Origin of the sequence: Phaeovulum molybdatiresistens (genome assembly GCF_023544865.1) — a bacterium.
Classification (GTDB): domain Bacteria; phylum Pseudomonadota; class Alphaproteobacteria; order Rhodobacterales; family Rhodobacteraceae; genus Pontitalea.
Window position 1 is genome coordinate 1 of sequence record NZ_JAMJFX010000005.1, and the last position, 56,931, is coordinate 56,931.

The 56,931-nt window shown below is 65.7% G+C and carries 50 protein-coding genes and 1 pseudogene (1 of these 51 only partly in view); 24 read left to right on the forward strand and 27 right to left on the reverse strand.

The features are described 5' to 3' along the window. Window positions 1–139 precede the first annotated feature (139 nt). Complete coding sequence (locus MXB90_RS05150) at window positions 140–388, reverse strand: DUF167 domain-containing protein (protein ID WP_250041926.1); 249 nt, start codon at window positions 386–388, stop codon at window positions 140–142. A gap of 138 nt (window positions 389–526) precedes the next feature. Here MXB90_RS05150 and MXB90_RS05155 point away from each other — a divergent pair, with 138 nt between their 5' ends. Beyond that, a complete protein-coding gene (locus MXB90_RS05155; RefSeq protein WP_250041934.1) occupies window positions 527–1,096 on the forward strand; it encodes a nitroreductase family protein in 570 nt (189 codons plus the stop codon). After that, on the forward strand, window positions 1,093–1,785 hold the full coding sequence (locus MXB90_RS05160; protein ID WP_250041936.1) for an EI24 domain-containing protein: 693 nt from the start codon (window positions 1,093–1,095) through the stop codon (window positions 1,783–1,785). The genes MXB90_RS05155 and MXB90_RS05160 overlap by 4 nt, the downstream gene beginning before the upstream one ends. A 136-nt stretch (window positions 1,786–1,921) precedes the next feature. On the opposite strand, the gene MXB90_RS05165 is transcribed toward MXB90_RS05160, so the two are convergent. Beyond that, window positions 1,922–2,188 carry a DUF1467 family protein gene (locus MXB90_RS05165; protein WP_250041938.1) on the reverse strand — a complete coding sequence of 89 codons (267 nt, stop codon included), beginning with the start codon at window positions 2,186–2,188 and terminating at the stop codon, window positions 1,922–1,924. Further along, window positions 2,188–2,592 (reverse strand): methylmalonyl-CoA epimerase, encoded by a 405-nt coding sequence (mce, locus tag MXB90_RS05170; protein WP_250041940.1) that lies wholly within the window; start codon window positions 2,590–2,592, stop codon window positions 2,188–2,190. The genes MXB90_RS05165 and mce overlap by 1 nt, the downstream gene beginning before the upstream one ends. Before the next feature lie 150 nt (window positions 2,593–2,742). Here mce and MXB90_RS05175 point away from each other — a divergent pair, with 150 nt between their 5' ends. Continuing rightward, window positions 2,743–3,453, forward strand: a complete 711-nt coding sequence (locus tag MXB90_RS05175; RefSeq protein WP_250041942.1) for a response regulator — start codon at window positions 2,743–2,745, stop codon at window positions 3,451–3,453. 69 nt (window positions 3,454–3,522) lie between these two features. On the opposite strand, the gene aspS is transcribed toward MXB90_RS05175, so the two are convergent. Then, window positions 3,523–5,301, reverse strand: a complete 1,779-nt coding sequence (gene aspS, locus MXB90_RS05180) for an aspartate--tRNA ligase (RefSeq protein WP_250041944.1) — start codon at window positions 5,299–5,301, stop codon at window positions 3,523–3,525. Between the two features lie 208 nt (window positions 5,302–5,509). On the opposite strand from aspS, the gene carB reads away from it, so the two are divergent. Beyond that, window positions 5,510–8,842, forward strand: a complete 3,333-nt coding sequence (carB, locus tag MXB90_RS05185; RefSeq protein WP_250041953.1) for a carbamoyl-phosphate synthase large subunit — start codon at window positions 5,510–5,512, stop codon at window positions 8,840–8,842. A gap of 65 nt (window positions 8,843–8,907) precedes the next feature. Here carB and MXB90_RS05190 read toward each other — a convergent pair whose 3' ends face one another. Next, window positions 8,908–9,252: a carboxymuconolactone decarboxylase family protein gene (locus MXB90_RS05190; protein ID WP_250041956.1), complete on the reverse strand. Its 345-nt coding sequence runs from the start codon at window positions 9,250–9,252 to the stop codon at window positions 8,908–8,910. A gap of 114 nt (window positions 9,253–9,366) precedes the next feature. Further along, on the reverse strand, window positions 9,367–11,862 hold the full coding sequence (locus MXB90_RS05195) for a GcvT family protein (protein ID WP_250041958.1): 2,496 nt from the start codon (window positions 11,860–11,862) through the stop codon (window positions 9,367–9,369). A 249-nt stretch (window positions 11,863–12,111) separates the two neighbouring features. Here MXB90_RS05195 and MXB90_RS05200 point away from each other — a divergent pair, with 249 nt between their 5' ends. Beyond that, window positions 12,112–12,915, forward strand: a complete 804-nt coding sequence (locus tag MXB90_RS05200; protein ID WP_250041960.1) for a PRC-barrel domain-containing protein — start codon at window positions 12,112–12,114, stop codon at window positions 12,913–12,915. A 53-nt stretch (window positions 12,916–12,968) separates the two neighbouring features. Here the strand turns inward: MXB90_RS05200 and MXB90_RS05205 are convergent, their stop codons facing one another. After that, the gene (locus tag MXB90_RS05205) at window positions 12,969–13,955 is read right to left on the reverse strand and encodes a 2-hydroxyacid dehydrogenase (protein WP_250041962.1); all 987 of its coding nucleotides are present in this window, start codon (window positions 13,953–13,955) and stop codon (window positions 12,969–12,971) included. Window positions 13,956–14,117: 162 nt separating this feature from the next. Here MXB90_RS05205 and MXB90_RS05210 point away from each other — a divergent pair, with 162 nt between their 5' ends. Next, window positions 14,118–14,669, forward strand: a complete 552-nt coding sequence (locus tag MXB90_RS05210; RefSeq protein ID WP_250041964.1) for an SH3 domain-containing protein — start codon at window positions 14,118–14,120, stop codon at window positions 14,667–14,669. 51 nt (window positions 14,670–14,720) lie between these two features. Further along, a complete protein-coding gene (locus MXB90_RS05215) occupies window positions 14,721–15,608 on the forward strand; it encodes a cation diffusion facilitator family transporter (protein WP_250041966.1) in 888 nt (295 codons plus the stop codon). Between the two features lie 8 nt (window positions 15,609–15,616). Here MXB90_RS05215 and MXB90_RS05220 read toward each other — a convergent pair. The 6 genes and pseudogenes from MXB90_RS05220 to MXB90_RS05245 form a co-directional block, all read right to left on the reverse strand. Further along, a pseudogene (locus MXB90_RS05220) lies at window positions 15,617–17,634 on the reverse strand (M3 family metallopeptidase). Between the two features lie 30 nt (window positions 17,635–17,664). Next, on the reverse strand, window positions 17,665–18,708 hold the full coding sequence (locus tag MXB90_RS05225) for a HesA/MoeB/ThiF family protein (RefSeq protein ID WP_250041969.1): 1,044 nt from the start codon (window positions 18,706–18,708) through the stop codon (window positions 17,665–17,667). Beyond that, window positions 18,705–19,151: a dUTP diphosphatase gene (gene dut, locus MXB90_RS05230; RefSeq protein ID WP_250042346.1), complete on the reverse strand. Its 447-nt coding sequence runs from the start codon at window positions 19,149–19,151 to the stop codon at window positions 18,705–18,707. Before dut ends, MXB90_RS05225 begins: the two co-directional genes overlap by 4 nt. A gap of 64 nt (window positions 19,152–19,215) precedes the next feature. Beyond that, the gene (coaBC, locus tag MXB90_RS05235) at window positions 19,216–20,418 is read right to left on the reverse strand and encodes a bifunctional phosphopantothenoylcysteine decarboxylase/phosphopantothenate--cysteine ligase CoaBC (RefSeq protein WP_250041973.1); all 1,203 of its coding nucleotides are present in this window, start codon (window positions 20,416–20,418) and stop codon (window positions 19,216–19,218) included. Between the two features lie 57 nt (window positions 20,419–20,475). Continuing rightward, window positions 20,476–21,276, reverse strand: a complete 801-nt coding sequence (locus tag MXB90_RS05240; RefSeq protein WP_250041975.1) for a ChaN family lipoprotein — start codon at window positions 21,274–21,276, stop codon at window positions 20,476–20,478. Beyond that, window positions 21,273–22,151 carry an RNA polymerase factor sigma-32 gene (locus tag MXB90_RS05245; RefSeq protein WP_250041977.1) on the reverse strand — a complete coding sequence of 293 codons (879 nt, stop codon included), beginning with the start codon at window positions 22,149–22,151 and terminating at the stop codon, window positions 21,273–21,275. Before MXB90_RS05245 ends, MXB90_RS05240 begins: the two co-directional genes overlap by 4 nt. Window positions 22,152–22,421: 270 nt before the next feature. Here MXB90_RS05245 and MXB90_RS05250 point away from each other — a divergent pair, with 270 nt between their 5' ends. After that, complete coding sequence (locus tag MXB90_RS05250) at window positions 22,422–23,936, forward strand: YifB family Mg chelatase-like AAA ATPase (protein WP_250041986.1); 1,515 nt, start codon at window positions 22,422–22,424, stop codon at window positions 23,934–23,936. Here the strand turns inward: MXB90_RS05250 and gshB are convergent, their stop codons facing one another. The 3 genes from gshB to rsmI are packed head-to-tail and all read right to left on the reverse strand — an operon-like array spanning window position 23,937 to window position 26,178. Further along, entirely contained in the window at window positions 23,937–24,878 is a 942-nt protein-coding gene (gene gshB / locus MXB90_RS05255; protein ID WP_250041988.1) for a glutathione synthase, read from the reverse strand. Between the two features lie 59 nt (window positions 24,879–24,937). After that, window positions 24,938–25,297: a YraN family protein gene (locus MXB90_RS05260; protein ID WP_250041990.1), complete on the reverse strand. Its 360-nt coding sequence runs from the start codon at window positions 25,295–25,297 to the stop codon at window positions 24,938–24,940. Further along, window positions 25,297–26,178 (reverse strand): 16S rRNA (cytidine(1402)-2'-O)-methyltransferase, encoded by an 882-nt coding sequence (gene rsmI, locus MXB90_RS05265; RefSeq protein WP_250041991.1) that lies wholly within the window; start codon window positions 26,176–26,178, stop codon window positions 25,297–25,299. The genes MXB90_RS05260 and rsmI overlap by 1 nt, the downstream gene beginning before the upstream one ends. 96 nt (window positions 26,179–26,274) lie before the next feature. Here rsmI and MXB90_RS05270 point away from each other — a divergent pair, with 96 nt between their 5' ends. From MXB90_RS05270 to murJ, 3 genes are all read left to right on the forward strand, one after another. After that, entirely contained in the window at window positions 26,275–27,456 is a 1,182-nt protein-coding gene (locus tag MXB90_RS05270) for a penicillin-binding protein activator (RefSeq protein WP_250041993.1), read from the forward strand. A gap of 62 nt (window positions 27,457–27,518) precedes the next feature. Next, window positions 27,519–30,281: a [protein-PII] uridylyltransferase gene (locus MXB90_RS05275; RefSeq protein WP_250042003.1), complete on the forward strand. Its 2,763-nt coding sequence runs from the start codon at window positions 27,519–27,521 to the stop codon at window positions 30,279–30,281. After that, window positions 30,281–31,825 (forward strand): murein biosynthesis integral membrane protein MurJ, encoded by a 1,545-nt coding sequence (gene murJ, locus MXB90_RS05280; protein ID WP_250042005.1) that lies wholly within the window; start codon window positions 30,281–30,283, stop codon window positions 31,823–31,825. Before MXB90_RS05275 ends, murJ begins: the two co-directional genes overlap by 1 nt. 1 nt (window position 31,826) lies before the next feature. On the opposite strand, the gene MXB90_RS05285 is transcribed toward murJ, so the two are convergent. Further along, complete coding sequence (locus tag MXB90_RS05285; protein WP_250042008.1) at window positions 31,827–32,510, reverse strand: rhomboid family intramembrane serine protease; 684 nt, start codon at window positions 32,508–32,510, stop codon at window positions 31,827–31,829. A 99-nt stretch (window positions 32,511–32,609) separates the two neighbouring features. Between MXB90_RS05285 and trpS the strand changes: the two genes are divergently transcribed. Continuing rightward, window positions 32,610–33,650 carry a tryptophan--tRNA ligase gene (gene trpS, locus MXB90_RS05290; protein WP_250042011.1) on the forward strand — a complete coding sequence of 347 codons (1,041 nt, stop codon included), beginning with the start codon at window positions 32,610–32,612 and terminating at the stop codon, window positions 33,648–33,650. A 60-nt stretch (window positions 33,651–33,710) separates the two neighbouring features. Here the strand turns inward: trpS and MXB90_RS05295 are convergent, their stop codons facing one another. From MXB90_RS05295 to MXB90_RS05305, 3 genes are read right to left on the reverse strand one after another with little or no spacing between them, the layout of a single operon-like run. Next, the gene (locus MXB90_RS05295; RefSeq protein ID WP_250042015.1) at window positions 33,711–35,021 is read right to left on the reverse strand and encodes an MATE family efflux transporter; all 1,311 of its coding nucleotides are present in this window, start codon (window positions 35,019–35,021) and stop codon (window positions 33,711–33,713) included. Next, the gene (locus tag MXB90_RS05300; RefSeq protein ID WP_250042017.1) at window positions 35,018–35,554 is read right to left on the reverse strand and encodes a PaaI family thioesterase; all 537 of its coding nucleotides are present in this window, start codon (window positions 35,552–35,554) and stop codon (window positions 35,018–35,020) included. The genes MXB90_RS05295 and MXB90_RS05300 overlap by 4 nt, the downstream gene beginning before the upstream one ends. Then, entirely contained in the window at window positions 35,551–36,018 is a 468-nt protein-coding gene (locus MXB90_RS05305) for a PaaI family thioesterase (RefSeq protein WP_250042019.1), read from the reverse strand. The genes MXB90_RS05300 and MXB90_RS05305 overlap by 4 nt, the downstream gene beginning before the upstream one ends. Before the next feature lie 148 nt (window positions 36,019–36,166). Between MXB90_RS05305 and MXB90_RS05310 the strand changes: the two genes are divergently transcribed. From MXB90_RS05310 to MXB90_RS05345, 8 genes are all read left to right on the forward strand, one after another. Beyond that, complete coding sequence (locus tag MXB90_RS05310; protein WP_250042022.1) at window positions 36,167–36,535, forward strand: MerR family transcriptional regulator; 369 nt, start codon at window positions 36,167–36,169, stop codon at window positions 36,533–36,535. A 216-nt stretch (window positions 36,536–36,751) separates the two neighbouring features. Beyond that, a complete protein-coding gene (locus MXB90_RS05315; RefSeq protein WP_250042025.1) occupies window positions 36,752–37,150 on the forward strand; it encodes a MerR family transcriptional regulator in 399 nt (132 codons plus the stop codon). Window positions 37,151–37,175: 25 nt separating this feature from the next. After that, window positions 37,176–38,954 (forward strand): acyl-CoA dehydrogenase C-terminal domain-containing protein, encoded by a 1,779-nt coding sequence (locus tag MXB90_RS05320; RefSeq protein ID WP_250042029.1) that lies wholly within the window; start codon window positions 37,176–37,178, stop codon window positions 38,952–38,954. A gap of 49 nt (window positions 38,955–39,003) precedes the next feature. Next, window positions 39,004–39,216: a hypothetical protein gene (locus MXB90_RS05325; protein ID WP_250042032.1), complete on the forward strand. Its 213-nt coding sequence runs from the start codon at window positions 39,004–39,006 to the stop codon at window positions 39,214–39,216. A gap of 267 nt (window positions 39,217–39,483) precedes the next feature. Continuing rightward, window positions 39,484–40,122, forward strand: coding sequence for a glutathione S-transferase family protein (locus MXB90_RS05330; protein ID WP_250042034.1), 639 nt, complete (start codon window positions 39,484–39,486; stop codon window positions 40,120–40,122). A 13-nt stretch (window positions 40,123–40,135) separates the two neighbouring features. Beyond that, the gene (locus MXB90_RS05335; RefSeq protein ID WP_250042037.1) at window positions 40,136–41,347 is read left to right on the forward strand and encodes an acetyl-CoA C-acetyltransferase; all 1,212 of its coding nucleotides are present in this window, start codon (window positions 40,136–40,138) and stop codon (window positions 41,345–41,347) included. A gap of 155 nt (window positions 41,348–41,502) precedes the next feature. Further along, window positions 41,503–41,928, forward strand: coding sequence for a hypothetical protein (locus MXB90_RS05340; protein WP_250042040.1), 426 nt, complete (start codon window positions 41,503–41,505; stop codon window positions 41,926–41,928). 36 nt (window positions 41,929–41,964) lie between these two features. Beyond that, window positions 41,965–44,163, forward strand: coding sequence for a 3-hydroxyacyl-CoA dehydrogenase NAD-binding domain-containing protein (locus tag MXB90_RS05345; protein WP_250042043.1), 2,199 nt, complete (start codon window positions 41,965–41,967; stop codon window positions 44,161–44,163). 55 nt (window positions 44,164–44,218) lie between these two features. Here MXB90_RS05345 and MXB90_RS05350 read toward each other — a convergent pair whose 3' ends face one another. Next, a complete protein-coding gene (locus tag MXB90_RS05350) occupies window positions 44,219–45,142 on the reverse strand; it encodes a DMT family transporter (RefSeq protein ID WP_250042045.1) in 924 nt (307 codons plus the stop codon). Between the two features lie 93 nt (window positions 45,143–45,235). Between MXB90_RS05350 and MXB90_RS05355 the strand changes: the two genes are divergently transcribed. Further along, complete coding sequence (locus MXB90_RS05355; protein WP_250042048.1) at window positions 45,236–46,858, forward strand: AMP-binding protein; 1,623 nt, start codon at window positions 45,236–45,238, stop codon at window positions 46,856–46,858. A 78-nt stretch (window positions 46,859–46,936) separates the two neighbouring features. After that, window positions 46,937–47,953, forward strand: a complete 1,017-nt coding sequence (locus tag MXB90_RS05360) for a hypothetical protein (protein ID WP_250042050.1) — start codon at window positions 46,937–46,939, stop codon at window positions 47,951–47,953. A gap of 4 nt (window positions 47,954–47,957) precedes the next feature. Here MXB90_RS05360 and MXB90_RS05365 read toward each other — a convergent pair whose 3' ends face one another. From MXB90_RS05365 to MXB90_RS05390, 6 genes are all read right to left on the reverse strand, one after another. After that, on the reverse strand, window positions 47,958–48,524 hold the full coding sequence (locus MXB90_RS05365) for an SPOR domain-containing protein (RefSeq protein ID WP_250042051.1): 567 nt from the start codon (window positions 48,522–48,524) through the stop codon (window positions 47,958–47,960). A gap of 75 nt (window positions 48,525–48,599) precedes the next feature. After that, entirely contained in the window at window positions 48,600–49,232 is a 633-nt protein-coding gene (gene upp / locus MXB90_RS05370) for a uracil phosphoribosyltransferase (RefSeq protein ID WP_250042054.1), read from the reverse strand. After that, on the reverse strand, window positions 49,225–50,205 hold the full coding sequence (locus MXB90_RS05375; protein WP_250042055.1) for an adenosine deaminase: 981 nt from the start codon (window positions 50,203–50,205) through the stop codon (window positions 49,225–49,227). Before MXB90_RS05375 ends, upp begins: the two co-directional genes overlap by 8 nt. Continuing rightward, entirely contained in the window at window positions 50,206–51,417 is a 1,212-nt protein-coding gene (locus tag MXB90_RS05380; RefSeq protein WP_250042057.1) for a phosphopentomutase, read from the reverse strand. 1 nt (window position 51,418) lies between these two features. Continuing rightward, on the reverse strand, window positions 51,419–52,726 hold the full coding sequence (locus tag MXB90_RS05385; protein ID WP_250042060.1) for a thymidine phosphorylase: 1,308 nt from the start codon (window positions 52,724–52,726) through the stop codon (window positions 51,419–51,421). Then, window positions 52,726–53,118: a cytidine deaminase gene (locus MXB90_RS05390; RefSeq protein ID WP_250042063.1), complete on the reverse strand. Its 393-nt coding sequence runs from the start codon at window positions 53,116–53,118 to the stop codon at window positions 52,726–52,728. Before MXB90_RS05390 ends, MXB90_RS05385 begins: the two co-directional genes overlap by 1 nt. Before the next feature lie 169 nt (window positions 53,119–53,287). On the opposite strand from MXB90_RS05390, the gene MXB90_RS05395 reads away from it, so the two are divergent. Together MXB90_RS05395 and prpE are read left to right on the forward strand one after the other, a co-directional pair. Further along, on the forward strand, window positions 53,288–55,567 hold the full coding sequence (locus tag MXB90_RS05395) for an NADP-dependent malic enzyme (RefSeq protein ID WP_250042066.1): 2,280 nt from the start codon (window positions 53,288–53,290) through the stop codon (window positions 55,565–55,567). Between the two features lie 269 nt (window positions 55,568–55,836). Continuing rightward, window positions 55,837–56,931, forward strand: the 5' portion of a protein-coding gene (gene prpE / locus MXB90_RS05400) for a propionate-CoA ligase PrpE (RefSeq protein WP_250042068.1). Its footprint extends 798 nt past the window's final position; the window shows 1,095 of its 1,893 coding nt (coding positions 1–1,095); it begins with the start codon at window positions 55,837–55,839; its stop codon lies off the right edge, out of view.

Consider the following 56,931-nt stretch of genomic DNA (forward strand, 5'->3'; position numbering starts at 1 on the left):
TGTTGCCCGGTTCGTGCTCTTTACTACTTTGTGGGGGGGGCCCCCCCCCCCCCCCCCCCGCCGCATGCCCAAGCGGACAGGCCGGGGGTTTTGCACCCCCGGACCCCCGCAGGATATTTCAACAAAGCCGAAGCCCGGATCAGTCGATCTGAAACAGCTTGTCGCGTGCGCCCGCCCCACGGATCAGCGTCAGGCGCGAAGGGGGGATCCCCATAGATTTCGCAAGAAGTTTCGTCACGGCGGCGTTGGCCTTGCCATTCTCGGGCACGACCGTGACATAGGCCCGCAGGCCGTCGTCGGTCGGCACAAGGGCATTGCGTGACGCCTTCGGCGTGACCCGCACGGCGATCTGGGCGCCGGACCGTACAAGATGGCGTAGATTTTCCATTGCCCACTCCTCTGCCGAAAACCCTAAAGGCAATCGTCACCTGGTGCCAGCGCTCGCAAAGCGCACGCGGATGTCGGGGGACTGTCTTGCATTCCGCACCGCAAACCCCGACATCGGAGCCAGACCGAAGGAGGCCCCATGACCCAGACCACTCTCGACTTCCTGCTGACGCGCCGCTCGCATTCGCCAAAGACCTTGACCGCCCCCGTCCCGACCCGCGCCCAGTTGGAACCGATCCTGACGGCCGCCGCGCGCGTTCCAGACCATGGCATGCTGACGCCCTGGCGGTTCATCGTGCTTGAACGTCCCGCGCTGGCGCGGCTTGCGGCCACCGTGCGCCGCCTCGGGGCGGAACAGGCTCTGCCCGAAGAGGTGGTCGCCAAGGGCGCGGCGCAATTCGAGACCAGCCCCCTTGCCGTCGTCGTGGTTCATGTTCCGCGCGCCACGGAGAAGATTCCGGCGATCGAGCAGGTACTGTCGACCGGGGCTGCCTGCCTTGCGCTGGTCAATGCGGCGCTGGCGTCAGGTTGGGGGGCCGGCTGGGTGACCGGCTGGGTGTCGCACGATCCGACCTTCTGTAGACAAGGGCTTGACCTGGCCGAGGGCGAATTCGTGGCGGGCATTGTCCACATCGGCACATCAAGCGTGCAGCCCATAGACCGCCCCCGCCCCGATCTGACCTCGGTCGTGACCTGGGTCGACGCATGATCCTGACAGCTTTCTTCACGGCCTGGGGCGATCTGATCCGTCCGGGGTCGCTACGCGTGCTGGGGCTGGGCGTTGCCCTGGCGACCGGGCTTCTGATCGCGGTCTATGCGGCCTTCGCCTGGTTTCTGGGGCTGGTGCTGCCCGACACCATGACGCTGCCCTGGATCGGCGAGATCGGATGGGTGGATACCCTCGTATCCTGGGCCTCTCTGGGGCTGATGCTGGTGCTGTCTGTCTTCCTGATGGTGCCGGTCGCTGCGGCCTTCACCGGGCTGTTTCTGGATGATGTCGCCGAAGTCGTCGAAACGGCCCACTATCCCGGCCTGCCCCCGGTTCGCCGCCTGTCGCTTGCCGAGACGATGCGCGATGCGATGGCCTTCCTTGGCGTGATCCTTGGGGCGAACCTCGTGGCGCTTCTGATCTATCCCTTTGTCATCCCCTTCGCGCCGGTTCTGTTTCTGGGGTTGAACGGCTATCTGCTGGGCCGGGAATATTTCCACATGGCCGCCTTGCGGCGGATGGAACGGGACGACGCGCTGGCGCTGTATCGCGCAAACAAGGCGACGATCTGGATTGCCGGCGCGCTGATGGCGGTGCCGCTGTCGGTTCCTTTGTTGAACCTTCTGGTGCCGGTTCTGGGCGCAGCTACCTTCACGCATCTGTTCCACCGCATTCGCGGCACAAGCTGACCCCGAAAGGGCGGGGGTTTCACACCCCCGCACCCCCGTGGAGTATTTTTCCAAGAAGAAGCAGGTTGGGCTTCTTCTTGGTCCAAATACTCAAGTCGACGCCCGACGCCTGCGGCGCGTCCGGGTCTTTGCGCCCTCAGCCCAGCTGATTGAACCAATCGATGTCGCGCAGCGTGATCATGCCCGACAGGATGATCGTCGCGATGATCGCCCAAAGCACGATCGCGATCAGCGTGGTGATCCTGGCCTTCTTTCCGATCTGGGCATCCGCTGGGGCCGAGGGCGGTGTGCCGGGAACAACCTCACCGGCCTCTTCCTGGCTGCGGAAACGGATCGGCAACACGATGAAGAACACCATGAACCAGATCACGGCGAACAGGACGATGCCGCCTGTCAGGTTCATCAGACCTGCTCCAGTTCGACAAGGCAGCCGTTAAAATCCTTGGGATGCAGGAACAGGACCGGCTTGCCATGCGCGCCGATCTTTGGCTCGCCCGTCCCAAGCACCCGGGCGCCGGCGGCCTTGAGCTGGTCGCGCGCGGCAAGGATGTCATCGACCTCATAGCAGATGTGGTGAATGCCCCCGGCGGGGTTCTTTTCAAGAAAACCGGCGATCGGGGAATTTTCCCCCAGCGGGTAGAGCAGCTCGATCTTGGTGTTGGGCAATTCGATGAACACCACCGTCACCCCGTGATCGGGTTCGTCCTGCGGTGCGCCCACCTTTGCGCCCAGCGTGTCGCGGTATTGCGCCGCCGCCGCCTGCAGGTCGGGCACGGCGATGGCGACATGGTTCAAACGTCCGATCATGGGGGCCTCCGGTCTGGTTTGCCTGCGTTTAGCGGGCGGGGGGGGCTGCGCGCAAGCGCGAAGCATGGCTGGCGCCGATTAACCTGCCATTAGCCAAATCCGGGTTTAGTCGGAACAGGACGCGATTCTCCTCTGCCAAGGATGACACTGATGAGCGACGATCTGAGTGATTTCATTGCCACCCGCGTGGCCACCGCCAACCGCCCGCTGCTGGGGCTGACGGTGCTGGTCGTGGAAGACAGCCGATATGCCTCGGAAGCGATGCGGCTGTTGTGTCTGCGGTCGGGGGCGCGAATCCGGCGTGCGGATTGCCTGCGTTCGGCCGCGCGGCATCTGCAGTGCTACCGTCCCGGGGTTGTGGTCGTGGACATGGGGTTGCCGGATGGGTCGGGGGCGGATCTGATCCGCGTGATCCGCGACATGGCGCCGCCGCTGCCGGTGGTGCTGGCCACATCGGGCGACCCCGATGCCGAGGATGAGGCGATGGAGGCGGGGGCGGATGGGTTCCTGCCCAAGCCGGTGGAAAGCCTGGCATTGTTTCAGCAAGCAATCCTGTCCGCCCTGCCGCGCGAATCGCGCCCCTTTGGACTGCGCGCGCTGAGCGATGAGCGGGTAGAGCCTGACCCGCTGGCCCTGCGCGACGATCTGATCCATATGGCGCAGCTGCTGGCCCATGCACCGGACCGACGCGAACTTGGGTATGTCGCGCAGTTTCTGACCGGGGTGGCGCGCTCGGCTCATGACGATGCGCTGGAACGCGCGGCCAGCGCGCTGGGGCGCGCGGGAACGCCGTCAGAGGCTGCAGTTTCGCGCCTTGCCGGAATGGTGCAGCAACGCCTTGCCGCGGGATCCACCTTCTGAAGGCCGCCAATGCAAAAGGCGCGCCCGCCGGACGCGCCTTTGCCCTGGCAGCGGCGGTGCGCGCCAGGTTCACTCTTTCGGGATCACCCGCAACCGCAGTTCGCGCAGCTGTTCGTTGGTGGGTTCCGACGGCGCGGCCATCATCAGGTCTTCGGCGCGCTGGTTCATCGGGAACATGATGACTTCACGGATGTTCATCTCATCCGCCAGAAGCATCACGATCCGGTCGATACCGGCGGCGCAGCCACCGTGCGGGGGGGCGCCATATTTGAACGCCTTGACCATACCACCAAAGCGCTTTTCGACCTCTTCCTTGCCATAGCCGGCCAGTTCGAAAGCCTTGAACATGATTTCGGGCTTGTGGTTGCGGATGCCGCCCGACACCAGTTCATAGCCGTTGCAGGCCAGGTCATACTGATAGGCATGAACCTTCAGCGGGTCACCCATCAGCGCCTCCAGCCCGCCCTGCGGCATCGAGAAGGGGTTGTGGCTGAAGTCGATCTTGCCGGTTTCCGCGTCCTTTTCATACATCGGGAAATCGACGATCCAGGCGAATTTGAACACGCCTTCCTCGGTCAGGCCCAGTTCGCGGCCAATTTCATTGCGGGCGCGCCCGGCGACGGCCTCGAACTGTTCGGGGCGACCGCCCAGGAAGAAGGCCGCGTCACCCTCGCCCAGACCAAGCTGCAGGCGGATCGCCTCGGTCCGTTCGGGGCCGATGTTCTTGGCCAGGGGGCCCGCGGCCTCCATCTGGCCGTCATCGCCCTTGCGCCAGAAGATATACCCCATGCCCGGCAGGCCCTGCTGTTGCGCGAAGGCGTTCATCCGGTCACAGAACTTGCGGCTGCCGCCAGTCGGCGCGGGGATCGCGCGGATCTCGGTGCCCTCATTTTCCAGCAGTTTGGCAAAGATCGCAAAGCCCGAGTCGCGGAAGTGATCCGACACGATCTGCATCTTGATCGGGTTGCGCAGGTCGGGCTTGTCGCTGCCATACCACAGCATCGAATCCTTGTAGGCGATGCGCGGCCAGTCGGGATCAACGCGGCGGCCGTTGCCGAATTCCTCAAACAGGCCCTGGATCACCGGCTGGACGGCGGCAAAGACATCCTCCTGGGTGACGAAGCTCATCTCGACGTCAAGCTGGTAGAAGTCGGTCGGGCTGCGGTCGGCGCGCGGGTCTTCGTCGCGGAAGCAGGGCGCGATCTGGAAATAGCGGTCAAAGCCCGCGACCATGATCAGCTGCTTGAACTGCTGCGGCGCCTGGGGCAGCGCGTAGAACTTGCCCGGATGCAGGCGCGAGGGCACCAGAAAGTCGCGCGCGCCCTCGGGGGACGAAGCGGTGATGATCGGCGTCTGGAATTCGTTGAAGCCCGCGTTCCACATCCGGTTGCGGATCGACCGCACCACGTTTGACCGCAGCATCATGTTGTTGTGCAGGCTTTCGCGCCGCAGGTCCAGAAAACGGTAGGTCAGGCGGGTTTCTTCCGGGTAGTCCTGGTCGCCGAATACCGGCAGGGGCAGTTCCTCGGCCGGGCCAAGAACCTCGACCTCGCGGACGTAAACCTCGATCTCGCCGGTCGGGATCTTGGGGTTGACCAAGCCGGCATCGCGCAGCTTGACCGTGCCGTCGATGCGGATCACCCATTCCGCGCGAACACTTTCTAGCGCGGCAAAGGCGGGGCTGTCGCCATCGCACAGCACCTGCGTGATACCGTAATGGTCGCGCAGGTCGATGAACAGCACGCCCCCGTGATCGCGCACCCGGTGCACCCAGCCCGAAAGCCGGACGTTCTGGCCTGCATGGTCCTTGTTAAGGTCCGCACAGGTATGGCTGCGATAGGCGTGCATGGTTCTCCCCTTGTCCCGGGCTGGATTCATATCCGCGCGTTCAACCTTCTGGCCGCGCCGAAGTCAAGCGATCGTGCATCCGCGCCGCCGAATGTGCCCCCTGCCCGGGCCGCACAGGCAGTTGACGCAATCGAGGGCTTGCGCGCAGGCTTTGCAGGACTATAACGCCGTCAATTTGCGCGCCGCCGGGATGACAAAGGGGAAAGACATGCCGAAGAGAACCGATATCAAGTCCATTCTCATCATCGGCGCGGGGCCCATCGTCATCGGGCAGGCCTGCGAATTCGACTATTCCGGCGCCCAGGCCTGCAAGGCGCTGCGCGAGGAAGGCTACCGGGTCATCCTGGTCAACTCGAACCCGGCCACGATCATGACCGATCCAGAAATGGCCGACGCCACCTATATCGAGCCGATCACCCCCGAGGTCGTCGCCAAGATCATCGAAAAGGAACGCCCCGACGCGCTGCTGCCGACGATGGGCGGGCAGACCGGCCTGAACACCTCATTGGCGCTGGCCGACATGGGTGTGTTGGAAAAGTACAATGTTGAACTGATCGGCGCCAATCGCGACGCCATCGAAATGGCAGAAGATCGCAAGTTGTTCCGCGAGGCGATGGACCGCATCGGCCTGGAAAACCCGCGCGCCACGATCATTGCCGCCCCGAAACTGCCCAACGGCAAATATGACATCAACGCCGGCGTCGCCGAGGCGATGCGCGCGATCGACGACGTCGGCCTGCCCGCGATCATTCGCCCCGCCTTCACGCTGGGCGGCACCGGCGGCGGCGTGGCCTACAACCGCGACGACTATGAGGCGATCTGCCGCTCGGGGCTTGATGCCTCGCCGGTGGCGCAGATCCTGGTCGATGAATCGCTGCTGGGTTGGAAAGAGTACGAAATGGAGGTCGTCCGCGACAAGGCGGACAACGCGATCATCGTCTGCTCGATCGAGAACATCGACCCCATGGGCGTGCACACGGGCGATTCGATCACCGTGGCCCCGGCGCTGACGCTGACCGACAAGGAATACCAGATCATGCGCAACGGCAGCATCGCCGTGCTGCGTGAAATCGGCGTGGAAACCGGCGGGTCGAACGTGCAATGGGCGATCAACCCGAAAGACGGCCGCATGGTCGTGATCGAGATGAACCCCCGCGTGTCGCGGTCCTCGGCGCTGGCATCCAAGGCCACCGGCTTCCCGATCGCCAAGATCGCGGCAAAACTGGCCGTAGGCTACACGCTGGACGAGTTGGACAACGACATCACCAAGGTTACGCCCGCGTCGTTCGAACCCACCATCGACTATGTCGTGACCAAGATCCCGCGCTTTGCCTTTGAGAAATTCCCCGGGTCCAAGGCCGAACTGACCACCGCAATGAAATCGGTGGGCGAGGCGATGGCGATTGGCCGCACCTTCCACGAATCGGTGCAAAAGGCGCTGGCCTCGATGGAAACCGGCCTGACCGGCTTTGACGAAATCGAAATCCCCGGCGCGCCCGACAAGGCCGCCGTCATCAAGGCGATCTCGGGGCAGACCCCGGACCGGATGCGCCTGATCGCCCAAGCCATGCGTGAAGGCCTGACCGACGAGGAAATCCAGCACGCCACCGCCTTCGACCCCTGGTTCCTGGCCCGGATCCGCGAAATCGTGGAAACCGAGGTCGAGATCCGCCGCACCGGCCTGCCGGTCACTGAAAAGGGCCTGCGCGACCTGAAGATGATGGGCTTCACCGATGCCCGTCTGGCCAAGCTGACCGGTCGGGATGAGGCCAACATCCGCCGCGCCCGCCGCAACCTTGGCGTCAAGGCCGTGTTCAAGCGCATCGACACCTGCGCCGCCGAGTTCGAGGCCCAGACCCCCTATATGTATTCCACCTATGAGGCCCCCGCGATGGGCGACGTGGAATGTGAGGCCCGCCCCTCGGATCGCAAGAAGGTGGTGATCCTGGGCGGTGGCCCGAACCGGATCGGTCAGGGGATTGAATTCGACTATTGCTGCTGCCACGCCTGTTTCGCGCTGACCAAGGTCGTCTACGAAACGATCATGGTCAACTGCAACCCGGAGACCGTGTCGACCGACTACGACACGTCGGACCGGCTGTATTTCGAGCCGCTGACGCTGGAACATGTGCTGGAAATCCTGCGCGTGGAGCAGGAAAACGGCACGCTGCACGGGGTGATCGTGCAGTTCGGCGGCCAGACCCCGCTGAAACTGGCCAATGCGCTGGAGGCCGAGGGCATCCCGATCCTGGGCACCACGCCCGACGCCATCGACCTTGCCGAAGACCGTGAACGGTTCCAGCACCTGCTGCATGATCTGGGCCTGAAGCAGCCGGTGAACGGCATCGCCTCGTCCGAGGCGCAGGCCATTGAAATCGCCTACAAGGTCGGCTTCCCTCTGGTGATCCGCCCCTCCTACGTTCTGGGCGGCCGCGCGATGGAAATCGTGCGCGACATGGACCATCTGAAGCGCTACATCGCGACCGCCGTGCATGTGTCGGGCGACAGCCCGGTGCTTCTGGACAGCTACCTATCCGGCGCGATCGAGGTGGACGTGGACGCCCTGTCCGACGGCAAGACCGTGCATGTCGCGGGCATCATGCAGCATATCGAGGAAGCGGGCGTCCATTCGGGCGATTCCGCCTGCTCGCTGCCGCCCTACAGCCTCTCGCCCGAAACCGTGGCCGAGCTGAAGGAACAGACCGTCAAACTGGCCCTTGGCCTGAACGTCGTCGGCCTGATGAACGTGCAGTTCGCGATCAAGGACGGCGTGATCTATGTGCTGGAGGTCAACCCCCGCGCCTCGCGTACGGTGCCGTTCGTCGCCAAGGCGACCGACAGCGCCATCGCGTCAATCGCGGCGCGGCTGATGGCGGGCGAGCCGATGGCGAATTTCCCGATGCGCGCCGCCTATCCCGAGGGCGTGGGCCCCGAAACCCCCCTGCCCTTCGCCGATCCGCTGACGCTGGCCGATCCGAACACGCCTTGGTATTCGGTGAAAGAGGCCGTGCTGCCCTTTGCCCGCTTCCCCGGCGTCGATACGCTGCTGGGCCCGGAAATGCGTTCCACCGGCGAGGTGATGGGCTGGGACCGCAACTTCCCGCGCGCCTTCCTGAAGGCGCAGCTTGGGGCCGGCACCCACCTGCCCGAAGAGGGCCGCGTGTTCCTGTCGATCAAGGATGCCGACAAGACCGCCGATCTGGCGCAGGCCGCGCGCGACCTGATCGCGATGGGCTTTTCGCTGGTCGCCACCCGCGGCACCGCGCTGTGGCTGAAGGAAAACGGGGTTGAGGCAGAGCTGGTCAACAAGGTCTACGAAGGCCGCCCGAACATCGTGGACCGGCTGAAGAACGGCGATATCCAACTGGTCATGAACACGACCGAGGGCAGCCAGGCCGTGTCCGACAGCCGCGAAATCCGCGCCGTCGCGCTTTACGACAAGATCCCCTATTTCACCACGGCCGCGGCCAGCATCGCGGCGGTCGCGGCGATGAAGTCGCGCGGCGAAGGGGATATCAGCGTGCGCCCGCTGCAGGCCTGATCCAGGCAGCCCCCACACATCAAAAGGCCCGCGCCACCCGCGCGGGCCTTTGCATTTCGCAGGCGTCAGCCCTGCTGCGCGGCCAGTTCGTCCCAGCAGCCTAGGGCGTGGCCCGCATACATCATGCCCGGCCCCCCGGCCATCTGCACCGCCATGGCCAGCACATCGGCCAGCTCTTCGCGGGTGCCGCCCGCTTTCATCAGCGCCTCGACATGGAACATGATGCAAGGCTCACAGCGCAGCACCACCGACATGCCCAGCGCCACGAATTCCTTTTCCTTCAGCGACAGGACCCCGTTTTCCTTGACCGCCTTCGACAGCGTGCCAAAGCCCTGCATCGCCGCCGGTGCGGTCTTGTTCAGCGCCCGCAGCTCGCCGCGCATTTCGTCCATCTTTGCCTTGTAGCTCATGAAAATCTCCTGTTCCGGCTGTCGGGTTCAGGTCGCACGGCAACATTCACGCGACCTTGACCTGCGTCAAATCCCATTCAAATCCCGGAATATTTCCCGCCTCGCTGCGAAGGGTCAGCCATCGGTGCGGATGCGCAGGTTCTGCGGGTCATGGGGGCTATCCTCAACCACCACCGCATCCCATTGCTGGCGCAGCATCCGCACCTTCAGCCGCTGCCCCACCCCGGCCAGATCGGGGCGCACATAGCCCATGCCGATCTGCTTGCCAAAGACCACCGACCAGCCGCCGGATGTCAGCCGGCCGACCTTTTCCCCGTCCAGCAGGATCGCCTCCTTGCCCCAGGGGTCGGTGTCATCCGGCCCATCGATCAGCAGGGTCACGCATTTCGAACGCAGGCCTTTGTCCAGCATCGCCTGCTTGCCCAGAAACGGCTTCGACAGATCCACGAAGCGGTCCAGCCCGCCTTCCAGCGGCGTGGCATCGCGGCCCAGTTCGTTGCCGAACGCGCGGTAGGATTTTTCTTGCCGCAGCCAGTTCTGCGCCCGCGCGCCGACCAGCTTCATCCCATGTTTCGCCCCGGCGGCCAGCAGCTGATCCCACAGATAGCGGCCTATCTCGATCGGATGGTGCAGTTCCCACCCCAGTTCGCCGGTATAGGCCACGCGCAGCGCACGCACCGGGCACATGCCCAGTTCGATGTTGCGCCAGGAAAGCCAGGGGAAGCGCGCGTTGCCCAGAACCGTGTCGGGATCAGCATCCTTGACGATTTCGCGCAGGATGGCGCGAGACTTGGGCCCCGCCAGCGCAAAAACGCCCCATTGGGTGGTGACATCGTGGATCTCGATATAGCCGAAATCGGACATTTTATCTTCGGCGCATTGGCGCAGATAGGAGCCATCATAGGCAGACCAGGCCCCGGCCGAGATCAGGTAATATTCATTTTCCGATAATCTGACGATGGTATATTCGGTTCGCGTGGTGCCTGCGGGCGTCAGCGCATAGGTCAGGTTGATGCGGCCCACCTTGGGCAGCCTGTTGGTAGTGAACCAGTCCAGGAAGGCCGTCGCGCCGGGGCCGCGCAGCAGATGCTTGGTAAAGGCGGTCGCGTCGATCAGGCCCGCGGTTTCGCGGATCACCCGCGCCTCGGCCTCGGCATAGGGCCACCAGCTGCCGCGCCGGAAGCTGCGGCCGTTGTGGTCGAAATCGGACGCCACGCCGGGGGCATAGTAATTCGGCCGTTCCCATCCGTTGACCTGCCCCATCTGCGCGCCCAGCGCGATCTGGCGGTCATAGTTCGGCGCGGTGCGCAGCGGGCGACAGGCTTCGCGTTCCTCATCGGGGTGGTGCAGGATGAAGACATGTTCGTAACATTCCTCATTCTTGCGCGCGGCATATTCGGTGGTCATCCAGGGGCCGTAGCGGCGCGGATCAAGGCTGGCCATGTCGATCTCGGCCTCGCCCTCGGTCATCAGTTGCGCAAGGTAATGGCCGGTGCCGCCCGCCGCGGTGATGCCAAAGCTGAACCCCTCTGCCAGCCACATGTTGCACAGCCCCGGCGCGGGGCCAACCAGCGGGTTGCCATCGGGCGTATAACAGATCGGACCGTTGAAATCGTCCTTCAGCCCCACGCTTTCCGACGAGGGGATGCGGTGGATCATCGACAAATATTCCGCCTCGATCCGGTCCAGATCCAGCGGGAACAGATCCGCGCGGAAGGATTGCGGCACGTCATACAGGAACCGTGCCGGCGCCCCGCGTTCATAGGGGCCCAGGATCCAGCCGCCGCGTTCTTCGCGCACGTACCATTTCGCATCGGCATCACGCAGCACGGGATGTTCAGGGTTGCCGGCGGCCCGCCAGGCGGCCAGCGCCGGGTCGGGTTCGGTCACGATATACTGATGTTCCACCGGAATCGCGGGGATCTTGATCCCCAGCAGCCGGGCGGTGCGCTGCGCATGATTGCCGGTGGCGGTGACGACATGTTCGGCGCGCACTTCCACCATCTCGCCCGAGCCGACAAGATTGCCGCCCCGTTCCACCATCTGTTCCAGCGTCACGATCCATTCGCTGCCCGTCCAGCGATAGCCGTTCACCTGCATCTTGCGCAGGATCGCCACCCCGCGCATCCGCGCGCCCTTGGCCATGGCCTGGGTCACATCGGCGGGGTTGATATAGCCGTCCTGCGGGTGAAACAGCGCGCCCTTCAGATCCTCGGTCCGCACCAGCGGCCAGCGGTCCCGGATCTGCGCGGGCGTCAGAAATTCGTGATGGACACCGGCGGTTTCGGCCACGGTTGAATACAGCATGTATTCATCCATGCGGTCCTGGGTCTGCGCCATGCGCAGGTTGCCCACAACCGCGAAGCCCGCGTTCAGCCCTGTCTCGGCCTCCAGCCCCTTGTAGAAATCGACCGAGTATTTGTGGATGTGGGTGGTCGCATAGCCCATGTTGAACAGCGGCAGCAGGCCCGCGGCATGCCAGGTCGACCCGGATGTCAGCTCATCGCGTTCCACCAGCATCGTGTCCCAGCCCGCCTTGGCCAGATGATAGGCGATCGCACAGCCGACGGCACCGCCGCCGACGACCAGGGCTTGGACATGGGTTTTCATGGGCGATTCCCTTGGGTCTTTGTCCCGTTCTGCCAGACCTGTCGCCGCGCGGGCCATCCCGCCCGACCTTTGCCAGCCAAAAGCGACATGCGCGGGCGCGGGCAACGCAAAGCCCGCGCCGGGGTTCCGCGCGCGGGCAAAAATAAACCCGGGAACCCCGGCCCCGGGCCTGCCGTTTCTACCCCGCAATCGGGACGCGACCCGACGGATCGCAACGCCCCGGAATGTTCTGAAAAGGGAGACTGACCCATGAAAAAGCTTCTTGTCACCACCGCGCTTGGCCTGTTTGCCGCGGCCCCCGCCCTGGCCGATACCCACATGGCGGCCGAGCAGACGGGTGCACCCGCTGCCGCCCAAGTGGACGTGACGGCCGAAATCTTTGTGCCCGTGGTGGATCAGGCGGTTCTGGCCTCGGACTTCATCGGCAAGCGCGTCTATGTGTCCGAAGCCGACATCGACCCGACGCCGATCAACGATGCCGCCGCCGAATGGAACGACATCGGTGAAATCGGCGATGTGGTGATCAGCCGCGCCGGTGATGTCGAGGCCGTTCTGGTCGATGTCGGCGGCTTCCTTGGCATCGGCGAAAAGACGGTTGCGGTGAACATGTCCGGCCTGACCATGGTGCAGGATGGCGATAACCCGGATGATTATTTCATCGTTGTCCGCGGCACCAAACAGGCGGTTGAGACCGCGCCGACCTATCAGCTTGAGGGCGCCGAAACCGCAGCCACCCCGCAGGCCGAGGCCGACCCCGCGCCCGTCGCGACCGCGCAAAATTTCGACGGTCTGACCGCGGAACAGCTGACCGGCGCCCCGGTGCATGGTGCCAATGACGAAAAGATCGGTGAGGTCAGCGACCTGGTCCTGGGCCAAGACGATTCGATCACCCATGTGATCGTGGATGTGGGCGGCTTCCTGGGCCTTGGCAGCAAGTCGGTGGCCCTTAGCCCCGACATGGTCACGGTCGCGCAGCCGGATGCGGATGATCCCCGCCTGATCGTTGCCGCCAGCGAAGACCAGCTGAAGCAGATGCCCGAATTGACCCGCTGATCCGGGGGAATATATCAAGAACAAGGCCCGGCGTCATGCGCCGGGCCTTTGGCTTACAGCATCCCCGGAACCACCAGATCCGGCGGCCGGTGCCCATCGGCGAAGGTCTTGATGTTGATGATGACCTTCTCGCCCATCTCGACCCGCCCCTCGATCGTGGCCGATCCCATATGCGGCAGCAACACCACATTAGGCAGTTCGCGCAGCCGCGGGTTGATCTCGGCGCCGTGTTCGAACACATCCAGCCCCGCCCCGGCAATTTCGCCCGCGCGCAGCATCCGCGTCAGGGCGTTTTCGTCGATCACCTCCCCGCGTGAGGTGTTCACGATCACCGCCGAGGGCTTCATCAGCTTCAGCCGCCGTGCGTTCAGCAGGTGGAAGGTCGATGGCGTATGCGGGCAGTTGACCGACACCACATCCATCCGGCTGACCATCTGGTCCAGACTTTCCCACCAGGTCGCCTCAAGTTCCTGCTCGATCTCGGGGCGCAGGCGCTTGCGGTTGTGATAGTGGATCTGCATCCCGAAGGCGCGCGCCCGCCGCGCCAGCGCCTGCCCGATGCGCCCCATGCCCAGAATGCCCAGCCGCTTGCCGCCGACCCGGCCACCCAGGAAGGCGGTGGGCGACCAGCCACGCCATTCGCCCGCCTGCATCACCGACATGCCTTCGGGGATGCGCCGGATCACGCCCAGAATCAGCGCCATCGCCATGTCGGCGGTGTCTTCGGTCACCACGCCGGGGGTGTTGGCCACCAAAATCCCCCGCTGACGGGCCGTGGCCACGTCGATGTGATCGATACCCGCGCCGTAATTGGCGATCAGCTTCAGCTTGTCGCCCGCTGCCGCCAGCATGTTGGCCTCGATCGAATCGGTCACGCAGGGCACCAGCACATCGGCACGCTGCATGGCCGTGACCAGTTCCTCACGGGTCATCCGCCGATCGGTTTCGTTCAACTCGACGTCGAACAATTCCTTCATCCGGGTCTCGACGACCTCGGGCAACCGTCGCGTCACGACAACACTCAGGCGCGGTGCGGGCATGGCGGGGGTCTCCTCTCTTCCAAACGCCTTCTTCTGGGTGCAAAGTGACGCGCAACGGGCCGGGGGACAAGGCCCCGAACGGGCACAAAACGCGTTATTCCAACTGACAGCGCAATTTTATTGCGCCGCCGACGGAACGAAGCGGAAATGATGGGACAAGGCATGAAACTGCGTTCGGCAATCATCGGGGTGGCGCTGGCCACCGCAGGGGCGCTGGCCGGTGCCGCGCTGCACGCGCAGGACACCGATGCCCCGCCCGAAAAGGTGGCCGTCAACACCCAGCCCGCGCGCGGGCCCGTGACCAACCTGCCGCTGCCGCGATTCGTTTCGCTGAAAGGGTCCGAGGGCAATGCCCGCCGTGGCCCGTCGCTGTCGCATCGAATCGACTGGGTGTTTCGTCACAACGGCATGCCGCTGCGGGTAACGGCGGAATTCGGCCATTGGCGCCGGGTCGAGGACCGCGATGGCGCGGGCGGCTGGGTGCATTATTCGCTTCTGTCGGGGGTGCGCAGCGTCATCATTCAGGACGACATGACCGAGCTGAAGATGCGCCCCGATCCTGCCGCCGGCGTTGCGGCCGTGGCCGAGGCGGGCGCGATCGCGCGGCTGGGCGAATGCCTGCGCGACTGGTGCCGGATCACCGCCGAGGGTGAAAAGGGCTGGGTGCAGAAGGCGCAGATCTGGGGCGTGGGCGCGGAAGAATTGCGTGACTGACCCGCGATTTCAGGATAGCACCGCCCGCGATCAGGCAACCCCGAGACCGCGATGCTATCCCAGACCGACCAGAACCGGCTGAACCGTTCCGCAGGCATCGCCTCTGTCGGGGTGGCGGGCATTCTGGTGGCGATGAAGCTTTGGGCCCTGGCGCAGACCGGGTCGCTGTCGATCGCGGCATCGCTGGCCGACAGCGCGATGGATCTGCTTATCTCTGGGGCGGGGCTGACCGCCATCCTGTATGCCCAGCGCCCGGCGGACGAAGATCACGCCTTCGGCCATACCTCGGCCGAAGATCTGGTGTCGCTGGGTCAGGCGCTGTTCGTTCTGGCCTCGGCCGGGGCCATTGCCTGGGTGGCGACGCAGCGCCTGCTGGCCGACACGACGCCCCCGCTGGCCGCCGAAGGCCCGGGCATCGCGGTGATGGTGGCATCGGCGCTGCTGACCGCCGGTCTGGTGCTGTGGCAGCGCAGGGTGGCGCGCCGCACCGGCAACCGGGTCGTGGCGGCCGACATGATGCATTATGTGGGCGATCTGGGGCCGACACTGGGCGCGATCCTTGCGCTGTGGCTGTCCAGCCGCTTTGGCCTGTCGGGCGCTGACAGCATCATCGCCCTTATCGCCGCCGCCATGATGGGGCGCGGGGCCATCGTGATCGGGCTGGGCGCCTGGCACGCGCTGATGGACCGCGCCGCACCGCCCGAGATCATCGAAGGCATCGCCGCAATCGCCGCCAGCTGGCCCGGTGTGCATGGGTTCCACGATCTCAAGACCCGCACCGCCGGATCGCGGGTTTTTGTGAACCTGCACATCGAACTGGACGGCGATCAAAGCCTGCGCGCGGCCCATGCCATCGGTGCCGGGCTGCGCCGCGCGATCATGCAGGCCTATCCGCAGGCCGATGTCATCATCCACAAGGATGTCTGGGGCGAAGGCTGACCGCCGGATCAGGCGACGTCCTGCAGGCCGCGCCCTTTCAACAGCGCCTCAACCCCCGGCATCCGGCCGCGGAACGCGGTGTAAAGTTCTTCCGCAGGGCGCGATCCGCCCGCCGACAGGATGAACCGCTCCAGACGTTCGGCGGTGGACGGGTCGAACACATCGCCCGCTTCCTCAAAGGCGGCGAAGGCATCGGCATCCATCACCTCGGACCACATGTAGCTGTAATAGCCCGCCGAATAGCCATCGCCCGCAAAGACATGGGCGAAATGCGGTGTGGCATGGCGCATCGCAATGGCATGGGGCATGCCGATTTCGGCCAGCACCTCGGCCTCGCGGGCGATGGGATCGGCGGGCGGCGCACCTTCATGGAAGGCCAGATCAACCAGCGCCGAGGCGACATATTCCACCGTGGCAAAGCCCTGGTCATAGGTCGCCGCCGCCAGAAGCCGGTCGCGCAGATCGACGGGCATCGGCGCGCCGGTCTGCCAGTGGCGGGCGTGACGGTCCAGCACCGCGGGCACATCCAGCCAGTGTTCATAAAGCTGGCTGGGCAGTTCCACGAAATCGCGCGCGACCGACGTGCCCGAGATCAGCGGATAGGTCACATCCGACAGCATCTGATGCAGCGCATGGCCGAATTCGTGGAACAGGGTGCGCGCGTCATCATGGCTTAGCAGCGTGGGCGCGCCCTTGGCGAAGTTGCACACATTGACGACGATGGGGCGCACCTCGCCCCCCAGCTTGCGCTGCGCGCGCATCGCCGAACACCACGCGCCCGACCGTTTCGACGCGCGCGCAAAATAGTCGCCCAGGAACACCGCCATGTGCCGGCCCTGACGGGTCACCTCCCACCCGCGGACATCGGGGTGGTAGAACGGCCCCTCGATCGGGCGGAATTCCAGCCCGAACAGCCGGTTGGCCACATCGAACATCGCGCCCAGCATCGCGTCCAGCGACAGGTAGGGCTTCAACGCGGTCTCATCCAGATCATGTTCGGCCTTGCGCCGCTTTTCCGCGTAATAGCGCCAGTCCCAGGGTTCCAGCGCGCCATTGATGCCATCGGCATTCAGCATCCGCGTCAACACCTGCGCATCTGCCAGCGCCTTGGCGCGGGCCGGTTCCCACACCTGCATCAGCAGTTCCCGCACCCGGTCGGGCCCGCCGGCCATTTCCGGTTCCAACTTGAAGGCGGCAAAACTGTCATAGCCCAGCAGTTGCGCGCGTTCCGCCCGCAGCGCCAGGATTTCGGCTGCAAGCGCGCGATTGTCGGTGTCCCCGCCATTGGCCCCGCGCGCGGCCCAAGCCGCACAGGCGATATGGCGCAGGTCGCGGCGGGGGAAAACTGCAAAAACGGCACGATCAATGACCGGTTCAGCGTCAGCACCGGCCCTGGCGCGCCCCGTTCCGCCCCCGCCGCGCGGGCGGCATCAACCACGAAATCGGGCAGGCCTGTCAGGTCTTCTTCCGCCAGCGGCCGGAACCAGCCCCGTTCATCGGCCAGCAGATTTTGGGTGAAGGCCGTGGACAAAACCGCCAGCCGTTCCTTGATCGCAGCCATCCGTTCCGCCGCCGCCCCTTCCAGCGCGGCGCCTGCGCGGATGAACATCTGGCGGTAAAGGTCCAGCACCCGCGCCTCTTCGGGCGGCAGGGCAAGGGTGTCGCGGTCGGTCCAAAGCGCCTCGATCCGGGCGAAAAGCGCGCGGTTCATCGTCACCTCGGACGAAAAGGCCGCCATCTTTGGCGCCAGCTCGCGCATCAAGGCCTCACGCGCGGGGGTGCTGTCGGCCCCGGCAAGGTTGTAAAACACCCCCGCCACCCGGTCCAAGGTCGCCTCGGCCAGTTCCAGCGCGGCGATGGTATTGGCAAAGCTGGGCGGATCGGGGTTATCGGCAATCGCGGCAATCGCCGCGCGCGCCTCGGCCAGCCCTGCATCAAAGGCTGGGCCGAAATGGTCATCCGACAGGGCCGCGAATGGCGGCAGGCCAAAGGGCCCGGTCCAGTCTTGCAGCAGGGGATTGGTCATCGCACTCTCCTCTCGTGCCAGTCTGGCCTGTCAGCTCTTGGCACCGCAAACGGCACAATCGGGGCGCGGCTTCACCGCGATCTGGCGGCTTTCACCCCATAGCGCATCGTGTATCAGCAGCCGCCCGCGCAGCCCCTGGCCCGCGCCGGTGATTTCCTTGATCGCCTCGGTCGCCATCATCGCGCCGACCACGCCGGGCAACGCGCCCACCACGCCGGCCTCGGCACACGACGGCGCAAGGCCGGGGGCCGGGGCCTCGGGGAAGACACAGGCGAAACAGGGCGCGCCGCGCGCCGGGTCATAGACCGACAACTGCCCTTCCCATTGCGCGATGGCGCCCGCGATCAGCGGCTTGCCAGCCGCCACCGCCGCCGCATTCACCATATAGCGGGTCGCGAAATTGTCGGTCCCGTCCAGGATCAGGTCATATTCGGCAAACAGGGCCGGCGCATCGGCCTCGGACAGGCGGCGGTTGTAGGGGCGCACCTCGATATAAGGATTAAGCGCCTTCATCTGCAGTTCGGCGGAAAAGACCTTGGGCATGCCGATGCGCGCATCGGTATGGATCACCTGCCGCTGCAGGTTGGAATTGGACACCACGTCGTCATCGATCACGCCCACCGTGCCAACGCCCGCCGCCGCCAGATACAGCAGCACCGGCGAGCCAAGCCCCCCCGCGCCCACCACCAGAACCTTTGCCCCCTTCAGCCGTTTTTGCCCCGGCCCGCCGATTTCACGCAGCATGATGTGGCGGGCATAGCGGTCCAGTTCCGCGGCGGAAAAGGAAGCCTTGGGCGCGGCGGCAACCTGGGGCGCCGCGGGACGCGCACGCGCCTTCACCGCCGCCAGGACAAGCCGATAAAGCCCCACCACCGCAAGGATCACGCCAAAGACCAGCCAGGCGCGGAATTCCCCCCCGGTCAGCCGGGCAAGGGGGGGCGATCCGACCCAGGGCGCATGGGCCCACAGGATCGCCAGCCACCAGACCCCGGCCAGGGCCCAAGGCTGCCAGCGCGGCGGCCGTTTCCAGACGGCCAGCGCCCAGATCGCCGCAAATCCCAAAAGCCCGATCATGCCGTCCCCGTCGAACCAAAGCCGCCCGCGCCCCGGGCGGTCGGTGCCAGATCCCCGGCCAGTTCAAAGCGCGCCTGCACCACCGGCGCGATCACCGCCTGTGCGATACGATCGCCATGGGCCACGACAAAGGGCTCGGCCCCAAGGTTGATCAAAAGCACCCCCACCGGCCCGCGATAATCGGCGTCGATCGTGCCGGGGCTGTTGGTCAGCCCGATGCCGTGCTTGAACGCCAGCCCCGAGCGCGGGCGGATCTGCATCTCAAACCCTTCGGGGATTTCCACCCGCAGCCCGGTGGGCACAAGCGCGCGGGCCATCGGCGCCAGAACAATCCCGACCGCCCGATCCTCGGGGCGCAGGTTGGCGCGCAGGTCGGCCCCTGCCGCGCCCGCCGTTTCATAGGTGGGCAGGGCGATGGCCGGATCGGCCCAATCCTCGCGCATGATCTTCACAACCGTCACATCTGCCCCTTTCACGGTGATCCGCTGTCCCGTCACGCCCCTGGCCCTAGCGATCCGCCAGCGCCTCGGCGATGCGTGCGGCAAGACGGCGGGCGACATCGTCCTTGGCCATGCGCGGCCAGCTTTCCGACCCATCGGCATAGATCAGCGTCACCGCATTTTCCGCCCCACCCATGATCCCCGTGTCGGGGCTGACGTCATTGGCCACGATCCAGTCACAGCCCTTGCGCACGCGTTTCGCGGTGGCATGGGCCAGCACGTCATGGGTTTCGGCGGCAAAGCCCACCACCAGCCCGGGCCGCCCCGCGTCCATCTGGCTGATCGTTGCCAGAATGTCGGGGTTTTCCGCGAATTCCAGCGCCGGCGCCTTGCCGGAACCGTCCTTTTTCATCTTCTGCCCGGCGGCATTGGCCACGCGCCAATCCGCCACGGCGGCGGCAAAGACCGCCGCATCGGCGGGCAACGCGGCCTGCACGGCCGCCAGCATCTGCTGCGCGGTTTCCACGCGCACCACATCCACGCCCGGCGGCGGGGGCACGGTGGCGGGGCCGGTGACAAAAGTCACCCGCGCGCCCAGATCGCGCAGCGCCGCAGCCAGCGCCGTTCCCTGCGCCCCCGAGGATCGGTTGGCTATATAGCGCACCGGATCAATGGGTTCATGCGTCGGCCCCGAGGTCACCAGCACATGCCGACCCGCCAGCGGACCATCGCCCAGCGCCGCACCGATCGCAGCACGGATCGCATCGGGCTCGGCCATGCGGCCGGGGCCGAATTCGCCACAGGCCATCGCGCCATCATCCGGGCCCACGATCCTGATCCCGTCGCCCTGCAAGGTGGCCAGGTTGCGCCGGGTCGCGGGATGGGTCCACATCCGCACATTCATCGCAGGCGCCAGCAGCACCGGCTTGTCCGTGGCCATCAGCAGCGTCGAGGCAAGATCATTGGCAAGCCCCGCCGCCATCTTGCCCATCAGGTCGGCGGTGGCCGGCGCCACCACCACCAGATCGGCGCTACGGCTAAGCTGGATATGGCCCATCTCGGCCTCTGACGTCAGGTCGAACAGGTCCCGATGCACCTTTTCCCCGGCTAGGGCCGAAACGCTTAGCGGGGTCACGAATTCCTCGGCCGCGCGGGTCAGCACCGGCACGACACCCGCCCCCGCATCGCGCAGCCGCCGGATCAGATCCAGCACCTTGTAGGCCGCAATGCCGCCACCGATGATCAGGAGTATCTTCTTGCCCGCCAGCATCCCCGCCTCCTACGCCTTGCGCCACAAGCTTTAGGCCCCGGCACCGCCCGGCGCAAGTTAGCGCAGTGCCGCGCAGGGGTCTTCGCGCGGGGTGGGCTCGGTCACGATCCACAGATCGAAGGGCTGCGGCCCGTCCGCCGGGGCCTCAAGCTGACCCAGCGACAGAACGGAAACCTGCGGTGCGGCGCGCGCGATCATCGCCGGAACGCCGCGATCGGTGCGCGCATGACCCGACCCGGTAATCACCGCCACCGGACCGCCGGTCTGTTCCAGCGCCTGGATCGCGGTGCGCGCAAAGGCGGCATCGCGCAGCCGCTGCGCGGCCACCATGCCGGGCAGCATGTCGGCTGGCAAGGCATCGCAATGGGCGGCCATCTGTTCGGCCTCTTGCGCGGCCTGTTCGTCCGTTGGCAGGGCCTGATCCAGGCCAAAGGCGGGGGCGTCCGGGCCAAAGACCGCCGCGGCGCCATCGGCCATGGCGCGGCGCACCTCATCGCGCGGCAGGGCGGCGCCATAGATCGCGGCCTGGGGGGCGGCGGTGAACAAAGGCGCATACATCACGAAATCCGGCCAGCCGGATGCGTTCCAGTCCAGCACCGCGCCCAAGCCCGCCGCATCGGCGCGCAGATCCGGCGTCACGCGGGCCGCCTGTTCGGGGCTGAGCATCTCAAAGACGATGGCGCGGGGGGCCAGCGCGGCAAGGGCCGCCGCTTGGTTCACGTGATGGGTGGGGTTGTCGTGAACCTCGCCCAGAACCACGATATCGGCGCGCAGATTGCCCAGATCCTGCGGTCCGATCTGGGCGGCGGACACAGGAACGGCGGCGCAAAACAGCCAAGATGCAAGAAACGCTTTCATGAAAAGAAGTGCTGCACCGCGCTGCCATGAGTTTCAAGGCTTTTGCGCATCTTGGTGAAGGCCTGAACCTCAAGCTGGCGGATGCGTTCCTTGGACAGGCCCAATTCCTCGCCCAGCGATTCCAGCGTGCGGGGGTCATCGCGCAGGCGCCGTTCGGTCACGATAAAGCGTTCCCGCGGGGTCAGCCGGCCCATCGCCTCGCCCAGCCAGTCGCGCATCAACGCCATGTCATGGGTTTCGGCAACCGTGTCCTCGGCCCGTGCGCCATCATCTTCCAGCGCCTCGATCCATTCGCGCCCCTCTTCATCCGAGGATTGCGTGGCGTTCAGCGAGAAATCCGACCCGGCCAGCCGGCCCTCCATCATCTCGACATCGGCCAGCGGCACGCCGATCGTCTCGGCGACGCGCTGACGCAACTGCGCGCCATCCAGCGTCACCCCCTCGGCCTCGGCCTCGCGTTCCAGCTGGGCCTGCACCCGGCGCAGGTTGAAGAACAAGGCCTTTTGCGACGATGTCGATCCGGTGCGCACCATCGACCAGTTGCGCATCACGAAATCCTGGATGCTGGCCTTGATCCACCAGACCGCGTAGGTGGAAAACCGCACGCCCCGGTCGGGGTCGAACTTGTCGGCGGCCTTCAGCAGACCCAGGCTTGCTTCCTGGATCAGGTCATTCATCGGCGCGCCATAGCGGCGGAATTTCGACGCCATCGAAATCGCCAGCCGCATATAGGCCGACACCAGCCGCTGCATCGCCGCTACGTCGCGCCGGTCACGCCAGGCGCGGGCAAGTTCGATTTCCGTTTCCGCATCCAGAAGCTCTGCCCGCATCGCGCGGCGTGGCAGGGTTTCATCCGTCATTCCGTCGAGTGCCATCTGCAGTCTCCCAGGCCATTGCCCTTGCTGTTGGCGTGCTCTTCTTCAAACACTATGCCTGATACGGCGGGGGGAGTCTTGCGGATCACCCCGGGCTCACGGAAAAGTTCGATTTCAAATGTGGAATTGGCAGGGTGCAGGCCCTGCCCCCGTTCGGGTGGGGACGAATCTGCCGCTAGGGGTGCGTGTTACCCGCTGCACCAGGGCTGCGTCATTAACCATTCATCAACCAATCTTCCCCTATGCCTGATCCGAAGACAGGAGGCTGGGATGGTGGCACGGGCCTATACGGTGGCCTTCGAAGGCATAGAGGCCCGGCTGGTCGAGGTGCAATGCGCGCTGGCCCCCGGAATGCCGGGTTTTGCCATCGTCGGCCTGCCCGACAAGGCCGTATCCGAGGCGCGCGAACGCGTCCGCGCCGCCCTGGCCGCGCTTTCCATCGCGCTGCCGTCCAAGAAAATCACCATCAACCTGTCGCCCGCCGATCTGCCGAAAGAAGGGTCGCATTTCGACTTGCCGATCGCGCTGGCGCTGCTGGCGGCGATCGACATCCTGCCCAAGGAAGAGGTCGAGGCCAGCGTCGCCATAGGCGAGTTGTCACTCGACGGACGGCTGGTGGCGGTCGCGGGTGCCCTGCCCGCCGCCATGGCCGCCGCCGAGGAAGACCGCAGCCTGATCTGCCCGGCCGCCTGCGGCGCCGAGGCCGCATGGGTCGGCGCCGTCACGGTCCATGCGCCAGCCTCGCTGACCGAGGCGATCCGGCATTTCACCGGCCAATCCCCCCTGCCCGCCGCCCGTCCGGGCGAAGTGACCGCCGCCGCCGCCGCCCGCGACCTGCGCGATGTAAAGGGCCAGGAAAAAGCCAAACGCGCGCTGGAAATCGCCGCGGCAGGGCGCCACCACCTGCTGATGGTCGGCGCGCCGGGGTCGGGCAAATCCATGCTTGCCGCCCGCCTGCCCGGCATCCTGCCCCCGCTGTCCCCCGCCGAGGCGCTGGAAACCTCGATGATCCAGTCGCTGTCGGGTCTGATCCGCGAAGGCGGGATCTCTCGGTCCCGCCCGTTCTGCGAACCCCATCACACCGCCTCGATGGCTGCGATCGTCGGCGGTGGCCGCGGCGCCAAACCGGGCGAGATCAGCCTGGCCCATAACGGCGTTCTGTTCATGGACGAATTTCCCGAATTCCCGCGCGCCGTGCTGGAAACCCTGCGCCAACCGATCGAAACCGGCGAGGTCGTCGTCGCCCGCGCGAATGCCCATGTGCGCTACCCCTGCCGCTTCCTGCTGGTGGCCGCGGCAAACCCGTGCAAATGCGGCTATCTGGGGGATGCCTCGCGCGCCTGTGCGCGGGTGCCGGCCTGCGGCGAAGACTATCTGGGGCGCATTTCGGGGCCGCTGATGGACCGCTTCGACCTGCGCATCGAGGTGCCGCCCGTAGCCTACGCCGACCTGGACCTGCCTGCAACGGGCGAGGATTCCACCACCGTCGCCGCCCGCGTCCAGGCGGCCCGCACCCGGCAGGCAGAACGCTTTGCCAATCTGCCCGGCATCCGCGTCAACGCCGAGGCCGAAGGCAGCGTGCTGGAACAGATTGCCACCCCCGACGCCGAGGGCCGGGCCATGCTGAGCCGGGTGGCCGAACGGTTCGGCCTGTCCGCACGCGGCTATCACCGGGTGCTGCGCGTCGCGCGCACCATCGCCGATCTGGACGGCGCGGAAACCGTCCGCGCGCCGCATGTGGCCGAGGCCGTCGCCTACCGCCTCAGCCTGCGGGCCGGGCAGTGATCAGGCGCGCTTGGCCTCAATCACCTGCCAGATCTTTTCTGCGACATTGACGCCGTCAAAACGCTCCAGCTCCTGAATGCCGGTGGGTGAGGTCACGTTGATCTCGGTCAGCCAATCGCCGATCACATCGATCCCCACGAAAATCTGCCCCTTCTCGCGCAAAAGCGGGCCGATTGCCGCACAGATTTCACGGTCGCGCGCGGTCAGGCCAATCTTTTCGGGCCGACCGCCGACATGCATGTTGGATCGCGTTTCGCCCTTTGCGGGCACGCGGTTGATCGCGCCGACCGGCTCGCCATTCACCAGAATGATCCGCTTGTCGCCCTTGCTGACCGCCGGAATGTATTTTTGCGCGATCAGCGGTTCATTGTTGATGCCGATGAACAGCTCATGCAGCGAGGCAAGGTTGCGATCATTCGGGTCAAGCCGGAACACACCCGCGCCGCCATTGCCGTAAAGCGGCTTCAGGATGATGTCGCCATGCTGCGCCTTGAAATCACGGAGGGTGTTCAGATCACGCGCGATCAAGGTGGGCGGTGTCAGGTCGGGGAAATTCAGGACCAGAAGCTTCTCGGGATAGTTCCGAACCCAGAACGGATCGTTCACCACCAGTGTCTGCGGATGGATGCGGTCAAGAATGTGGGTCGTCGTGATATAACCCATGTCGAAGGGCGGATCCTGCCGGAGCCAGACCACATCGCAATCGGCCAGATCGACCTCGACCTCATCGCCCAGCGTGAAGTGATTGCCCTTCTCTCGCCGGAGTGTCAGCGGCCAACCGCGCGCCAGAACACGCCCCTCACGGTAAGACAACCGTCCGGGCGTGTAATAGAACAGCGTGTGACCGCGCTCTTGTGCCTCAAGGGCAATGCGGAAGGTGCTGTCGGCGTCAATGTTGACCGCGCCGATCGGGTCCATCTGGATCGCAACTTTCAAGGCCATCTGCGCCCCCTTTCGTTGCGCTCTTGATGGCCCAGCGCGACGCGTAACGCAATGTCCCGTCAGCCCGGGGCAAACGCATTTTCCACGATGTCGATCCGACCGATGGCATCGACCAGCGCCACGTCAAAGCGCACTTCGGTCAATTGACCCATCGGTTCCTTGCCGATGAATTCTGCGGCGGACGCATGGATACGGCCCATCTGACGGGGCGAAAGCCGTGCCGCAGCCTGGGCATGGGTCCTGGCTTTCTTTACCTCGATGAACACGATCCGGTCGCCTTCCCGTGCGATCAGATCGACTTCGCCCCCGAAACGCCCGCGCCAACGGGTCGCGGCGATGCGCCGCCCGGTATTGACGTAATGGGCGGCAACCTGGGCCTCGGCCGCCAGACCGGCATGATAGGATACAGCACCCGACATCACTTTCTCTCCAGCGCAAGCGCCCTTTGGTAAACCTCGCGCCGGGGCAAGCCCAAGGCTTCGGCCACCTCTGCAGCGGCATCTTTCACACTCATCCGCGCCAGGCGTTCGGACAGGGCCTGGTCGACATCCTCGGCACTTGCCTGGCGCCCGCGCGCGCGGTCGACCAAGACCACGATCTCCCCTTTGACGGGCTGCCCGGCGAAGGACTCGGCCAATTCCCGCAGGCTGCCACGGCGCACCTCTTCGAACCGTTTCGTCAATTCCCGGCAGACCGCCGCCTCTCTCTCTTCTCCGAACTCTGTCACAAGGGCATCTAACAATTCGCTAACGCGCTTGGGCGATTCATAAAAAACAAGTGTCGCAGGCACATTTGCGAATTCGCGCAGCCATTTGCGCCGGGCACTGTCCGTATTAGGGGCGAAGCCTGCGAACAAAAACCGATCCGATGGCAAGCCGGAAACCGTCAGCGCGGCCAGCACCGCCGATGGCCCCGGCGCGGCCAGCACCGGGTGACCTGCCGCGATTGCCGCCCGGGCCAGCTGAAACCCGGGGTCCGCCACCAGCGGGGTTCCCGCCTCCGAGGCATAGGCCACGCTTTTCCCTTCCGCCAGCGCGCGCAACAACTTGGGGCGCGCCACCTCGCCGTTGTGATCGTGATAGGCGATCAGCGGGCGGTTGTTCAGCGCGACGCCGTGGATGTCCATCAGGTGGCGCAGGGTGCGCGTATCCTCGGCGGCAATCACATCGGCCTGTGCCAGGATGTCCAGCGCGCGCAGCGTGATGTCACGGGCCGCCCCGATCGGGGTGGCGATGAAATGAAGTCCCGGGGCCAGTGCGCCCGGCGGGGTTCCGCCGGAATGCCGCGTCTGCAGCGCCATGTTGATCTTCCTCGCCCCTGCCAAGTTTACTTGTGTTCGGGAAACGCTTACGGTTTTCCGATATTGCCTGCCGATCCATCACCAGAGGATAGCTTCATGTTTGCCCTTTTGCGCGCCCCCCGCAAGCCCCTGATGCGAATCACGGCCCTGATGTCCGCATTCTGGCTGGCCGCCTGTGAGCCCGTCTCGACCGTCGGCGGCAATGCCGGCCAGCGGATCGAACCGGGCACCGCGGTGCAGGTGGCGCTGCTGGTCCCCGCCGGATCGGGCAGCGCGGGCGAAGAGACGATCGCCCGGTCGCTACGTCAGGCCGCGGAACTGGCGATCGCCGATCTGCAGGGGGTCGACATCGACCTGCGCGTCTACAACACCGGCGGCAATGCCGCGCAGGCCGCCCAGGTCGCCACGCGTGCCGTGGATGAAGGGGCCAAGATCATCCTTGGCCCGGTCTTTGCCGAGGCCGCGAATGCCGTAGGCCTTGCCGTGGCGCCGCGCAACGTCAACGTGCTGTCCTTCTCGAACAACAGCGATATTGCCGGCGGCAACGTCTTTGTCCTGGGCCCGACCTTCCCCAACACGGCCGAACGGCTGGTGTCCTATGCCGCGTCCAAGGGCAAGCGGCGGATCATGCTGGTGCATGAACAGACCCCGGCCGGTGAAATCGGCGCCCGCGCGATCGAGGGCGCCATCGGCCGGTCCGGCGCAACGCTGGCGGGCAAGGCGGGCTATCCGTTCTCGCAGCAGGGCGTGATCGGCGCCGTGCCGGGCATCGCATCGCGGGTGAAGGCGGGCGATGTGGACGCGCTGTTCCTGACGGCCGACACCGCGGGCGCGCTGCCGCTGCTGACGCAGATGATGTCCGAACAGGGCGTCGACCCGGCCGCGACCAAGTTCATCGGCCTGACGCGCTGGGATATCCCGCCCGCGACGCTGGCCCTTCCGGGCGTTCAGGGCGGCTGGTTCGCCCTGCCCGATCCGGCGCTGAACCAGCAGTTCCAGTCGCGCTTCCAGGCGGCCTATGGTGAAGCGCCGCATCCGATCGCGGGCCTTGCCTATGACGGGATTGCCGCGATCGGCGCGCTGGCGCGGTCGGGCCGCCCCGATGCGCTGACCCGTGCGGGCCTGACCCAGGGGTCCGGCTTTGCCGGTGTCAGCGGTGTGTTCCGCCTGCGTCCCGATGGCACCAATGAACGCGGTCTGGCCGTGGCCGAGGTGCGCAACGGCCAGGTCAGCGTGATCGATCCGGCCCCGCGCAGCTTCCGGGGCGCCGGGTTCTGACCCTGGTCCCCCGATCCGCGAGCGGGCCGCAAGCAAGGCCAGATTCAGGAAGTGACACCAACGTGACCGACACAACCGCCTTCGCCCCGGCCGATGCCGGGGCGCCTCTGCTTCTGGATCAAAGCGCGCTGGATGGGGCGATCGATGCCGCCATCGCAGGGCTGACCGACGACCGTGACATCCGCGCCGCCACGGTCAAATTCCTGGCACAGGCCCGCGAAGAGGCCGCCGCCACGGTCGAGGCCGAATTTGCCACCCATCCCCGCGCCGCGCGCGACACGGTGCGCGCCTATGCGACGCTGACCGACGGGATCGTGCGCGCGATCCTGCGCGTGGCGCTGACGGTGCTGCACCCGCTGCCCACCCCCACCGAGGGCGAACAGATCGCGCTGGTCGCCGTGGGTGGCTATGGCCGGGCCGAAATGGCGCCGGGGTCCGATGTGGACCTGCTGTTCCTGACGCCGTGGAAGATCACGCCCTGGGCCGAAAGCGTGATCGAAAGCATGCTTTACATGCTGTGGGATCTGAAGCTGAAGGTTGGCCATGCCGCGCGCACGGTCGAAGATTGCATCCGCCTTGGGCGTGAGGATTACACGATCCGCACCGCGTTGCTGGAACATCGCTTCATCGGCGGGCAGCAATCGCTGGCCGAAGACCTGGGCGAACGGCTGCGCGCCGATTTGTTCCGCGGCACCGGGGCCGAATTCATCGAAGCCAAACTGATCGAGCGCACCGAACGCCACAAGCGGCAAGGCGGCCAGCGTTACGTGCTGGAACCCAACGTGAAGGAGGGCAAGGGCGGGCTGCGCGACCTGCAGACGCTTTACTGGATCGCGAAATACATCCATCAGGTCGACAAGGCCGCCGAACTGGTCGCACTGGGCGTCTTCACGCGTGAAGAATACGAACATTTTCGCGGCGCCGAGGATTTCCTGTGGGCGGTGCGCTGCCATCTCCACCTGATCGCGCGGCGCGCATCGGACCAGTTGACCTTCGACATGCAGGTCGAGGTGGCCCGCCGCATGGGCTATGAAGACATGGCCGGCCGGCGCGGCGTGGAAATCTTCATGCAGGACTATTTCCGCCACGCCACCCGCGTGGGTGAGGTCACCCGCATCTTCCTGACCGAGTTGGAGGCCCGCCATGTCAAGCGCGCGCCGATGCTGGAACGCATCTTCCGCCGCCGGCGCAAGCTGAAAGGCCCCTGGTTCGACGACAACAACCGCATCAACGTGGCCGATCCGCAGGCTTTCCTGACCGATCCGCTGAACCTGTTGCGCCTGTTCGAGGAGGCGCTGCGCACCGGGATGCTGATCCACCCCAAGGCGATGCGGCTTGTGGCGGCGAACCTGGACCTGATCGACGACACATTGCGCGAAGACCGCGAAGCCACGCGCATCTTTCTGGATCTGCTGCTGAAACACGGCAACCCCGAACGCGCGCTGCGGCGGATGAACGAACTGGGCGTGCTGGCCGCCTTCATCCCGGAATTTGAACCGATCGTGGCGATGATGCAGTTCAACGTCTATCACCACTACACGGTGGACGAACACACGATCCAGTGCATTTCCACCCTGGCGCAGATCGAGCGGGAAGAACTGGTCGAGGAGCTGCCGGTCTCCTCGCACATCCTGAAGGCGGGGGTGAACCGCCGCGTGCTTTATGTGGCGCTGCTTTTGCATGACATCGGCAAGGGCCGCCCCGAGGATCACGCTATCCTGGGCGCCCAGATCGCGCGCAAGGTCGCCCCGCGGCTGGGTCTGTCGCCCGAGGAATGTGAAACGGTCGAATGGCTTGTGCGCTATCACCTGCTGATGTCGGACGTGGCGCAAAAACGTGACCTGTCAGACCCGCGGACGCTGCGCGATTTTGCCAAGGCGGTGAAGACGAAGAAGCGGCTGGATCTGCTGACGGTTCTGACGGTCTGCGACATTCGCGGCGTGGGCCCCGGCACCTGGAACAACTGGAAGGCGATGCTGTTGCGCCGTCTTCACGCCGAAACCGCCGAGGTGCTGGAAAACGGCCTGGAGGCGATCAACCGCGACAAACGCGAAAGCGAATCCAAGCGCGCCCTGCGTGAGGCCCTGGCCAACTGGGACCAGCGCGAGGTGCGCGCCGAACTGGCGCGCCATTACGCGCCCTACTGGCAGGGGCTGACCACGGCGACGCAGGTTGTCTTTGCCCATCTGCTGCGCGGCATTGGCGATGACGAAATCCGCATCGACCTGCATCCCGACCCCGACCATGATGCCACCCGCGCGGCCTTTGCACTGGCCGATCATCCGGGCATCTTTTCCCGCCTTGCGGGCGCGCTGGCGCTGGTGGGGGCGAATGTGGTGGATGCGCGCACCTATACGTCCAAGGACGGCTATGCCACCGCCGTCTTCTGGGTGCAGGACGCCGAGGGCCACCCCTATGAGGCCGACAAGCTGCCCCGCCTTCGCCAGATGATCGAAAAGACGCTGAAGGGCGAAGTGGTGGCGCGCGATGCACTGATCAACCGCGACAAGATCAAGAAGCGCGAACGCGAATTCCGCTTTCCCACCCATATCACCTTCGACAATGAGGGATCGGAAATCTACACGATCATCGAGGTCGACACCCGCGACCGCCCCGGCCTGCTGTATGACCTGACGCGAACGCTGGCGGCCAACAACATCTATATCGCCAGCGCCGTCATCGCGACCTTCGGCGCGCAGGTGGTGGATGCCTTCTACGTCAAGGACATGTTCGGCCTGAAGCTGCATTCCAAGGCCAAGCAAGAGGCACTGGACAAGAAGCTGCGCGAGGCGATCCGCGCGGGCGCGGAAAGGGCCGGACGCTGATGGCGCCGATCCGGCTGATGCGGGGTTTCCTGACGGTGGGCAGCTGGACGCTGGTCAGCCGCGTGGTGGGCTTTGTCCGCGATGTGATGATGGCGGCCTATCTGGGCGCGGGCCCGGTGGCCGAGGCGTTTCTGATCGCCTTTTCCCTGCCCAACATGTTCCGTCGCTTTTTCGCCGAAGGCGCGTTCAACATGGCCTTCGTGCCGATCTTTTCCAAAAAGCTGGAAGCGGGCGAAGATGCACGGACCTTTGCCCAGGATGCCTTCGCGGGCCTGTCGGCGGTGCTGATCGGCTTCACCGTCATCGGCACGCTGGCAATGCCGGGGCTGGTGTGGCTGATGGCGTCAGGCTTTGCGGGCGATGCGCGCTTTGACATGGCGGTGCTGTTCGGGCGGATTGCCTTTTCCTACATCCTGTTCATCAGCCTTGTGGCGCTGCTGTCAGGGGTGCTGAACGCCTTTGGCCGGTTCACCGAAGCGTCTTTTGTGCCGGTCCTGATGAACCTGATGTTCATCGCCGCCATGTGGCTGGGCGCACAGGCGGGCTGGGACATGGGGCTGACGCTGGCCTGGACCGTGCCGCTGACCGGCATCGCGCAGCTGGCATTCACCTGGTTTTCTGCGCGCCGGCTGGGCTACGCCCTGCGACCGGGCTGGCCGCGGATGACGCCGGATCTGAAGCGGCTTTTGATCATTGCGGGGCCTGCGGTGCTGGCGGGCGGCGTGGTGCAGATCAACCTGCTGGTGGGGCGGCAGGTCGCGTCCTTCACCGAAGGGGCGGTGGCCTGGCTGTCCTATGCCGACCGGCTGTATCAACTGCCCTTGGGCGTTGTGGGCATTGCGATCGGCACGGTTCTGCTGCCCGCACTGTCGCGGCAACTGCGCGCGGGCGATGCGGTAGCGGGGCGGGAAAGCTTTTCGCGCGGGGCGGAATTCGCGCTGTTCCTGACCGTTCCGGCGGCGGTGGCGCTGGTGGTGATCGCAACGCCGCTGATTTCTGTCCTGTATGACCGGGGTGTCTGGACCGCGGACGATACCACCGCCACCGCGCTGGCGCTGGCGGCCTATGGGCTGGGCCTGCCGGCCTTCGTTCTGCAAAAGGTGCTGCAACCGCTGTATTACGCGCGCGAGGATACGCGCCGCCCGTTCCTGTATGCGGTCGGGTCGATGATCGTGAACGCGGGCTTTGCCGTAGGCATGATGCCGGTGATGGGGTTCATGGCGGCGGCATTGGCCACCAGCGTTTCGGGCTGGGTGATGGTGGCGCAGTTGTGGTTCGGCGCGCGGCAGATGGGCGATGCGGCGCGGCCCGATGCGCGGTTCTGGTCGCGGCTGTGGCGGATCCTTGCGGCCTCGGCGGTGATGGGGCTGGCGCTTTGGGCGCTGGCGGGCGCGATGGAATCCGCGCTGGTCGCGCCCGGATCGCGCTACCTGGCGCTGGCGGGTCTGTGCTTGGCCGGCATGGCGGTCTATTTCGGCCTCGGCGCGTTGATCGGGGCCTATCGCGCCGCCGATCTGATGCGGCTTCTGCGCCGCCGAGGCTAGGTCAGCGCTGGCGCATCCGTTGCACCGCGCGCCGCCAGCCGCCCGGCGCCACCAGAAATGACAGGCCAAAGCCCGTGGCAAAGCCCACCAGTTCCGCGATCCAGTCGGGGCTGGTGCCGAACAAGAGGCCAAAGATCAGCTGAATTCCCAGCAGAAAGCCGATCAGCGTGAAGGCACGGGCCCGGTTGTCATGGCTTTGGCCCAGACGCGTCCAAAGGATCCAGGTGAAGGCCCCCACCAGGCCATAAACCGCCGGATAGCCGCCATAGATCGGCGTGGTCATACCCGGCACCAGCGCATAGGCCGCCGCCCCCGCGCCAGCCGCGCCGAAAAACACCGCCAACACGGCGGGCAGGGAAAACAGCTCGCCCACCATCTTGCCAAGGGCCAGGATGAAGACCAGCACCATCAGCGCATGGGTCAGCGAGGCATGGACGAAGGGGTATGCCAGGATGCGCGCCAGATGGTTCACGGGCCAGACGCCCTGATCAATCATCGCGCGGAAGATGTCGGGCGCGAAGGCAAACCGCTGCAGCGCATCCAGCCGCCAGCCGCGCGCCAGTTCCCCCGCGAACCCCGCCTGCCCCAGCCCGAAGGCCAGTTCCCCCGCGATGATCGGCAGCGCTAGCAGCCAGACCACCGGCGGCAACGGATTGATCGGATGTTCGTCAAAGCCTTCGCGCATCGGCACTCTCCCACAGCCGGGGTCCGGTTGACGCCCCGCGCGCTTTAGCGATAAGCGAGCGGGGAGCAGATTTCCAGCCCGCCGGATCGGAGCGTGACCATGACCGCCGAAGCCCAGACCCCCAATGCCGCCTTCAAGCCCCGGATCTTTTCCGGCATCCAGCCCTCGGGCGGGTTGACGCTGGGCAACTATCTGGGCGCGCTGAAGCGGTTCGCCGAAAAGCAGGACGAGGGGATCGAGACGATCTATTGCCTGGTCGACCTGCATGCGATCACCGTCTGGCAGGACCCCGAGGCGCTGCGCCGCCAGACGCGCGAGGCCGCGGCGGGCTTTATCGCCGCGGGCGTGGACCCGTCGCGGTCGATCCTGTTCAACCAAAGCCAGGTCGGCGCGCATGCTGAACTGGGCTGGCTGTTCAACTGCGTCGCGCGGCTTGGCTGGATGAACCGCATGACGCAGTTCAAGGACAAGGCCGGCAAGAATACCGAACATGTAAGCCTTGGGCTTTATGCCTACCCCTCGCTGATGGCGGCGGACATCTTGCTGTATCACGCGACGCAGGTGCCGGTGGGCGAGGACCAGAAACAGCATGTGGAACTGACCCGCGACATCGCGGCCAAGTTCAACCACGATTACAAGACCGATTTCTTCCCGATCCCGGAATCGGTGATCGAAGGCGCGGCGACCCGGGTCATGAGCCTGCGTGACGGCACGAAGAAGATGTCGAAATCCGACCCTTCGGACGCCAGCCGGATCAACCTGACCGATGATGCCGATGCGATCGCGAAAAAGATCCGCAAGGCCAAGACCGACCCCGAGCCGCTGCCCGAGACGCTGGACGGGCTGAAAGACCGCCCCGAAGCGCGCAATCTGGTCAACATCTATGCCGCCCTGGCCGGGCACACGCCCGAACAGGTGATCGCCGATTTCGCCGGTGCCCAGTTCGGCACCTTCAAGCCCGCGCTGGCCGATCTGGCGGTGGCCAAGCTGGAACCGATCAGCACCGAGATGAAGCGCCTGGCCACCGACCCGGCCGAGATCGACCGGATCCTGGGCGAAGGCGCCGCGCGCGCCGATGCGATCGCCCGGCCGATCCTGGAACGGACCTATGAGATCATGGGGATGGTGCGGTCGCGCTAAGCGCGCGGCGGGGGCGCTGCCCCCGCACCCCCGAGGTATTTCGGGCAAGATGAAGGGGCATCAGGCGCCTGCCCTGTCTTCCGCGCGCGGGTAAAGGCGCGCCATCGTCAGGCCGCGCGTGGCATTCAGGACCATCAGCGCGGCCCAAAGGCCGTGATTCCCGAAAGTCGGCACCAGCGCGGCAAGTGCCGCGGCGTAGATCGCGACCGAAAGCAGCATGGCATTGCGCATTTCGCGTGTCAGCGTGGCACCGATGAAGATGCCGTCGAACATCCAGCTGGCGATGCCGATCAGCGGGGCGACCACCAGCCAGGGTAGGTAATCGCGCGCGGTCTGGCGAACCTCGGGGGCGGTGGTCATCAGATCGATGATTGCGGGGCCGGCAAGGAAGAACGCAAGGGCCAGCAGCGCCGCCCCGCCCACGCCCCATTGCGCGGTGACGATGGCGGCCCGGCGCAAGCGCGGCACCGATCGGGCGCCCACGGCCTGGCCCACCAGCGCCTCGGCGGCGAAGGCAAAGCCATCGAGCGCATAGGCGGTGATTTCCAGGAATTGCAGAAGCACCTGATTGGCGGCAAGCCGCACATCCCCCTGCGCCGCGCCCAGAAACAGGAAGGTGGTGAAGCTGGCCTGCAACAGGATCGAGCGGATCATGATGTCGGTATTGACCCGCGCCATGCGCCACAGGCTTGGCCGATCAAAGACCCGGGCCGCGTCGCGCCAATAGCCGCCCGCGAAGGCGCTGCGCGCCAGGACCAATGCCAGCGCCACGCCTGACCATTCCGCGATCAGTGTGGCAGCGGCAACACCGGGCACCCCCCAGCCAAGGCCCAGCACGAACCAAAGATCCAGCACCACATTCAGCCCGTTCATCCACAGCTGGATCACCAGAACCGCCCGCGTCCGTTCCAGGGCGATCAGCCAGCCGGTCAGGGCGTAAAGCGCGATGGTGGCCGGGGCCCCCCAGATGCGCAGCGCCAGATAGGATTGCGCCAGCGTTTCAACCTGGTCCGAGGCGGGGGCAAGGTGAAAGGCGGCGGTGAAAAGCGGTCCCTGCAGGGTGATCAGCGCAAGCCCGGCCGCGCCTGCCACCAGCAGCGCGCGCATCAGGCCGGCCGCGACCTCGGCCCGGTCGCCTGCGCCATGCGCCTGCGCGACCAGCCCGGACGTGCCCATGCGCAGAAAGCCAAAGACCCAGTAGAGCGAGACCAGGATGATTGCGCCGATACCAACCGCCCCGATCGGCGCGGGCTGTCCCAGCTGCCCGACCACGGCGGTATCGACCGCCCCCAGGATCGGCACCGTCGCATTCGACAGCACGATAGGCAGGGCGATCGCCAGAACGCGGCGATTGCCGATCGGCTCGGTCAACGCCGGGCCTGATCCGCGGGGTCAGGCAGGTCGCGGTCGGGCATCAGGAAATGGCCGGTGCCCTGTGCGAACAAGCGCGCGCGGTTGTCCTGCCACGCCTCGACATGGACGCTGGCGTAGCGCCGGCCCGACCGATTGACGCGCGCGCGCGCATAGGCGTCACGCGGCAGGCCCGATCGCAGGTAATCAAGCGTGAAGTCGATGGTCTTGGGCAGGCGCGGCATGTGCAGCGAATCAAGCCCGGACAGGGCGATCCGACCGCTTTCCACGTCTTCCCACAGGGTTGACCAGCTTAGCTCAATGATCGCGGCGACCTCAAGGAAGGCCGCGGTGACGCCGCCATGCAGCGCGGGCAGCATCGGATTGCCGATCAGCTTTTCGTCGAAGGGCAAGATCGCCGTCAGCTCATCGCCGCGGCGTTCGACTTCGATGCCCAGAAACTGGATATAGGGTACGCCGGATACCAGCGCACGCAGCGCAGCATCGCGGCGTTGGTGGACAATCTCGACGGATTCAGGTTTGGGACGGATCATGAGGCGGCGGGGGAACGATCGGCGGTAAAGGCGCCGGTTGCAGTGGCGACGGGGGGGCCGTCCTCCTCCTCATCATGGGCGGTGGCGCGTACAAATGCGACGCTGCGGGTGATATGATGGCAAGTGGCCCGTGCGATGATGCGCTGACCCGGGGTGGCTGCACGCATATAGTCAATTCGCAAGTCAATGGTGGCCGAGGCCGACGGCCCGTCCGGATGCGAAAGGACCGCCGCACCGCAACAGGTATCCATTAGGGCCGAAACCGCGCCGCCATGCACCACACCCGTACGTGGGTCCCCCACCAGCCGCAAATCGTAGGGCATCGATATCGCGGCAGAACCGCCCCCGACCTGTTCGATGTGCATGTTGCAGGCGCGGGCATGGGGGATGGCTTCTATGAAATCTTGGGCTGCACGCTTGACCCTCTCGGGATCAGATACGCGCATGGTATCGTAATCGGGCATGGTTAATCCTTGGGTTGATGCCAAAGCTGCGATGGCCCAACTATCCCGCCAGCGGCGCGGCTCTGCAACCCCCTGATCCGCCGTGCCCCCCAATGCGGTTGAGCTTGCCCCGCCCGCGCGCTAGCTTTCGCCCGAGCAGGAGGCACCGATGGCGGAACGACTGAGCTTCAAGGACATGTGCGCACGCTTCGAGGTGACCCCACGGACGCTGCGCTATTATGAATATATCGAGCTGCTGTCGCCGCAGAAGGAAGGCCGCGCCCGGTTCTACGGCCCCCGCGAAATTGCGCGCATGACGCTGATCCTGCGCGGGCGGCGCTTCGGCTTCAGCCTGGAAGAGCTGCGCCAGTGGCTGCTGATCTATGACCAGATGGGCACCGAGGAACAAAATCGGGTCTGGGTCGAACTGGCCGATCGCCAGCTGGACGTGCTGACGCGCCAGCGCGACGACCTGGACGTGACGATCGCCGATCTGCGCGCGCTGCGTGATCAGGTGGCTGATTCCCTGAAGCGTTGATCCCCGCCCTTCACGCCTGACGCGCGGCGCTGGCCGATCTGGTCGGCTTGGAAAATTGCTTTACCTTAGGGTAAAGTTTGTCTGACATTACGTCAGCAAAGTTTTGACGCGACGTTACAGTGACGCGAACGTCAACTTCGCTTGTATCAAGGGGGCATAGACCGGATCTGCCCCGGGTGACGCAAGGACCGGCGACCTGAGAGGCAGGACAGAGAGATGAGTGAAGACCTGATGACGATCCGCGAAATGTGCGATGCATTCCAAGTGACGCCGCGCACGCTTCGCTTTTACGAAGCCAAGGAGCTTCTGTTCCCGATCCGGGAAGGGCAGAGGCGCCTGTTCACGCGGCGCGACCGGGCGCGGCTGAAGCTGATCCTGCGCGGCAAGCGCTTCGGCTTCAGCCTGGAAGATATCCGGCAGCTGCTGGACATGTATGCGATGGGCGACCAGCAACAGGCCCAACTTGCCCGCACGCTGGATGTTGCCCGCGAACGCCTGGCCGCCATGCAGCGCCAGCGCGATGAGCTTGGTCAGGCCATCGCCGAGCTGAGCGAACAGATCGACTGGGGCGAACGGGAACTGGCAAGCATGAACGCCGCCGCCCCCGTCGCCTGACACATTTGCAAGGGAGAGACGACCGATGCCCAGCTATACCGCCCCCACGAAGGACATGCAGTTCGTTCTGCACGAGGTTCTGAAGGTCACCGAAACCGGCGTGCCCGGTTACGCCGATCTGGAACGCGACTTCACCGAGGCGGTGCTGGACGCGGCCGGCAAGGTCAGCGCCGATGTTCTGGCCCCCCTGAACGCCGTGGGCGACACCCAGGGCTGCGTGATGGACAACGGCGTGGTGCGCACGCCCGAAGGCTTTGACACCGCCTTTGCCGCGATGAAGGACGGCGGCTGGACCGCGCTGGACTGTGACCCCGACTTTGGCGGTCAGGGCATGCCCTATCTGATGAACTGCGCCGTAAGCGAGATGTTCGTTGCGGCCAACATGGCCTTCAACATGTATCAGGGCCTGACCCACGGCGCCTATTCGGCGATCCACACCCACGGCACGGACGAGCAGAAACGCACCTATCTGCCCAAGATGGTTTCTTGCGACTGGACAGGTACCATGAACCTGACCGAACCGCATTGCGGCACCGATCTGGGGCTGATGCGCACCCGGGCCGAACCGCAGGCGGATGGCAGCTACAAGATCACCGGGCAAAAGATCTTCATCTCGGCCGGGGAACATGACCTGGCGGACAACATCATCCACCTGGTGCTGGCCAAGGCACCCGGCGGGGGCGAGGGGACCAAGGGCATCTCGCTCTTCATCGTGCCGAAATTCCTGGTCAATGCCGACGGATCGCTTGGCGCGCGCAACGCCGTCTCGGTCGGCAAGATCGAGGAAAAGATGGGCATTCACGGCAATGCCACCTGCGTGATGAACTATGATGGCGCCACCGGCTTCCTGCTGGGCGATCTGCACAAGGGCATGCGCGCCATGTTCACCATGATGAACGAGGCACGCCTGGGCGTGGGCCTGCAGGGCTATGCCGTGGCCGTGGCCGCCTATCAGAACGCGGTGGCCTATGCCAAGGACCGCCTGCAGGGCCGCGCCGTGACCGGGGCGGAAAACCCCACCGGCCCCGCCGATCCGCTGATCGTGCATCCCGACATCCGCCGCAACCTGATGGAACAAAAGGCTTTTGTCGAAGGCGCGCGGGCCTTCACCTTCTGGGGCGCGCATCTGATCGACCGCAGCCACCGGATGGGGGATGCCGATGCCGAGGGGCTGATCTCGCTGCTGACGCCGGTAATCAAGGGCTTCCTGACCGACAAGGGCTTCGACATGGCGGTGCAGGCCCAGCAGGTCTATGGTGGGCATGGCTACATCGAGGAATGGGGCATGTCGCAATTCGTCCGCGATGCGCGCATTGCCATGATCTACGAAGGCGCGAACGGCGTGCAGGCGCTGGACCTGGTCGGGCGCAAGCTGGCCGCCGATGGCGGCAAGCACGTCATGGCCTTCTTCGAGATGGTCAAAACCTTCCTCAAGGAAAATGAGGATGACGCCGCGCTGAAGGCAGCCTTCCTCGACCCGCTGAAAAAGGCGTCGAAGGATCTGCAGGCGGCGGCCATGTTCTTCATGCAGAACGGCATGAAGAATCCCAATGCGGCGCTGGCCGGGTCATATGACTTCATGCATCTGATGGGGCATGTCTGCCTGGGCCTGATGTGGGCGCGCGCCGCCAAGGCCGCCACGGTGGCACTGGAATCTGGGGCGGCGGACAAGGCCTTTTACGAGGCCAAGATTGCCACGGGCCGCTTCTACATGGCGCGCTGCCTGCCCGCGACCGCGCTCCACCTTGCGCGGATCGAAAGCGGGGCCGACCCGGTCATGGCGCTGCCGGTCGAGGCATTCTAAGCTTCGGGCAACGAACCGCGGCGCCCCCGCCCCCATCCCGGAGATCCTGATGCCCAAACGCCTGCGCCTGACCCGCCGCTTTCCCGTCGCGCTCAGCAATGACGCGTATCGCAACCTGCACCGCTTCGCGCAGGAGGCCGGGATCACCCCGGATGAGGCGCTAAGCTTCCTGTTCGAGCATTTCGGTTCCGTCGTGCATCAGGAAAACCTGTCGCACCGCCTGCGCCTGTTCAAGGCCGAGCTGGAAGACCGGAAGGCGTGATCGGATGACGCGGTCGAATGAGTATTTGGACCAAGAAGAAGCAGGCATCGCGCCCCGATCCCTGCCCCGGTCGGGCCTAAGTGGGCGCACCACAGGGGATCGGGGACGCTTCTCCTTGGGCGGTCATCGGCTCTCCAGCCTGTACCGCGGGACCATGGGTCGCAGAACAAGGTTACGGAAAGGTTAGAAACGATCGCTTTGCCGCTTCTTCTTGGCAAAAATACTCAATTCCAGCGCCGAAAACCGGCGCAACGATGGGAGGGGAACATGCGCGCGAAACTTTACTGCTTTGGCGAAAGCGGAAATGCCTACAAGGCGGCGCTGACGATGACGCTGGCCGGCTATGACTGGGACCCGGTCTTCGTGGATTTTTTCCACGGCGCAACGCGCAGCCCCGATTTCCTTGCCATCAATGAGATGGGCGAGGTGCCGGTGCTGGTTGAAGGGGACCGCGTTCTAACCCAATCGGGCGTGATCCAGCTTCATGTCGGCGAAACCACCGGCAAGCTGATGGGCCGCCCCGAGGACCGGGCCGAGGTTCTGCGCTGGCTGTTCTGGGACAATCACAAGATGTCCGGCCAGGCGGGCACGCTGCGCTTCTTGATGAACTTCCTGCCCGAGGAAAAGCGGCCGATGGAAGCGATCGGCTGGCTTTCTGGGCGCGTGGCCGCCGCGCTCAAGACGCTGGAACGCCATCTGGACGGGCGCAACTGGATCGTGGGCGACACCCCAACGATCGCCGATACCGCCTGCTGCGGCTATCTGTTCTACCCCGAGCCGTTCAGCTTCGAACGCAAGGCGCTGCCCAATATCGACCGCTGGCTGGACCGCATCGCGGCCCTGCCCGGCTGGCAGCATCCTTATGACCTGATGCCCGGCAGCCCTGCCGACCGGGCCCCGATTTGAGACGGAGGAAGCCATGACCGAAGCCTATATCTATGACGCCTGCCGCACGCCGCGCGGCAAGGGGCGGGCGGACGGAAGCCTGCATGAAGTGACCTCGGTCGCGCTGTCGGCGCGCCTTCTGAACGCGGTGAAGGCCCGCAACGGGCTGGACGGCCATGCCGTCGAGGATGTGATCTGGGGCAATGTCACCCAGGTGGGCGAACAGGGCGGCTGCCTTGCGCGCTCGGCGGTGCTGCTGTCGGATCTGGACGAACGCATCCCCGGCCTGTCGATCAACCGCTTCTGCGCCAGCGGGATGGAGGCGGTGAACCTGGCCGCAAACCAGATCCGCGGCGGGGCGGGACGCGCCTATATCGCTGGCGGGGTCGAGATGATGGGCCGCGTCGCAATGGGCAGCGACGGGGCCGCGATTGCCGTGGACCCCAGCCTGGCGATGAAGACCTATTTCGTCCCCCAGGGCATTTCGGCCGATATCATCGCCACGCAATTCGGGTTCAGCCGCGAACAGGCGGATGCGCTGGCACTGGAAAGCCAGCGCCGCGCCGCTGCGGCCTGGGCCGAGGATCGGTTTGCCCGTTCCATCGTCCCGGTGGTGGACCAGAACGGCGTGGTGATCCTAGACCGCGACGAATACCTGCGCCCGGACACCACCGCCGAGGGGTTGGCAGCGCTGAAGCCTGCCTTCAAGGACATGGGTGAGGTGATGCCCGGCTTCGACAAGGTCGCGCTGATGAAATATCCTCATCTTGAGCGGATTGAGCATATCCACCACGCCGGCAACAGTTCGGGCATCGTCGATGGCGCGGCGGCCGTGCTGATCGGCAACCGCGAATTCGGCGAGGCGATGGGCCTGAAGCCGCGCGCGCGCATCCGCGCCACGGCCAAGATCGGCACCGATCCCACTATCATGCTGACCGGGCCGGTGCCGGTGACGGAAAAGATCCTGGCCGACAGCGGCATGGCCATATCCGACATCGACCTGTTCGAGGTCAATGAGGCCTTCGCCGCCGTGGTTCTGCGGTTCCAGCAGGCGTTCGGGGTGGATCCTGCGAAGTTCAATGTGAACGGTGGGGCCATCGCACTGGGCCATCCGCTGGGCGCGACCGGGGCGATCATCATCGGCACCCTTCTGGATGAACTGGAACGGCGCGACCTGTCCACGGGGCTTGCCACGCTGTGCATCGCATCCGGCATGGGCGCCGCCACCATCATCGAGCGGGTCTGAGGGCGCGATGGCCGGGGTCTGGCCAGCCGCAGGCGAATTTTATCGACTTGATAATCTGCATGCGCGCTGCAATCATTGGTTGAGAACTGTCAACCCAGCGTTGCCCCTGCCCGATCGGGCCGGGCCTGCGCGTGATTGCCCAGGACCCCGGCGCCATGAGCCTGCAGATCTTTCAAGGCCATCTCGACGCGGTCAGCCGCTGTGTGATGACCGAGGATTTCGACGGTTACGCCGAGCAGATCATCCTGCCCTTCACGCTGATGACCGGGGTCGCCACGATCTGGGTGACCTGCCGCGACCAACTGGAAGAGGGGTTCGAGGGCTTTGCCGCCACGATGCAGGATCTTGGCGTCACGCGGCTGGACCGCAGGGCGCATGCGATCCTGCAACTGGGCCCCGGCGTGATCGTGGGCAGCTATGTGACCCGCACCCTGGCCGGCGATACCGAGATCATTCCCCCCTTCCGCTCGGTTCTGACCCTGCGGCGGGATGCGGGGCGGTGGAAGGCCGCCTCGATTTCAAACGATACACAAAACGAACGCTGGCCCGTTCTGTTTCCAAAGGTCAGCGAACCCATTTGACGCCCGCCGGTGAGGCGGGCATGCGGAGGATCTGACATGACCGACTTCACCTATGCCCTCGACGCGGATGGCGTGGCGATCATCACCTGGGACGTTCCGGGCAAGTCGATGAACGTGATGTCGCTGGACGGCTTTGCCCTGCTGGACAGCATGATCGACAAGGCGCTGGCCGATCCGGCGGTCAGGGGCGTGGTCATCACCAGCGGCAAGAAGGATTTTGCCGGCGGGATGGATCTGAACGTCATCGCGCGGATGAAGGACGCAGCGGGCGACAATCCCGCGCAGGGCCTGTTTGACGGCGTGATGAAAATGCATGCCGTGCTGCGCAAGATTGAACGCGCGGGCATGGACCCCAAGACGCTGAAGGGTGGCAAGCCGATCGCGGCGGCCCTGCCCGGCACCGCGCTGGGGATCGGGCTGGAACTGCCACTGGCCTGCCACCGCATCTTTGCCGCCGACAATCCCAAGGCAAAAATCGGCCTGCCCGAAATCATGGTCGGCATTTTCCCCGGCGCGGGCGGCACCACGCGGCTGGCGCGCAAGATGGGGGCGATGATGGCCGCGCCGTTCCTGCTGGAAGGCAAGCTGAACGATCCGAAGAAGGCCAAGGCCGCAGGGATCATCGACGAGGTGGTCGAAGACCCGATCGCGGCGGCGAAGGCCTGGGTGCTGGCGGCCAAGGATGCCGATCTGGTCAAACCCTGGGATGCCAAGGGCTACAAGATGCCCGGCGGCGCGCCCTATCATCCGGCGGGCTTCATGACCTTTGTCGGCGCCAGCGCGATGGTGCACGGCAAGACCATGGGCGTCTACCCGGCGGCCAAGGCGCTGTTGGCTGCGGTCTACGAAGGCGCGCTGGTGCCCTTTGACACCGCGCTGAAGATCGAGGCGCGCTGGTTCACCCATGTTCTGATGAACCCGTCCTCGGGCGCGATGATCCGCAGCCTGTTCATAAACAAGGAGGCGCTGGAAAAAGGCGCGAACCGCCCGAAGCTGGCCGATGAAAGCGTGCGCAAGCTGGGTATCCTGGGCGCAGGCATGATGGGCGCGGGCATTGCCCATGTCGCCGCCAATGCCGGGATTGAGGTCGTGCTGATCGACAACACCCCCGAGGCGGCCGAACGCGGCAAGGCCTATTCCGCCGGCATCCTGGACAAGGGCATCAGCCGCCGCAAACTGACCGAGGCGCGCAAGGCCGAAGTGCTGCACCGCATCACCCCAACCACAGATTATGCCGCGCTTGCGGGCTGTGATCTGGTGGTCGAGGCGGTCTTTGAAGACCCCACCGTCAAGGCCGAGGTCACCCAGCGCGCCGAAGCCGTGATGCCGACCGATGCGATCTTTGCCACCAACACCTCGACCCTGCCGATCTCGACGCTGGCGCGCGCCAGCGCCCGGCCCGAACAGTTCATCGGCATCCATTTCTTTTCGCCCGTGGACAAGATGATGCTGGTGGAAATCATCAAGGGCGAAAAGACGGGCGATCGCGCCGTGGCCAAGGCGCTGGATTTCGTGCGCCAGATCCGCAAGACCCCGATCGTGGTGAATGATGCGCGGTTCTTCTACGCCAACCGCTGCATCATCCCCTATATCAACGAAGGCATCCGCATGGTGGCCGAGGGCGTGAACCCGGTGCTGGTGGAAAATGCCGCCCGGCTGGTGGGCATGCCGCTGGGGCCGCTGCAGCTGGTCGATGAAACCTCGATCGAGCTGGGCGTCAAGATCGCCAAGGCGACCAAGGCCGCGATGGGCGATGCCTATCCCGACGGCGCGGTCGATGAGGTGCTGTTCTGGATGGCGGATCAGGGGCGGCTGGGGAAAAAGGCCGACGCGGGGTTCTATGCCTATGAGGGCGGCAAGCGGCAGGGCCTGTGGGACGGGCTGGCGGACAAATACCCGCAGGCCGAAACCCAGCCTGATCTGCATCAGGTTCAGCACCGCCTGCTGATGGCCCAGGTGCTGGAGGCCGTGCGGGCCTTTGAACAGGGCGTGCTGACCGACATCCGCGAAGGCGATGTCGGCGCGATCCTGGGCTGGGGCTTTGCGCCCTGGTCTGGCGGGCCCTTCGCCTGGCTTGACATCATAGGGGCGCCGCGCGCCGTCGCGATCTGCGAGGCGCTGGCGGCGGAACATGGTGCGCGCTTCGCGGCACCTGCGCTTTTGCGCGACATCGCGGCCAAGGGCGACAGCTTCTACGCGCGCTTTGGCGGCGGGCAGGCGGCGCAAGCGGCCTGACTCGATCGATCCGAACAACAGATCCGGGCGGTATCCGCCGCCCGGGGACGTGCGGCTAGTCGCCGCGCAGCGCGATCAACAGGCCCGCCGCGACGATCAGGGCCATGCCCCCCACCGCAAGGGCCGATGGCACCTCGGCCCACAGCAGGAACCCCCAAAGCGCGGCCACCGGCAGCACGATATATTCGAACACCGCGACCCGGCTGGCGTCGGCCAGCTGATAGCCCCGCACCATCGCCAACAGGCCCAGCAGTGCGCCCACCGCCTGCACCAAGATCCACAACAGCACCTCGGCCGAGGGCATGACCGGGGCGCGCAGCACAAACCCCGCCATGCCCGGCGGCACAGCTTGGGGAAAGGCCAGAAGCCCCCCCATCCCGATCAACCCGAACATCCCCAGCGCCAGAAAGAACCCCAGCGTCAGCGTGGCGGCACTTTCGCGCGCGCACCAGCGGCGGGTGGCGATATGCCCCAGCGCATAGAAAAACCCCGCCAGCGCCGGCACCACGACCGCCGGCCCGATCGAGGCCATCCCCGGCCCCAGCACCATCAAAATGCCCAGAAAGCCCAAAATCACCGCCGCGATGCGAAAGGGTCCGATCGGCTGCCCATAGGCGAAGCGCGCGATCAGCAGAACAAAGATCGGCGCGGTGAACAGCCCCGCTGCAGCCTGCGCCACCGGCAGAAAGGCGAAGGCCGCGAAATAGCACATCAACGCCACGCCATGCAGCAGACTGCGCGCCACCACCGCGCGCAGATCACGCGGACGCAGATCCAGGCGCAGCAGCGGCAGCGCCATCCCCATCAACGCAACCACAAAGACCGTGCGCGTGGCATGAAACTGCCACAGGCCAATATCCTGGGCGATGAAGCGCACGGAATTGTCGGTGAACCCGATCAGCACCGCATAAAGCGTGATCGCCCCGGCCGCCGCCAGCGTTCTGTTTACCGGCGCGGACGCCGCCTCGGCCATCGCCATATCCGCATCTCCATGCTTGCCCCTTTCCAAAGAGCCCGTCGCAGGCCAATAATCCCGCCCGGAAGCGACATCTTTTGCGACATGGAGGCGAATATGGGCTGGTTGGCAGACGAATCCGGGTTGGAAAAATGCGCGGCAAATCATGTGCCGCTGACGCCGCTGTCGCATCTGAACCGCGCGCTGGAGGTGTTTCCCGAACGCACCGCGCTGATCTATGGGTCGGTCCGGCGCAGCTATGTGGATTATCACGCCCGCGTCAGCCGGATGGCATCGGCCCTGGCGGCGCGGGGGGTGAAGCCGGGCGATGTGGTGGCCACGATCCTGCCCAACACCGCCCCCCAGCTAGAGGCGCATTTCGGCGTGCCCGCCTGCGGCGCGATCCTCAACACGATCAACACACGGCTGGATGCCGACACCGTCGCCTATATCTTTGAACATGGCGGGGCCAAGGTGGTGCTGTGCGACACCGCCTTTCTGAAACTGGCGGAAACCGCGATCAAGCAGATGCAGGGCCCCGCCCCCCAGATCATCGAGGTGGCCGACCCCGAGGCCGGTTTCCCCGCCACCGGCCATTACCTGGAATATGAGGATCTGCTGGCCCAGGGCGACCCGATGTTTGCCTGGATCATGCCGCAGGATGAATGGGAAAGCCTTGCGCTGAACTATACCTCGGGCACGACGGGGCGACCCAAGGGCGTGGTCTATCACCACCGCGGCGCTTACCTTGCGACGATGGGCAACCTGATCAGCTGGCGGATGCAGCTGTATCCGGTCTACCTGACGATCGTGCCGCTGTTCCACTGCAACGCCTGGACGCATGGCTGGATGGTGCCGCTTCTGGGCGGCACGGTGGTCTGCTGCCGCGATGTGACGGCACGCGCGATCTACGACGCCATCGCGGACCACGGCGTCACCCATTTCGGCGGCGCGCCGATCGTGCTGAACACGCTGGTCAACGCGAAAGAGGGCGACCGGCGCAAGTTCGACCATATCGTCGAGGTCTTTACCGCCGGCGCCCCGCCGCCCGCCGCCACCCTGGCCGCGATTGAACCGCTGGGCTTCAACGTCACCCAGGTCTATGGCCTGACCGAGGTGTACGGCCCCGCCACCGAATGCACCTGGAAACCGGAATGGGACGCCATCACCGGCCCCGACCGCGCCGCGATCAAGGCCCGCACCGGCGTTCTGATGCCGATGATGGAGGCGATCACCGTCCACGATCAGGGCCGCGAGGTCGCCCGCGACGCTGCCCACCTGGGTGAAATCGTGATGCGCGGCAATGCCACGATGAAGGGCTATTACAAGAACCCGCAGGCCACGGCCGAGGCCTTCGCCGGTGGCTGGTTCCATTCCGGCGACATCGCCTTCATGCATCCCGACGGCTATATCAAGATCACCGACCGCGCCAAGGACATCATCATCTCGGGCGGCGAAAACGTGAGTTCGGTTGAGGTTGAGGGCGTGATCGCCGCCCATCCGGCCGTGTCGCTGTGTTCCGTGGTGGCCAAGCCCGACGACAAATGGGGCGAGGTGCCCTGTGCCTTTGTCGAGCTGAAGGACGGTGCCAGCGCGACCGAGGATGAGATCATCGCATTCGCCCGCGAACGGCTGGCAGGTTTCAAGACGCCCAAGCGCGTGGTCTTTGCCGATCTGCCGAAAACCTCGACCGGCAAGATCCAGAAGTTCGAGCTGCGCGCCGTGGCCAAGCTGCTGTAGCCACCCGGGGCCGGGTGCGATTGACCCCCCGGTCCCATCCGCTATCCTGCCCGCAACGAACAGGAGCAGCCCCCGCGCATGACCGCGCTTTCCGAATATCAGCGGCTCGAATGCCCCGGCCTGTGGCGCGATGCGCCCACCGCACAACGGCGCGAGGTGATCGTGTCCTTTGGCGATGCCACGCTGGTCATTTCAGACGACAAATCGGCCCGCGCGCTGGCGCATTGGTCGCTGCCTGCGATGATCCGGCGCAACCCCGGCAAGCGCCCGGCGATCTATGCCCCCTCGGAAGAGCCGGGGGAAGAACTGGAATTGTCCGACGACACGATGATCGCGGCGATCGAAAAGGTGCATGCGATCATCGAATCCCGCCGTCCGCATCCGGGGCGGCTGCGCGGCGCGCTGCTGGGGGGCTTTGGGCTGTTGGTGGCGGGTCTGGCGCTGTTCTGGCTGCCGGGCGCGATGACGCGGCACGCGGCCTCGGTCGCGCCGCTGGCCAAACGCGCCGAGATCGGCCAGCAGGTTCTGGCGGAACTGGCCACCCTGACCGGCGCCCCCTGCGCCAGCCCCGCGGGCACCGCCGCGCTGGAATCGTTGGCCACGCGGCTGGCCGGGCCCGACCGGATCGTGGTCCTGCCCAATGCGCTGACCGGGGCGCGGCGTCTGCCCGGGCGGATCACCGTTATCGGGCGCGCCCTGGTCGAGGACCATGACACCCCCGAGGTGGCTGCGGGCCATGTCATCGCCGCCGAACCCGAAGGCCCCGAGGAAGACCCCCTTCTGAAGCTGCTGCACTGGGCCGGCGTTGGTGCAAGCTTCCGGCTGCTGACCACGGGGGACCTGCCGGCCGATGCGCTGCGCGGTTATGGGGCACATTTGCTGGCCGAACGCCCGACCCGCCCCGGGGACGATACATTGCTGGCCGCCTTTGCCGCCGCAGGGGTCAGCGCCACGCCCTATGCCTATGCGCTGGACCCATCAGGCGAAAGCGTTCTGGCGCTGATCGAGGCCGATCCCTTCAAAGGCGCGCCCGCGCCGCAGCCGGTGCTGGAGGATGCCCAGTGGATCGCCCTGCAGGCGATCTGCGAGGGGTGATCGCCTAGCGCAGATAGGCATCCGCAAAGCCCGCGCGCCGCGCCTGCACAAGGGCGTCGCGCAGTGCGGCACGGGTATCAAGCGGGCCGATCAGCACCGCCTGCAGCGGCCTGCCCCCGCGTCGCCCCTGCGCCACCGATACCGGCAGATCCAGCGCCCAGATGCGTTGCTTGGCGGCCTGCGCATTGGCCGGATCGGCAAAGACGCCGACCTGGACATAGCGCGGCGTGGCGGCGGGTTGCGCCTTGCGGCGCGGCTTGGGCTTGGCGGGGGCGGGCGCTGCATCCTGCGCCACTTCGACCGCAGCCGCGTCGACTGCGGGCGCGATCACGCTGGGCGCGTAGCCGCACAGCTGGCTGCCATCGCGCGCGCGCTGCGGATGCCAACGGGTGCCGCCAGCGCCGTCCCCGGCCCGGCGAAAGGCGCAGCCGGTGCTGTCGATATAAACCGCGCCGCGGAACCCGGCCGGGGGAAATTCGGCGGGCACCGTGCCATGCATACCTTGCGCCAGGGCCGCACCGCCAAGGACCACCGCCGCAACCGCCACCCCGACCAACCGAACCAGACCCATTCCGCCCAACGCCCCCGTATCACGAACCCGATGCCCGGCCTTTGCCCCAAACCCGACCCGGCGTAAAGCGGCGCGCTATTTCGTGCCGAACATCCGGTCACCGGCATCGCCCAGACCGGGCACGATATAGCCGTGATCGTTCAGCCGTTCATCCAGCGCCGCGGTCACGATCGGCACATCGGGATGGGCCTCTTTCATCCGCGCGACCCCTTCGGGCGCGGCCAGAAGGCACAGGAAGCGGATGTGCTTGGCGCCCTTTTCCTTCAGCAGGTCGATGGCCGCAACCGAGGAATTGCCTGTGGCCAGCATCGGATCGACCACGATCACCATGCGATCTTCCAGTTCCGACGGCACCTTGCAGTAATATTGCACCGGGCGCAGCGTTTCCGGGTCGCGGTAAAGCCCGATAAAGCCCACCCGCGCCGCCGGGATCAGTTCCAAAATCCCGTCCAGCAGCCCATTGCCCGCCCGCAGGATCGACACCAGCGCCAGCTTTTTGCCGCCCAGCGCGGGGGCCTCCATTTCGCACAGGGGGGTTTCGATGACCCGCGTGGTCATTTCCAGACCGCGCGTCACCTCATAGGCCAGAAGCAGGCTGATTTCGCGCAGCAGGCGGCGGAACCCGGCGGTCGATGTGTTCTTTTCCCGCATCAGCGTCAATTTGTGCTGCACCAGAGGGTGGGTGACCACGGTCAGATGTTCAGTCATCGGCTTTCTCCAGTTGTTTCAGCAGCTTGGCGCGGGTGTCGGCATCGCAGAAGGCGGCTTCGGCCGCGGTGCGGGCAAGCCCCAGGAAATCGGCGTCCTCCCAGCCGAAGGTTTCGGCCAGGCGATCATATTCATGGTTCATCGTGGTGTGAAAGAAGGGCGGATCATCGGTCGAGACCGTGACCTTCACCCCCCGATCACGCAGCCGCGCGATCGGATGGGCCGCCCAGGACGGATAGACCCCCAGCGCCACGTTCGATCCGGGGCAAACCTCCAGCACGATGCCCGCCTCGGCCAGTTCATCGACCAGACGGGGGTCTTCGACGGCGCGCACGCCGTGACCGATACGCGCCACCCCCAGATCCTTCCAGGCCTCGCGCACCGATTGCGGGCCGCCCCATTCGCCGGCATGGGCGGTCAGGCACAGCCCCGCCTCCCGCGCGCAATCGAAGGACCAGCGGAAATCTCGGGGCCGGCCCATCCCCTCATCGCCGGCAAGGCCGAAGCCGACGATGAAGTCGCCAGCAGTTTCCGCCGCGCAGATCGCCGTTTCGCGCGCTTTTTCCGGGCCGAAATGGCGGATCGCGGTGACGATGCCGCGCAGCGTGACCCCCAGATCGCGCTCCGCGGCGACGGCGGCATCCTGCATCGCATGCAGATATTCGCGCCAGGCGACCAGATCGCGCCCGCCGCAGAAATCGGGCGACAGGAAGGTTTCGCAATAGATCACCCCCGATTGCGCGGCCTGTTCCAGCACCGCGCGGGTCAGGCGGGCGTAATCGGCCGGCGTGGTCAGAACCGAGGTCGCCGCCTCATAGACGCGCAGGAAATCGCGGAAATCGGCATAGCTGTAATTGCCCCGCGCATCGAAAATACCGCTGATGTCGGCGTGCTTTTCCCGCGCCATGGCACGGATCAGGTCGGGCGGTGCCGCGCCCTCCAGATGCAGGTGCAGTTCTATTTTTGGGATCATCTACAGAAAGCCCCGCCCCGGGCCTTGCGCCGGAATGTTCAGATGCGCCGCGACCGAGGCCGCCACATCGGCAAAGCCCACCTGCCCCACCGCGCGCGCGCCTACCCCCCAGCCCAGAACGGGGACGCGTTCGCGGGTGTGATCGGTGCCCGTCCAGGTCGGGTCATTGCCGTGATCGGCGGTGAAGATCGCCAGATCGCGGGGCCGCAGGCGGGCCAGAAACTCGGCCACGCGCGCATCGAACCATTCCAGCGCGCGGGCATAGCCCGACACATCGCGGCGATGGCCAAAGATGCTGTCGAATTCGACGAAATTGGCAAAGATCAGCGATCCGTTTTCCGCCCCCTCGGCCAGGCCGATCAGGTCATCCATCAGATCGGCATCGGATTTGCCCTTGTGGCTGTGCGTGATGCCCTGCCCGGAAAAGATGTCATGGATCTTGCCCACGGCATGGGTCGTGCGCCCTGCGGCACTGGCCCAGTCCAGCAGCGTCGGCGCGGGCGGGGGAATTGCGAAATCGCGCCTGTTGGGGGTGCGGACAAAGCCGCCCTCGGCCCCCGTGAAGGGGCGCGCGATCACCCGGCCCACCTTCATCGCATGCAGCCGCGGCGCCAGGGACGCGCACAGCTGCAACAGCCGGTCCAGACCGAACACCTCTTCATGCGCGGCGATCTGCAGCACGCTGTCGGCCGAGGTATAGCAAATTGGCCAGCCGCTGCGCAGATGTTCGCCGCCCAGCCGGTCGATGATATCCGTGCCCGAGGCATGGCAATCGCCCAGGATGCCATCCGTCCCAGCCCGCCGCGCGATCTCGGCCGACAGGTCGGCGGGAAAGGCGGGCGTTGCCTTGGGGAAATAGTGCCAGTCCCACGGCACCGGCACGCCGGCCAGTTCCCAATGCCCCGAGGGGGTGTCCTTGCCCCGCGACACCTCGGTCGCGGCGCCCCAAAGGCCGCGCGGGGTAACACCAAGCGCCGGCGCCGCCATGCCCGAGGCCAGTTCGATCGCCGCCCCCAGCCCCAGCGCATCCAGATTGGGCATCCGCAGCGGCCCGGAACGGCCCTGTTCGGCCCGGCCCGCGGCACAGGCCTGCGCGATATGGCCCAGCGTGTTGGCGCCGGTATCGGGGTGGCCATCGTTGAAATAGGCCCCCGCATCGGGGGCGCCGCCGATGCCGACACTGTCCATCACGATCACGAATGCGCGGGGCATGTCAGGCGATCCTTTCGTGGATAAGGGCCGGTTCCTCGGCCCGCGCATCCTGCAGGCCATAGGCCGCGATCACTGCGGCGGCGGCGGCATCGGCGGCGGCCTCGGTCGCGGCATGAACAAAGGCCAGCGGCGCGCCCGGCGTCAGATCCGCCCCGATCGGCGCAAGCCGCGACAGCCCGACCGAGGGGTTGACCCGGTCGGTTCCCACCAACCGCCCGCCCCCCAGATGCACCACCGCATGGCCCAGCGCCTCGGCATCGACGGTGGCGACAAAGCCCGCCCGCGGGCTGGGCACGGGACGCATCACCGGGGCGGCAGGCAGCCGGTCGGGATAGCGTTCCACGAAATCGGCAGGGCCACCCAAGGCCGTGATCATGCGGCCGAACACCTCGGCGGCGCGGCCGGTTTCCAGCGCCTCATCGATCCTTGCCACACCGCTTTCCAGATCGGGGGCCAGACCCGCCAGCACCAGCGCCTCGCCGCCCAGCGCGGCCGTGACATCCCACAGCGATTCACTGACCCGGGTTCCGGTCAGGGTTTCCATGACCTCGATCACCTCAAGCGCATTGCCCGCGCTGTGGCCCAGGCTCTGGCTCATGTCGGTGATCAGCGCCGAGGTCTTGCACCCCGCGCCATTGGCGGTATCGACCAGCGACCGCGCCAGCGCGCGCGCATCGGCCATCGTCTTCATGAAGGCGCCTGATCCCACCTTCACATCCAGCACCAGCGCCCCAAGCCCCGCCGCCAGCTTTTTGGACAGGATCGAGGCGGTGATCAGGTCGATGCTTTCCACCGTGCCGGAAATGTCGCGGATACCGTAAAGGCGGCGATCGGCGGGGGCGATTTCATCGGTCGCCCCCAGAATGGCACAGCCAACCTCGGCCACCACCTTGCGCATCACATCCACACCCGGCACAGCGCGATAGCCGGGGATCGATTCCATCTTGTCCAGCGTGCCCCCGGTATGGCCCAGCCCCCGCCCCGAGATCATCGGTACATAAAGACCACAGGCCGCCATCGCGGGGGCCAGCAAAAGCGAAACCGAATCGCCGATGCCGCCGGTGGAATGCTTGTCCACCACCGGCCCCGGCAGATCCCAGCGCAGCACTTGACCGCTGTCGCGCATCGCCTGCGTCAACGCCACACGCCCCTCGGCGCCGATGCCCTTCAGCAGCACCGCCATCGCAAAGGCCCCACCCTGCGCATCCGATACCTGACCCGAGGCCAGACCCGCCGCGAACCAGCGCGCGGCCTCGGCCGTCAGGCCACGGCCATCGCGCACCCCCGCGATGATCGCGCGCGCATCCATCAGGCCCTGTCCATATGCGAAATGTCAAACCGCCCCGGCAGCAGATCCCCCACCGTCGTATCAAGCCGCCCGCCATCAATCGTGGCCAACGTGACCGGCGTATCGTGGCGCCCGAATTCGGCCAGCTTCTGACGGCAGCCGCCACAGGGCGGCACGGGGGACGGGCTGTCGGCGATGACCGCAACCTCGATCAGCTCGGTCTCGCCCGCGGCGATCATGGCGGCAATTGCCCCGGCCTCGGCACAGGTGCCTTCGGGATAGGCCACATTCTCGACATTCACGCCGCGATAGATCCGACCGGATTTGCCGCGCACGGCCGCCCCCACCTTGAAGCGGGAATAAGGGGCATAGGCGTTTTCGCGCACCTCGCGCGCGGCTTCGACAAGCGACATCATACCCTCCGGTCAGTTTCAGATGATTCTGCGACGGGCCGGGCCGCGATGCAAGCATCACCGCAGCGCCAACCGTAACGTCGGGCAAGGCACCGCTGCCCACGCAGGGACCCTATTCCCCCGGGCCAAGATTTAGTTTAAGGCTAAACCAGTTCTCAAGGAGGCACGCATGGAAGAGGCTCGGCAGGATACCGCCCGTCAGGCAGCGCTGGATTATCACGAATTCCCCAAGCCCGGAAAGCTGGAAATCCGCGCCACGAAACCGCTTGCAAACGGGCGTGATCTGTCACGCGCCTATTCGCCCGGCGTGGCCGAAGCCTGCATGGAAATCAAGGCCACCCCCGCCACCGCCGCCCGCTACACCGCACGCGGCAATCTGGTGGGTGTGGTCACCAACGGAACCGCCGTGCTGGGCCTTGGCAACATCGGCGCGCTGGCCGCCAAGCCGGTGATGGAGGGCAAGGCCGTCCTGTTCAAGAAATTCGCCAATATCGATGCCTTCGACATCGAACTGAACGAATCCGACCCCGAAAAGCTGGCCGAACTGGTCTGCGCGCTGGAACCCACCTTCGGCGCCATCAACCTTGAGGATATCAAGGCCCCCGATTGCTTCATCGTCGAAAAGATCTGTCGTGAACGGATGAACATCCCCGTCTTTCACGATGACCAGCACGGCACCGCCATCGTTGTGGGCGCAGCCGCCAGCAACGCCCTGCGCATCGCGGGCAAGAAATTCGACGAGATCAAGATCGTCTCGACCGGCGGCGGTGCGGCGGGCATCGCCTGCCTGAACATGCTGTTGAAACTGGGGGTGCGGCGCGAAAACGTCTGGCTGTGCGACATTCACGGCCTTGTCTACGCGGGGCGCGAAATCGACATGAACCCGCAAAAGGCGGCCTTCGCGCAAAAGACCGACCTGCGCACGCTTGATCAGGTGATCGATGGGGCGGACATGTTCCTGGGCCTGTCCGGCCCCGGCGTGCTGACGCCCGCAATGGTGGCCAAAATGACGGCCCAACCCATCATCTTCGCGCTGGCGAACCCGACACCCGAAATCCTGCCCGATCAGGTCCGCACGGTCGCGCCCGATGCGATCATCGCCACGGGGCGGTCGGATTACCCCAACCAGGTCAACAACGTCCTGTGCTTTCCCTTCATCTTCCGCGGCGCGCTGGATGTGGGCGCCACGACGATCAACGATGAAATGCAGCTGGCCTGCATCGAGGGCATCGCCGCGCTGGCCCGTGCCACCACCTCGGCCGAGGCGGCAGCGGCCTATCACGGTGAAAAACTGACCTTCGGCGCGGATTACCTGATCCCCAAACCCTTCGACCCGCGGCTGATCGGCACCGTCGCCACCGCCGTGGCCCGCGCGGCGATGGAAACCGGCGTGGCCGCCCGCCCGCTGGACGATATCGCCGCCTACAAGGCGCGGCTGGACGGATCGGTCTTCAAATCCGCCCTGCTGATGCGCCCCGTGTTCGAGGCCGCCGCCCAGGCCACCCGCTCGATCGTCTTCGCCGAGGGTGAAGATGAACGCGTGCTGCGCGCCGCCAATGCGATGATCGAGGAAACCACCGACAAGCCCATCCTGATCGGCCGCCCCGATGTCATCGCGCGGCGCTGCGAACGCGCGGGCCTGCCGATCCGCCCCGGCGTGGACTTCGAGATCGTGAACCCGCAGGACGACCCGCGCTATCGCGACTACTGGACGACCTATCACGACCTGATGGCGCGCCGCGGCGTCTCGCCCGATCTGGCGCGGGCGGTGATGCGCACCAATACCACCGCGATCGCCGCCGTGATGGTCCACCGGGCCGAGGCCGACAGCATGGTCTGCGGCACCTTCGGCCAGTATCTGTGGCACCTGAATTATGTGCAGCAGGTTCTTGGCCGCGGCGGGCTCAGCCCCGTGGGGGCGCTGTCGATGATGATCCTGGAAGACGGGCCGCTGTTCATCGCCGACACCCATGTGAACCACGAACCAACGCCCGAACAGATCACCGAGACCGTGATCGGCGCGGCCCGCCACGTTCGTCGCTTTGGCATCGCGCCCAAGATCGCGCTCTGCTCGCATTCGCAATTCGGCAATCTCGATACCGACTCGGGCCGCCGGATGCGCCGCGCGCTGGAACTGCTGGACGCCCGCGCGCCCGATTTCGCGTATGAAGGCGAGATGCACATTGACGCGGCGCTGGACCAAAGCCTGCGCGACCGGATCTTCCCCAACTCGCGCTTCGAAGGCGCGGCAAACGTTCTGGTCTTTGCCAATACCGACGCGGCCTCGGGGGTGCGCAACATCCTCAAGATGAAGGCTGGCGGACTGGAAGTCGGGCCGATCCTGATGGGCATGGGCAACAAGGCCCATATCGTCACCCCCTCGATCACCGCGCGGGGGCTTTTGAACATGTCCGCGATCGCCGGCACGCCGGTTGCGCATTACGGCTGACCGGCCCTCCGGGGGGAGTATTTCGGGCCAAGAAGAAACGGCATCTTCTTCTTGGCGCAAATACTCCGGGGGTCCGGGGGCAGAAGCCCCCGGCACTTTGCAAATTCGGCGCGCGACCGTGCCGATCATGCGGCCAAGCGGAGGGTTTGCATAACTTTGCTGCGCCTCGGAGAAGATTTCTGCAAATTTCCCAGACTGCGTGCGGTAACAAACTTGCTCGAATCCCTGTCAGTTTGTAACACCGCAGCATCTCGTGGAGGAGGCATACCATGGCATACAAAGACGTTTACGCCGCCTGGAAGAACGACCCCGAAGGGTTCTGGATGCAGGCGGCCAATGCGATCGACTGGGATCGCCCCCCCTCCAAGGCGCTGTTCGACGAAGGCGCGCCGATCTACGAATGGTTCTCGGATGCGATGGGCAATGCCTGCTGGAACGCCGTGGACCGCCACGTCGAAGCCGGGCGCGGCAACCAGCTGGCGATCATCCATGACAGCCCGATCACCCATTCCACCAAGGGCATCACCTATGCCGAACTGCGCGACCGCGTGGCAAGCCTGGCGGGCGCCTTGCGCGCCAAGGGCGTGGGAAAGGGTGACCGCGTCATCATCTACATGCCGATGATCCCCGAGGCGCTGGAGGCGATGCTGGCCTGCGCACGCCTGGGCGCGATCCATTCGGTGGTCTTCGGCGGCTTTGCCGCGCATGAACTGGCGGTGCGGATCGATGATGCCAAGCCCAAGGCAATCATCGCCGCCTCCTGCGGGCTGGAGCCAGGCCGTGTGGTGCATTACAAGCCGCTGCTGGACAAGGCGATCGAGCACGCGACCCACAAGCCCGCCTTCACCGTGATCTTCCAGCGCGAGCAGGAAGTGGCCAAGCTGATTGAGGGTCGCGATTTCGCCTGGCACAGCTTTCAGTATGGGGTGGAACCGGCGGAATGTGTGCCGGTGGAAGGCAACCACCCGGCCTATGTTCTTTATACATCGGGCACCACCGGCGCGCCCAAGGGGGTGGTGCGGCACACCGCCGGCCACATGGTCGCGCTGAACTGGACGATGAAAAACATCTACAACATCGAGGCGGGCGATGTGTTCTGGGCGGCCTCGGACGTGGGCTGGGTCGTGGGGCACAGCTATATCTGCTACGCCCCGCTGATCGCCGGCGCGACCACCATCGTCTTTGAGGGCAAGCCCGTGGGCACGCCCGATGCCGGCACCTTCTGGCGCGTGATCCAGAACCACAAGGTGAAATCCTTCTTCACAGCCCCCACCGCCCTGCGGGCGATCAAGCGCGAGGATCCGGAGGGCAAGCTGATCGGTGATTATAACATCCGCTCGCTGCAGGCGCTGTTCCTGGCGGGC

Coding starts and splice junctions, on each gene's coding strand:
- MXB90_RS05150 (WP_250041926.1), bottom strand. CDS start 388: ATGGAAAATCTACGCCATCTTGTACGGTCCGGCGCCCAGATCGCCGTG.
- MXB90_RS05155 (WP_250041934.1), top strand. CDS start 527: ATGACCCAGACCACTCTCGACTTCCTGCTGACGCGCCGCTCGCATTCG.
- MXB90_RS05160 (WP_250041936.1), top strand. CDS start 1,093: ATGATCCTGACAGCTTTCTTCACGGCCTGGGGCGATCTGATCCGTCCG.
- MXB90_RS05165 (WP_250041938.1), bottom strand. CDS start 2,188: ATGAACCTGACAGGCGGCATCGTCCTGTTCGCCGTGATCTGGTTCATG.
- mce (WP_250041940.1), bottom strand. CDS start 2,592: ATGATCGGACGTTTGAACCATGTCGCCATCGCCGTGCCCGACCTGCAG.
- MXB90_RS05175 (WP_250041942.1), top strand. CDS start 2,743: ATGAGCGACGATCTGAGTGATTTCATTGCCACCCGCGTGGCCACCGCC.
- aspS (WP_250041944.1), bottom strand. CDS start 5,301: ATGCACGCCTATCGCAGCCATACCTGTGCGGACCTTAACAAGGACCAT.
- carB (WP_250041953.1), top strand. CDS start 5,510: ATGCCGAAGAGAACCGATATCAAGTCCATTCTCATCATCGGCGCGGGG.
- MXB90_RS05190 (WP_250041956.1), bottom strand. CDS start 9,252: ATGAGCTACAAGGCAAAGATGGACGAAATGCGCGGCGAGCTGCGGGCG.
- MXB90_RS05195 (WP_250041958.1), bottom strand. CDS start 11,862: ATGAAAACCCATGTCCAAGCCCTGGTCGTCGGCGGCGGTGCCGTCGGC.
- MXB90_RS05200 (WP_250041960.1), top strand. CDS start 12,112: ATGAAAAAGCTTCTTGTCACCACCGCGCTTGGCCTGTTTGCCGCGGCC.
- MXB90_RS05205 (WP_250041962.1), bottom strand. CDS start 13,955: ATGCCCGCACCGCGCCTGAGTGTTGTCGTGACGCGACGGTTGCCCGAG.
- MXB90_RS05210 (WP_250041964.1), top strand. CDS start 14,118: ATGAAACTGCGTTCGGCAATCATCGGGGTGGCGCTGGCCACCGCAGGG.
- MXB90_RS05215 (WP_250041966.1), top strand. CDS start 14,721: ATGCTATCCCAGACCGACCAGAACCGGCTGAACCGTTCCGCAGGCATC.
- MXB90_RS05225 (WP_250041969.1), bottom strand. CDS start 18,708: ATGATCGGGCTTTTGGGATTTGCGGCGATCTGGGCGCTGGCCGTCTGG.
- dut (WP_250042346.1), bottom strand. CDS start 19,151: ATGCGCGAGGATTGGGCCGATCCGGCCATCGCCCTGCCCACCTATGAA.
- coaBC (WP_250041973.1), bottom strand. CDS start 20,418: ATGCTGGCGGGCAAGAAGATACTCCTGATCATCGGTGGCGGCATTGCG.
- MXB90_RS05240 (WP_250041975.1), bottom strand. CDS start 21,276: ATGAAAGCGTTTCTTGCATCTTGGCTGTTTTGCGCCGCCGTTCCTGTG.
- MXB90_RS05245 (WP_250041977.1), bottom strand. CDS start 22,151: ATGGCACTCGACGGAATGACGGATGAAACCCTGCCACGCCGCGCGATG.
- MXB90_RS05250 (WP_250041986.1), top strand. CDS start 22,422: ATGGTGGCACGGGCCTATACGGTGGCCTTCGAAGGCATAGAGGCCCGG.
- gshB (WP_250041988.1), bottom strand. CDS start 24,878: ATGGCCTTGAAAGTTGCGATCCAGATGGACCCGATCGGCGCGGTCAAC.
- MXB90_RS05260 (WP_250041990.1), bottom strand. CDS start 25,297: ATGTCGGGTGCTGTATCCTATCATGCCGGTCTGGCGGCCGAGGCCCAG.
- rsmI (WP_250041991.1), bottom strand. CDS start 26,178: ATGGCGCTGCAGACGCGGCATTCCGGCGGAACCCCGCCGGGCGCACTG.
- MXB90_RS05270 (WP_250041993.1), top strand. CDS start 26,275: ATGTTTGCCCTTTTGCGCGCCCCCCGCAAGCCCCTGATGCGAATCACG.
- murJ (WP_250042005.1), top strand. CDS start 30,281: ATGGCGCCGATCCGGCTGATGCGGGGTTTCCTGACGGTGGGCAGCTGG.
- MXB90_RS05285 (WP_250042008.1), bottom strand. CDS start 32,510: ATGCGCGAAGGCTTTGACGAACATCCGATCAATCCGTTGCCGCCGGTG.
- trpS (WP_250042011.1), top strand. CDS start 32,610: ATGACCGCCGAAGCCCAGACCCCCAATGCCGCCTTCAAGCCCCGGATC.
- MXB90_RS05300 (WP_250042017.1), bottom strand. CDS start 35,554: ATGATCCGTCCCAAACCTGAATCCGTCGAGATTGTCCACCAACGCCGC.
- MXB90_RS05305 (WP_250042019.1), bottom strand. CDS start 36,018: ATGCCCGATTACGATACCATGCGCGTATCTGATCCCGAGAGGGTCAAG.
- MXB90_RS05310 (WP_250042022.1), top strand. CDS start 36,167: ATGGCGGAACGACTGAGCTTCAAGGACATGTGCGCACGCTTCGAGGTG.
- MXB90_RS05315 (WP_250042025.1), top strand. CDS start 36,752: ATGAGTGAAGACCTGATGACGATCCGCGAAATGTGCGATGCATTCCAA.
- MXB90_RS05320 (WP_250042029.1), top strand. CDS start 37,176: ATGCCCAGCTATACCGCCCCCACGAAGGACATGCAGTTCGTTCTGCAC.
- MXB90_RS05325 (WP_250042032.1), top strand. CDS start 39,004: ATGCCCAAACGCCTGCGCCTGACCCGCCGCTTTCCCGTCGCGCTCAGC.
- MXB90_RS05330 (WP_250042034.1), top strand. CDS start 39,484: ATGCGCGCGAAACTTTACTGCTTTGGCGAAAGCGGAAATGCCTACAAG.
- MXB90_RS05335 (WP_250042037.1), top strand. CDS start 40,136: ATGACCGAAGCCTATATCTATGACGCCTGCCGCACGCCGCGCGGCAAG.
- MXB90_RS05340 (WP_250042040.1), top strand. CDS start 41,503: ATGAGCCTGCAGATCTTTCAAGGCCATCTCGACGCGGTCAGCCGCTGT.
- MXB90_RS05345 (WP_250042043.1), top strand. CDS start 41,965: ATGACCGACTTCACCTATGCCCTCGACGCGGATGGCGTGGCGATCATC.
- MXB90_RS05350 (WP_250042045.1), bottom strand. CDS start 45,142: ATGGCGATGGCCGAGGCGGCGTCCGCGCCGGTAAACAGAACGCTGGCG.
- MXB90_RS05355 (WP_250042048.1), top strand. CDS start 45,236: ATGGGCTGGTTGGCAGACGAATCCGGGTTGGAAAAATGCGCGGCAAAT.
- MXB90_RS05360 (WP_250042050.1), top strand. CDS start 46,937: ATGACCGCGCTTTCCGAATATCAGCGGCTCGAATGCCCCGGCCTGTGG.
- MXB90_RS05365 (WP_250042051.1), bottom strand. CDS start 48,524: ATGGGTCTGGTTCGGTTGGTCGGGGTGGCGGTTGCGGCGGTGGTCCTT.
- upp (WP_250042054.1), bottom strand. CDS start 49,232: ATGACTGAACATCTGACCGTGGTCACCCACCCTCTGGTGCAGCACAAA.
- MXB90_RS05375 (WP_250042055.1), bottom strand. CDS start 50,205: ATGATCCCAAAAATAGAACTGCACCTGCATCTGGAGGGCGCGGCACCG.
- MXB90_RS05380 (WP_250042057.1), bottom strand. CDS start 51,417: ATGCCCCGCGCATTCGTGATCGTGATGGACAGTGTCGGCATCGGCGGC.
- MXB90_RS05385 (WP_250042060.1), bottom strand. CDS start 52,726: ATGGATGCGCGCGCGATCATCGCGGGGGTGCGCGATGGCCGTGGCCTG.
- MXB90_RS05390 (WP_250042063.1), bottom strand. CDS start 53,118: ATGTCGCTTGTCGAAGCCGCGCGCGAGGTGCGCGAAAACGCCTATGCC.
- MXB90_RS05395 (WP_250042066.1), top strand. CDS start 53,288: ATGGAAGAGGCTCGGCAGGATACCGCCCGTCAGGCAGCGCTGGATTAT.